The organism is Pseudomonas putida W15Oct28, assembly GCF_000708715.2.
Lineage (GTDB): Bacteria > Pseudomonadota > Gammaproteobacteria > Pseudomonadales > Pseudomonadaceae > Aquipseudomonas > Aquipseudomonas putida_R.
Genome location: NZ_JENB01000012.1, coordinates 1 through 55,355, shown reverse-complemented (window position 1 = coordinate 55,355; position 55,355 = coordinate 1). Strand labels below are relative to the sequence as shown.

Here is a 55,355-nt window from a genome sequence, read left to right as displayed (position 1 = left end):
GCACACGGCGCCTTCGCTGTACGGGCCAAAGTAGGCCAGGCGGCCTTGCCGGTCCCAGATGGCCACGGCCGGGGAGGCGGGCAGGTGCTCGCTGCCGGGCAGATGGGTGATGGGTTGCAAGCTGCCGAGATTGGCCGGTAGCTGGCCATGGCTACCGGGCTTTTGCAGCACGTGAAAGGTAACGCCGTGGCCTGTGAACTGGCTGACAAGGTCGCCCAGGTGCTGCTGGTTGCCGACATTACACGGGCACGCCGGGTCCCAGAAATGCACCACGCGGACCGGGCCCGGGCCGGCCAGCTCGGCAGGCAGTTGCAGCTGGCTGCCGTCGAACAGCGTGGTCTGGTTGTCGAACGGGCGCAGGTAGCGGGCCTGGAAGGTGGTGTAGGCCTGCCAGAGGATGACGGCGCCGACCAAAAAGGCGATTACCGTGCACAGCGGTTTGATGATTCGAGTATCCATGAAGTTTCCGCGATCCCCTGTAGGAGCGGCCTTGTGTCGCGATAGGGCCGCAAAGCGGCCCCGGCATTATCAGCGTGATGCACAAATCCCGGGGGCGCTTCGCACCCCTATCGCGACACAAGGCCGCTCCTACAAAGGGAGCGATGCTGGTTGTTCGAGGTGAGCAAGCTTGCCATGACGCCGGCCAGAGCTGAAGATTCCAGATCAATACATTGCATCAATGTGGATGTGCTCGATGCCCGCTGCTTTTCACCCCGACCACCTGCGCCACAGCCTTTTGCCGTTGACCGCTCGCCAGCCGTTGTCGGTCGAGGCGCAGGACTACCAGCGCTTCTACGGCCTGAACTTGCCGGTACAAACCTGGCTGGGCGGCTTCCAGGCGGCAGGGTTCGACCTGGTCGGGCAGGCATGGTTACCCGAGCAGCCCACCGGGACGTTGTTCCTGTTGCACGGTTATTACGACCATATGGGCCTCTATCGGCATGTGATCGAATGGGCACTCAAGCAGGGTTTCGCCGTGATCAGCTGCGACCTGCCAGGCCACGGCCTGTCCAGCGGCGAGCGGGCCAGCATCAGTGATTTCGCGGTGTACCAGCAGGTGCTGGAGGCGCTGTTCGAACAGGTGCGCACGCTGCAACTGCCGCGCCCGTGGCACCTGTGCGGGCAGAGCACGGGCGGCGCCATCGCGGTGGATCACTTGCTGCACCAAGGCGCGCGCAGCCCCATCGATGGCCAGGTCATCCTGTTGGCACCGCTGGTGCGGCCGTGTTCCTGGCGTTGGTCGAAGTTCAGCTACCGGGTGCTACGGCATTTCGTCAACGGCATTGAACGGCGCTTCAGCGAGAACACCAACGACCCGGCCTTCCTGCCGTTTCTGGAGGCCGACCCGCTGCAACCGCGTCGTCTGCCCACCGCCTGGGTGGGTGCATTGATCGCCTGGGTCAAACGCATCGAGGCCGCGCCGCGCAGCTCGCGGCGGCCGTTGATCGTGCAGGGGGAGGCCGATGGCACGGTGGACTGGCCCTACAACCTCGAAGTGCTCAAGGCCAAGTTTGCCGAGCCGCAAATACTGATGCTGCCCGAGGCCCGTCACCACCTGGCCAACGAGCTGCCGGGCATTCGCCAGCGCTACTTCGACTTCATCGACCAGCGCCTGGGCTGATCACTTCAGGTCGTTGGTGCTCTGGCCAACCGCCAGGCCCGCGCGGACAGCGGCCAGGGCCGCCTGGTAGTAGGCCTTGCCGTCGGGTGACTCGGCAAAGGTGGCGAACTCTTCCAGCTCGGCGTCAGACAGCTCGCGGTAGACGTACAGCAGGGTGTTGTTGAGGTCTTCGCCGATCTGGCTCATCAGACGCTGACGCTGGCCGTCGAGCAGGCCTTGGGCCTGGCCACCGCCGAACAGGCCGGGGATCATCGAACTGAGGCTGTCGGCGGCCACGCCGGCAATGGCCAGGCTGACTTCGGCGCCGGCTTCACGCGCTGGCAGGGCCTGGGCAAGGTGGCCGATGACCAGCAGGCGGTCGTCGCTGGCCTGGACCTTCGGCAGGCCTTTGGCATGCTTGGCCAGCTCGTCCTTGCGGGTGGCCTTGAGCTCCGCGGCCACCACCTTGCGCCCCAGCGGCGACTGGAAGAAGGCCAGGGCCGGCGAGGGGTTGGCCAAGGTGGCGCGCAGTTGCGCCTGGGCACGACGGTCCACCGCCTGGGCCTGGAAGCGCTGGTTGCTGTTGTTGACCAGCGCCTGGTACACGGCGGGTGGCAAACTGTTGCGATAGCGTTCCTGGGCGGCGCTCAGGGCATCGTTGAAGTGGGCGCGCTGGTCGGGCCAGCCGGCGGCCTTGTACAGTTGATCCAGGTTGTCTGCCCAGACAGGCATGGTGCAGATCATCAGCAGAATCAGGGAAAACAGACGGCGCATTCAGGACTCCTGTCGGCAGGTGGCTATTGTCCTTGGCCCGGCGCCGGTTTGTCGAGTTATCCGCGTGTTTCTCGGCCAAGTGGCGCTGTGCGCCGGCATGGCTAATGGATATGATGCGCGCCATGCACATCTCCCCTGAACACCCGATGCTTGCGGCCGTCGTCGACGATCTGGCCACCCATGGCTGGTCCCGGCAGGCGCTCTTTTTGCCTGGCGAACTGGTGCGCGCGCTGGCGGCCGAATGCCGGCGGCGTGATGCCGAGGGCGAACTCAACCCTGCGGGGGTTGGGCGCGGTGTTACCCAGGAGGTGCGCGAAGCCATTCGCGGCGACCAGATCCAGTGGATCGATCCGGGGCAGGCCGAGGCCTGCGACCAGTACCTGTCGGCCATGGACCAGCTGCGCCTGGCCATCAACCAGGGCCTGTTCCTGGGCCTGGAAGACTTTGAATGCCATTTTGCCCTGTACCCACCGGGGGCGTTCTATCGCCGGCACCTGGACCGCTTTCGCGACGATGACCGGCGCATGGTCTCGGCCGTGCTGTATCTGAATGAAGGCTGGCAGCCGCAGGACGGTGGCCAGTTGCGCATGTTCCTGGCAGACGACGTGGAGCTTGACGTCGAGCCTGTGGCGGGCTGCCTGGTGGTGTTTCTGTCGGGTGAAGTGCCCCACGAAGTGCTGCCGGCCGGCCGTGAGCGGCTGTCGTTGACCGGTTGGTTCAGGCGCCGTGGCAATGACCCGTTCTGATTTGCCCAAGGTGCTGGTCAGCGCCTGCCTGCTGGGGCAGCCGGTGCGCTATGACGGCCGGGCCAGCGGGCATCCCGACCTGTTGCAGCAGTGGCAGGCCGAAGGGCGCGTGGTGCCGTTGTGCCCGGAGGTAGCCGGTGGCTTGCCGACCCCGCGCCCGCCCGCGGAGATCCCGGGCGGGCAGGGCGGTGCAGTGCTCGATGGCAGCGCGCAGGTGCTGACGGTGACGGGCGAAGATGTCAGTGCCGCGTTTCTGGCCGGGGCGCAGCTGGCGCTGGAGTTGGTACGTCGGCATGGCATTCGCGTGGCAGTGCTGAAGTCTGGCAGCCCCTCGTGTGGCAACCGGTTGACCTATGACGGCACGTTCAGTGGGGTGAAGGTGGCAGGGGAAGGGGTGACCACGGCGCTGTTGCGGCGGGCGGGGGTGCAGGTGTTCAGCGAGCTGGAGCTGGCGCAAGCGCAGGCTGTGCTGGCTGGGCTTTCTGCTTAAGCCTGTACCGGCCCTTTCGCGGGCACGCCCGCTCCCACAGGGATAGCACCCGCCCTGGGCCTGTGATTGACCTGTGGGAGCGGGCGTGCCCGCGAAGAGGCCGGTACAGGCAATAAAAACCTTACTGCCCGGCCGCAGTCTCCTGCACACCCTTGAACCACTTCTGCTCAAGCTCGGCCGTGCGCCCGCTGTCTTTCAAGCGCTGCAGCGCATTGTTCACCGCACTTTCGAACGCCGGGTTGTCCTTCTGGAACGGGATCACCAGCTTCTTCTCGCCAAACGGCAGGCTCACATCGAGCGGGCCGTCGCCCTTGGGCGCATCACTTGATGGCGTGAGTGCGACGTCATATTTGCCACTTTCGACACCGCTTAACACTTCGGCAGCCGGGGCCTCGACGAACTCGGCGCGCAAGTCCAGTTCCCTGGCCAGATCCTGGCCAAATTCGATGTCGAAACCCGTCAGGTGGTCATCTTGTTTGAAAGCGTACGGCGAATTGTCGGCCTGTACGGCAATGCGCAGTTCGCCCCGGTCGGCGATTTCGTCTATCAGCTCCGCCTGGGCCAATGGACTGATCAGTACTGCCAGCAGTACCCCTATGGTCGAACGCATGAATGCCCCTTTTCTTTTAGCAGATGAATAACTTTCGTCACGGCTTTCTTCCTCGCCGTGATCGAGCGCAGCCTATGACCTTGAAGCCTCGGCATTGTTTAACCCTGACTGAAATATTTCTGTCAGACAATGGGAACACCTTGGCGAATATTTCAACTAAGGTGAACTACCGCCGCCGCTGGATGACAGGCTGCGGTCAATAAGTGAATCACAGGAGAAGTGAATGAACAGCCTATTTTCGCGTGCTGCCGTTGCCGGTCTGCTGATGGGAGCGTCGGTTTTCGCCAGTGCTGCGGACGCCCTGAAGAGCCAGGAGCCGCCCAAGGATGCCAAGGTCTTCATCGTTTCCCCCGCCGATGGCGCAACGGTCGACAAGACCTTCACCGTCAAGTTCGGCATCGAGGGTATGGCGCTCAAGCCAGCGGGTGACCAGACCCCGCACACCGGGCACCACCACCTGCTGGTGGATGTGGATAAAGAACCCGTGGCCGACATGCCGCTGCCGACCAGCCTGATGCCAGAAGCTGGCACCGCACTGCCGGCGGGCCCGCAGGTGCTGCACTTCGGCAAGGCGCAGACCGAAACCAGCATCACCCTGACGCCGGGCAAGCACACCCTGCAACTGATCCTGGGTGACCAGTATCACGTGCCGTTCAAGCCGAGCGTAGAGTCGAAGAAGATCACTGTCGAAGTGAAATAAGCGCCGGGCCCTTCGCGGGCATGCCCGCTCCCACAGGATCACCGTAGGTTTCAGGCTTGTGGGGTCCCTGTGGGAGCGGGCAAGCCCGCGAGGCAGGCGACGCCAATTTCACAGGCAAAAAAAAGGGAGGCCACCAGGGCCTCCCTTTTTCATGCTGCAAGCAAACTTAGAACAGGACGCGGGAACGGATGGTGCCCTTGACCTGTTGCAGTTTCTCTTGCGCCAGGTCCGAGTACTCGGCGTCGACGTCGATCACCACGTAACCGACTTTCTCGTTGGTCTGCAGGAACTGACCGGAGATGTTGATGCCGTTCTCGGCGAAGACCTTGTTGATCTCGCTGAGCACGCCTGGGATGTTTTCGTGGATGTGCAGCAGACGGTGCTTGCCTGGGTGGGCCGGCAGGGCCACTTCCGGGAAGTTGACCGAGGACACCGAAGTACCGTTGTCGCTGTACTTGACCAGCTTCTCGGCCACTTCCAGGCCGATGTTGGCCTGGGCTTCGGCGGTGGAGCCGCCGATGTGCGGGGTCAGGATCACGTTGTCCAGGCCACGCAGCGGGCTTTCGAACTCTTCGTCGTTGGAGCGCGGCTCTACCGGGAACACGTCGATGGCGGCGCCGATCAGGTGCTTGTCCTTGATGGCGGCGGCCAGGTGGTCCAGCTCGACCACGGTGCCACGGGCGGCGTTGATCAGGATCGCGCCCTTCTTCATCGCGCGGATTTCCTTCTCGCCGATCATCCACTGGGTGGACGGCAGCTCAGGCACGTGCAGCGAGACGATGTCGGCCAGGCCCAGCAGCTCGTTCAGGCTGGTGACCTGCACGGCGTTGCCCAGTGGCAGCTTGGTCAGTGGGTCGTAGAAGTACACCTGCATGCCCAGGTTTTCGGCCAGTACCGACAGCTGGGTGCCGATCGAGCCGTAGCCGACGATGCCCAGTTTCTTGCCGCGGATTTCGAACGAGTTGGCCGCGCTCTTGATCCAGCCGCCACGGTGGCAGGATGCGTTCTTCTCAGGGATGCCGCGCAGCAGCAGGATGGCCTCGGCCAGCACCAGCTCGGCCACCGAACGGGTGTTGGAGTACGGTGCGTTGAACACGGCGATACCGCGCTCGCGGGCAGCCTGCAGGTCAACCTGGTTGGTGCCGATGCAGAAGCAGCCAACAGCGACCAGTTTCTTGGCGCAGTCGAAGATCTCTTCGGTGAGCTGGGTGCGCGAACGGATGCCGATGAAGTGGGCATCGGCGATCTTTTCCTTCAGCTCGGCTTCCGGCAACGAACCAGTGAGGTATTCGATGTTGGTGTAGCCGGCGGACTTGAGGGTATCGACCGCGTTCTGGTGCACACCTTCAAGAAGAAGGAACCGGATCTTGCTCTTGTCGAGAGAAGTCTTGCTCATCTGCGTAAACCTGTATCCCGGAGAAAAAATGGCGAGGGTGATGCCAGGCGCGAAGGGCAGCCTTAGCATGAACAGCGGGAGGGCTATGCTAGCATACGCGACACAATCTGAGCTTATCCCGACAGGTGAAGAGTGCTCAGGGTGACTATGAATAAGTCGAGAGTTCCAGCGATGACCCACCCCGCTGTTATTGAAGAACTGATGACCCTTGTCGACCCTGGCAAGGTCCTGACCGACGCGGCTTCCCTCGAAGCGTATGGCAAGGATTGGACCAAGCATTACCCGCCGGCACCCAGTGCCATCGTCTTCCCCAAGACCGTAGAACAGGTGCAGGCCATTGTGCGCTGGGCCAATGCGCACAAGGTGGCGCTGGTGCCGTCTGGCGGGCGCACCGGGCTTTCTGCCGGCGCCGTGGCGGCCAATGGCGAGGTGGTCGTTTCCTTCGACTACATGAACCAGATTCTCGGCTTCAATGCTTTCGATCGCACCGTGGTCTGCCAGCCGGGGGTTATCACTCGCCAACTGCAAACCTACGCCGAAGAGCAGGGCCTGTATTACCCGGTGGACTTCGCTTCCAGCGGCTCCAGCCAGATTGGCGGCAACATCGGCACCAACGCTGGCGGCATCAAGGTGATTCGCTACGGCATGACCCGCAACTGGGTGGCCGGGCTGAAAGTGGTCACCGGCAAGGGCGAGTTGCTGGAACTGAACAAGGACCTGATCAAGAACGCCACCGGCTATGACCTGCGCCAGCTGTTCATTGGCGCCGAAGGCACGCTGGGCTTCGTGGTCGAGGCCACCATGCGCCTGGACCGTGCCCCGCGCAACCTCACCGCCATGGTGCTGGGCACGCCGGACTTCGACTCGATCATGCCGGTATTGCACGCCTTCCAAGGCAAGCTGGACCTGACCGCCTTCGAGTTCTTTTCCGATAAAGGCCTGGCCAAGATCCTTGCACGCGGTGATGTGCCGGCGCCGTTCGATACCGACTGCCCGTTCTATGCACTGCTGGAGTTCGAGGCCAGTACTGAAGAGGTCGCCAACGAAGCGTTGGCCACCTTCGAGCACTGTGTCGAGCAGGGCTGGGTGCTGGACGGGGTGATGAGCCAGAGCGACACCCAGCTTAAAAACCTGTGGAAGCTGCGCGAGTACCTGTCGGAAACCATCTCGCACTGGACGCCTTACAAGAACGACATTTCGGTCACAGTGTCGAAAGTGCCCGCGTTCCTGCGTGATATCGACACCATCGTCGCAGAGCACTACCCGGATTACGAAGTCGTGTGGTACGGCCACATCGGCGACGGCAACCTGCACCTGAACATCCTCAAACCCGAACACATGAGCAAGGACGACTTCTTTGCCTCGTGCACCAAGGTCAACAAGTGGGTGTTCGATATCGTCAAGCACTACAACGGCTCGATCTCGGCCGAGCACGGCGTGGGCATGACCAAGCGCGACTATTTAGGCTACAGCCGCTCGCCTGAAGAAATCGCCTGCATGAAGGCAATAAAGGCCGTCTTCGACCCTAGCGGCATCATGAATCCGGGTAAGATCTTCGCACCTGAATAAAAAGCAGTATCCAGAGGAGTCGGCCATGAGTTACCAGCACCAGTACGTAGACGGCACGCGCATTCACTTCCCGCTGGGCAAAGTGGTGTGTATTGGCCGTAACTATGCCGAGCATGCCAAGGAGCTGGACAACCCGATCCCCACCGAACCGCTGCTGTTCATCAAGCCGGGCAGCTGCGTGGTGCCGGCCGAGGGCGGCTTCAAGATCCCGGCCGAGCGTGGTTCGGTGCACTACGAGGCTGAAATTGCCGTGCTGCTGGGCAAGCCGCTGTCGACCCATCCGAGCGAGGAAGAGGTGCTGGACGCCATTTCCGGTTACGCCCCGGCGTTGGACCTGACCCTGCGTGATGTGCAGGCCAAGCTGAAAGAGAAGGGCCTGCCGTGGGAGCTGGCCAAGTGTTTTGACGGTGCTTGCGTACTGCCGCCGTTCGTCTCCGCTGCCAGCTTCGAGGACGTGACCGACATCCCGCTGCGCCTGACCGTCAACGGCGAAGTGCGCCAGGACGGCAACAGCGCGATGATGCTGAACCCCATCGTGCCGATGATCCAGTACATGGCGGCGCAGTTCTCGCTGCAGGCGGGGGATGTGATCCTCACCGGCACCCCGGCGGGCGTGGGGCCGTTCAATGTTGGTGATGAGCTGGTGCTGGAGCTGCCGGGCGTCAGCCGCTTCGAAAGCCGGGTGCTCTGACGCTAGAATCGCGTCGCCTTCTTCGCGGGCGCGCCCGCTCCCACAGGAATCTCACAAGCTTCAGGCCTATGGAGAACCCTGTGGGAGCGGGCAAGCCCGCGAAGGGGCCGGACCTGTTTACTGATTTTTCACACCCCATCCGGATAATGCGCGGACCTACGCCCATTCCCCCAGGAAACCCGCATGCCATCACCCTCCAGCGCCCCGGCAACTCCCAAGCGTCGCTTTTACCTGCGCTGGCCCTTCGGCCTGGCCGTGGCGGCGGTGATCGGCTATGGCGTGGCGGTGGCCATGCACTGGGATGACCGCGGCGCGCTGTGGGTAAAGGAAAGCTTCGAAAGCACCGCTGAACGCAGCGAAAGCGTGTGGCTGCCGGATTACCAGGTGGACATCGATGCCAAGCCGCTACCGGGCATGGACGACGACGAAGCCTCGGACCTGGCCTTCAACCCGCATACCCGCACCCTGTTCGCGGTCATGGGCAAGAACCCGATCCTTGTCGAGCTGAGCCTGGAGGGCGATGTACTGCGCAAGATCCCGCTCAACGGCTGGAACAATCCGGAAGGGGTCGCCGTGCTGGAAGATGGCTACCTGGCCATTACCGACGAGCGCCTGCATGACCTGACCGTGGTCAAGGTGGATGCGCAGACCACGGTGTTGAACCATGACGACTTCCAGAGCCACGACCTGGGCCCGTCGGTGAAGAGTAACAAGGGCTTCGAGGCGGTGGCCTGGGACCCGCTGCGTCAGCGCCTGGTCATCGGCGAGGAGCGCCCGCCCAAGCTGTATACCTGGAACACCGATGGCCGCAGCCCGCTAAAGGGCCAGAAGCAGCCGTTGCCTAGCGAAGAACTCGACCTGCGCAACCTGTCTGCACTGGGTGTCGACCCGCGTACCGGCCACCTGCTGGTGCTCTCGGCCGATTCCAACATGCTGCTGGAGCTGGACGAGCAGGGCCAGCAAGTCAGCTTCATGACCTTGCTGGGCGGCTTCAACGGGCTTGAAGACACCATCCCGCGCGCCGAAGGGGTCGCCATGGACGACAAAGGCAACCTGTACATGGTCAGCGAGCCGGCGCTGTTCTACCGCTTCAAGAAGCACTGACAGCATCATCAGATTATCCTGACGCTGGCATTAAGCTTTGCTTCAGCCGTTAATGGTTAGATTCGCCATCCCTGTGTCGAGTCTGCCCTTATGCGCCGTTTTGTTCGCCTGCTTCTTGTCCTGGCCGCCCTCGGCCTGCTCCTGCTTGGCTTGGCCGGGCAGGAGTTTCGCCTGTTCGAGCGTGGCTGGTTCAACCTGAAGACCTGGTGGCAGCCTGCCGAGCAGAGCATCGGCCTGGACCGCTACCGGGTGGTGGTGGAAGCGCAGCCGGTCGAAGGGCTGGATGACGACATCTCGGCGCTGACCTACGACCCCGACCGCAAAACCCTGTTCACCGTCACCAACGCCCGTTCGGAGTTGATCGAATTGTCGCTGGACGGCCGCATCCTGCGCCGGGTGCCGCTGACGGGCTTCGGCGATCCGGAAGCCGTTGAATACGTGGGGCCCAACAGCTACGTGATCACTGACGAACGTCAGCAGCGGCTGATTCGCGTGCGCCTGGAAGACGACACGATGTTCCTCGATGCCGGTGACGCCGAGCAGCTCAGCCTGGGCATCGGCCTGAACGGCAACAAGGGTTTCGAAGGGCTGGCCTACGATTCGGCAGGCAAGCGCCTGTTCGTGGCCAAAGAACGTGACCCGATGCTGATCTACGAGGTGCATGGCTTCCCCCATGACAACCCGGAAAAGCCCTACGCCGTGCATGTGGTGCAGGACCGCAAGCGCGATTCACGGCTGTTTGTGCGGGACTTGTCGAGTTTGCAGTTCGATGAGCGCAGTGGGCATTTGCTGGCGCTGTCGGACGAGTCGCGGCTGGTGCTGGAGCTGGATGTGGAGGGCAGGCCGCTGAGTACCTTGTCGTTGCGCAAGGGCTTCCAGGGGTTGCAGGCAACGGTGCCGCAGGCGGAGGGGATTGCGATGGATGAGGCGGGGACCATTTACCTGGTCAGCGAGCCGAACCTGTTCTATGTGTTCAAGCAGCCGGCTGAGTGAGCGGTTGGGGCTGCTTTGCCCTCGCAGAGGGTTACTCGGCCTTCAGGCTCTTCACACCTTCAGCGGTACCCAGCAGCAGCAAATCCGCCGGACGCGCCGCGAACAGGCCATTGGTCACCACGCCAACGATGGCGTTGATCTGCGCTTCCAGCTCCACCGGGTTGGTGATCTGCAGGTTGTGCACATCGAGGATCACGTTGCCGTTGTCGGTGACCACGCCTTCGCGGTACACCGGGTCGCCGCCCAGCTTCACCAGTTGACGGGCCACATGGCTGCGCGCCATCGGGATCACTTCGACCGGCAGCGGGAAGGCGCCCAGCACCGGCACCAGTTTGCTGCCGTCGGCGATGCAGATGAAGGTCTTGGCCACGGCGGCGACGATCTTCTCGCGGGTCAGGGCCGCGCCGCCGCCCTTGATCAGGTTCAGGTGCGCGTCGCTCTCGTCGGCGCCGTCCACGTAGAATTCCAGCTCGCTGACGCTGTTCAGCTCGTACACCGGGATGCCATGGCCCTTCAGACGCTGGGCGGTGGCTTCGGAGCTGGCAACCGCGCCGTCGAAGGCGGTCTTGTGCTGAGCCAGGGCGTCGATGAAGAAGTTGGCAGTCGAACCGGTACCGACGCCGACGACGCTCTTTTCATCCAGCTTGGGCAGAATGAAGTCGACAGCGGCCTGGGCGACGGCCTGTTTGAGTTGGTCCTGGGTCATGCGGGCTCCGAAAAGGGGCAGGGCGGTTTTCAAAGTTGCCTAGTATAACGGCTCGGGCGGCTTTGCTGTGGTCGCCCGACGTAGCGCTGGGGTAGACTCGCAGCCCTCGTCCCGCGGCCCAGTGATGCTTTCCCGATGCTCGAACAGTACGTCAAGAAGATCCTCACCTCGCGCGTCTATGACGTTGCCGTCGAAACCCCGCTGCAGAGCGCCGGGCAGCTGAGCAAGCGCCTGGGCAACCAGATTTTGCTCAAGCGTGAAGACCTGCAGCCGGTGTTCTCGTTCAAGATTCGAGGGGCGTACAACAAACTGGCCCAGCTGACCCCGGAAGAGCTGGCCCGTGGCGTGGTCACCGCTTCCGCCGGCAACCACGCCCAGGGCCTGGCCCTGGCCGCGCGCGAGATGGGCATCAAGGCCACTATCGTGATGCCCAAGACCACCCCGGAGATCAAGATCGAAGGCGTGCGCTCGCGCGGTGGCAAGGTAGTGCTGCATGGCGACTCGTTCCCCGAGGCGCTGGCCTACTCGCTGAAACTGGTCGATGAAAAGGGCTTTGTCTACGTCCACCCTTACGACGACCCGCACACCATTGCCGGGCAGGGCACCGTGGCCATGGAAATCCTGCGCCAGCACCCTGGCCAGCTGGACGCGATCTTTGTGCCCGTGGGCGGTGGTGGCCTGATCGCCGGCATTGCCGCCTATGTGAAGTACCTGCGCCCGGAAATCAAGGTGATCGGTGTCGAGCCGGACGATTCCAACTGCCTGCAGGCGGCCATGGCTGCCGGTGAGCGCGTGGTGCTGCCACAGGTCGGGTTGTTCGCCGACGGCGTGGCGGTGGCGCAGATTGGCCAGCACACCTTCGATATCTGCCGCCACCATGTGGATGAAGTGGTGACGGTCAGCACCGACGAGATCTGTGCGGCTATCAAGGATATCTACGACGATACCCGCTCGATCACCGAGCCTGCCGGCGCCTTGGGCGTGGCGGGCATCAAGAAGTACGTCGAGCTATACGGCGTGACCGGGCAAACCCTGGTGGCTATCGACTCTGGTGCCAATGTCAACTTCGACCGCCTGCGTCATGTGGCCGAGCGTGCCGAGCTGGGTGAGAAACGCGAAGCGATCATCGCCGTGACCATCCCCGAGCGCCCAGGCAGCTTCAAGGCGTTCTGCGAGGCTATCGGCAAACGCCAGATCACCGAATTCAACTACCGCAAGCACACCTCCGACGAGGCGCACATCTTCGTTGGCGTGCAGACCCACCCGGAAAACGACCCGCGTGCGGCGCTGGTGCAGCATCTGACCGAGCAGGGCTTCCCGGTTACCGACCTGACCGACAACGAACTGGCCAAGCTGCACATTCGCCACATGGTCGGCGGCCATTCGGCCGGTGCCAGCGACGAAATGGTGCTGCGCTTCGAATTCCCCGAGCGGCCGGGGGCATTGTTCAACTTCCTCAACAAGCTGGGCGGGCGCTGGAACATCTCGATGTTCCATTACCGCAACCATGGCGCGGCTGACGGGCGCGTGGTGGCGGGCTTGCAGGTGCCGGAGGACGAGCGCCACCTGGTGCCGGCGGCGCTGGCCAAGATCGGCTACCCCTACTGGGACGAGACCGAAAACCCGGCCTACAAGCTGTTCCTGGGCTGAGCGGCTAAGCTAGGGCTGATGGCCCTTTCGCGGGCTTGCCCGCTCCCACAGGTACTGCGCAGGCACCCAGGCCTGTGATTTACCTGTGGGAGCGGGCAAGCCCGCGAAGGCGCCAGCGCAAAATGGCCTGCTAAAGGACAACCGAGACATGGAACACCTGACCACCCTCAAGACCCTGCACATCATCGCCACCGTATTGCTGCTTCTGGGAGCCCTGGGCCTGGCGGTCTGGACCGTGCGGGCCCGCCGACAAGGCGATGCCGAGGCCTACGCCAAGCTGTTGCGCCGGCCGCTGGTGTTCATCTGGCTGGTGATGGGCCTGTGCCTGGTGAGCATGCCGTTCACCGGCTGGTGGCTGGTGCACCTGGTGGGCTGGCCGCTGGGGCAGACCTGGGTGCTGGCGTCCGGCGTCATCTATACCTTCGGCGCCTTTGCCGTGTGGTGGCTGCTGGTGCGGCTGAACCGGCTGCGCAAGGCTGAAGTGGTGGGGCTGCGGTTTACCCTGGCGCTGGCGGTGTTCAGCGGGGTCTGCTTCCTGTCCATTGCCGGGCTGATGGGCGCCAAACCAGTCTGACAGTTCAGGGTTGCCTGTACCGGCCTCTTCGCGGGCGCGCCCGCTCCCACAGGTACAGCGAAGCCCTCAAGGCCTGTGGTGATCCCTGTGGGAGCGGGCATGCCCGCGAAGAGGCCGGCACAGGAACACCTCAATCCCTGAGCGAAACCACCGGCCACCCACGCTTCTCGGCCTCAGCCCGCAGGTTCGGGTCCGGGTCCACCGCCACCGCATGCGTCACCTGCTGCAACAGCGGCAAATCGTTCATCGAGTCGCTATAGAAGTAGCTGTCTTCCAGGTCGAAGCCGTTCTCCAGCATCCACCGCTCCAGCCGCGTCACTTTGCCTTCACGGAAACACGGTATATCGGTACTGCGCCCGGTGTAGCGGCCGTCGCGCATCTCGCATTCGGTTGCCAGCAGTACGCGAACCCCAAGGCGTCGGGCAATCGGTGCGGTAACGAAACGGTTGGTGGCGGTGATGATCACCAGCTGGTCGCCCGCCTCGCGGTGCTGCTGCAGCAAGGCCAGGGCCTTGGGCAGGATGATCGGCTCGATGCAGTCGCGCATGAAGTCGCGGTGCCATTCGTCGAGCTGGGCCGCAGGCGTTGCCGCCAGGATCTCCATGGAAAAGGCCAGGTAGGCCTGCAGGTCCAGGGTGCCGTTGAGGTAGTCCTGGTAGAAGCCATCGTTGCGTTGCTTGTAGGCGACCGGGTCGAGAATGCCGCGCTCGCAAAGGTAGTCACCCCAGGCATGGTCGCTGTCGCCACCGAGGAGGGTATTGTCCAGGTCGAATAAAGCCAGGCGCATTGCAGTCACTCGCATCAGCTACAGGGTGGCCCGCAGAATACGGAGTTTTCACCCGGCTGCACATAAGCTTGGCGGGCGCGTTGCTGCGCTCGCAAGCTTTGTGGAACAATGCGGTGACATGCGTTTGCGAGGTTGCTGCCGTGATCGACCCGGATGGTTTTCGCCCCAATGTCGGGATCATTCTCACGAATGATGCCGGGCAGGTGCTATGGGCTCGCCGGATCAACCAGGATGCCTGGCAGTTTCCCCAGGGGGGTATCAACCCTGACGAGACGCCGGAAGATGCCCTGTACCGCGAGCTGAACGAAGAAGTTGGCCTTGAACGCGATGATGTGGAAATTCTTGCCTGCACCCGCGGTTGGTTGCGTTATCGTTTACCCCAGCGACTGGTACGTACCCACAGCCAGCCGCTGTGCATCGGCCAGAAGCAGAAGTGGTTCCTGCTACGGCTGGTCAGCAATGAACAGCGGGTGCGGATGGACCTGACCGGCAAGCCGGAATTCGACGGCTGGCGTTGGGTGAGCTATTGGTATCCGCTGGGCCAGGTTGTGACATTCAAGCGCGAGGTGTACCGACGCGCCCTGAAAGAGCTAGCACCGCGTCTGCTGACGCGCGACTGACGACGGAGTTCGACCCCGAGCCATGCTCAATACGCTGCGCAAGATCGTCCAGGAAGTAAACTCCGCCAAAGATCTCAAGTCGGCGTTGGGGATCATTGTCTTGCGCGTCAAGGAGGCCATGGGCAGCCAGGTCTGCTCCGTCTACCTGCTCGACCCGGAAACCAACCGCTTCGTGCTGATGGCTTCCGAAGGCCTGAACAAGCGCTCCATCGGCAAGGTCAGCATGGCCCCCAACGAAGGCCTGGTTGGCCTGGTAGGTACCCGGGAAGAGCCGCTGAACCTGGAAAACGCCGCTGACCACCCTCGGTACCGCTACTTTGCCGAAACCGGTGAAGAGAAATTCGCCTCCTTCCTGGGTGCGCCGATCATTCACCACCGCCGCGTGGTCGGGGTGTTGGTCATCCAGCAAAAGGAGCGCCGCCAGTTCGACGAGGGCGAAGAAGCCTTCCTGGTCACCATGAGCGCCCAGCTCGCCGGGGTAATCGCCCACGCCGAAGCTACGGGCTCGATCCGTGGCCTGGGCCGCCAGGGCAAGGGTATCCAGGAGGCGCGCTTCGTCGGTGTGCCTGGCTCGCCTGGCGCTGCCGTGGGGCGCGCGGTGGTGATGTTGCCGCCGGCCGACCTGGAAGTGGTGCCGGACAAAACCGTCGATGACATCGACGCTGAACTCAAGCTGTTCCAGAACGCTCTTGAAGGCGTGCGCGATGACATGCGCAAGCTGTCGGCCAAGCTGGCCACCCAGCTGCGCCCGGAAGAGCGCGCGCTGTTCGATGTGTACCTGATGATGCTCGAAGACGCAGCCCTGGGCGGCGAGGTGACCGAAGTCATCAAGACCGGCCAGTGGGCGCAGGGCGCCCTGCGCCAGGTGGTTGGCGAGCACGTCAACCGCTTCGAGTTGATGGACGATGACTACCTGCGCGAGCGCGCCTCCGACGTCAAGGACCTGGGCCGGCGCCTGCTGGCCTACCTGCAGGAAGCCCGGTCGCAGTCGCTGGTGTATGCCGACAACACCATCCTGGTCAGTGAAGAACTGACCCCGGCCATGCTCGGCGAAGTGCCGGAAGGCAAGCTGGTGGGCCTGGTCTCGGTACTGGGTTCGGGCAACTCCCACGTTGCCATTCTCGCTCGCGCCATGGGCATCCCGACGGTGATGGGCCTGGTCGACCTGCCGTACTCCAAGGTCGACGGTATCGAACTGATCGTCGACGGCTACAAGGGTGAGGTGTTCACCAACCCTAGCGATGTGTTGCGCAAGCAGTACAGCGAAGTGGTCGAGGAAGAGCGTCAGCTGGCTCAGGGCCTTGATGCCCTGCGCGAACTGCCGTGCGTCACCCCTGACGGCCACCGCATGCCGCTGTGGGTCAACACCGGCTTGCTGGCCGACGTGGCCCGTGCCCAGCAGCGCGGCGCCGAAGGGGTAGGCCTGTACCGCACCGAAGTGCCGTTCATGATCAACCAGCGCTTCCCCAGCGAGAAAGAGCAGCTGGCCATCTACCGCGAGCAACTGGCGGCGTTCCACCCGCTGCCGGTGACCATGCGTACCCTCGATATCGGGGGTGACAAGGCGCTTTCGTACTTCCCGATCAAGGAAGAAAACCCCTTCCTGGGTTGGCGCGGCATCCGTGTCACCCTCGACCACCCGGAAATCTTCCTGGTGCAGACCCGCGCCATGCTCAAGGCCAGCGAGGGCCTGAACAACCTGCGCATCCTGCTGCCGATGATTTCTGGCATCCACGAACTGGAAGAAGCGCTGCACCTGATCCACCGCGCCTGGGGCGAGGTGCGGGACGAAGGCACCGACGTGCCGATGCCGCCGGTGGGCGTGATGGTGGAAATCCCTGCGGCGGTGTACCAGACCAAGGAGCTGGCGCGGCAGGTGGACTTCCTGTCGGTCGGTTCCAACGACCTGACCCAGTACCTGCTGGCGGTGGACCGCAACAACCCGCGGGTCGCCGACCTTTACGACTACCTGCACCCGGCGGTGCTGCAAGCGTTGAGCACGGTGGTGCGCGATGCCCATGGCGAAGGCAAGCCGGTGAGCATCTGCGGTGAGATGGCCGGTGATCCGGCGGCGGCGATCCTGCTGATGGCCATGGGCTTCGACAGCCTGTCGATGAACGCCACCAACCTGCCGAAGGTGAAGTGGATGCTGCGTCAGGTGAACATGAGCAAGGCCAAGGACCTGCTGGCCGAGGCCCTGAGCCATGACAACCCGCAGGTTATCCACAGCTCGCTGCAGCTGGCCCTTAAAAACCTTGGGTTGGCACGGATGATCGGGCCTGGGGCCAATAAAACCCTCTGAATATGAGGTTGCCTGTTCCGGCCTCTTCGCGGGCTTGCCCGCTCCCACAGGGATTGCACAAGGCCTGAGACCTGTGGACTTCCTGTGGGAGCGGGCAAGCCCGCGAAGAGGCCCGCACAGGCAGCATCAAATATTCAGACCAGCAACTCAACTTCCCCAAGATGCCCGCCAAAGGGCCCGAAACTGCGCTCAATCACCTGTCTTCTGCCCTGATCATCCACAATCAGCACCGTACTCGCCCGGGTCCCGTAATTCTGGCTGGCGATGAACACGCTCGACAGCAGTTTCTCGGTCGCTAGCCCCACACCCGTCTCGGGCAGGTCTCCATCAGCCGCCGGCTCGTTATCCGCCAGCAAATCCAGCAACCGGCGCGGTTCTGGCGTTTCCAGCAACCCCTCCAACCCGCTACGTGCCTTCACCAGCTTCGGCCACGGCGTGTCCAGCCCGGCGTTGGACAACCCGTACACCCCGGCGTCCAGCAGGCACGGCGTGGCGTCACGGGCATGCAGGTAACCCAGCTGCCGCCCATCACCCACCAGCAGGTTGAACCCCGAATACTGTCCACTGCGGCTGGCCACCTGGTCCAGGTAAGCCTCGACCCCAAGCTCACCCTGCAGGTACGCCGCCACCAGTTCACCCCGCGAGCGCGGCCCCAGTGCCTGGCCCGGGTCGCGGATATTGGTCAGCGCCGCAAACCGCCCCTGCGGCCCCACGCCCAGCCACGTGCCACCGGCCTCCAGGTCACGCCCGGCATGCACCCCGGGCGCATCCTCCCAGGCCGCCAAGGGTTGAGTGGGGCGGGCATAGAACTCGTCGCGGTTGGCCGCGACGATCAGCGGCAGGGCATGCCCCGGCCGCCAGGCAAATACGATCAGGCACATCGGTTTGGCCTCTGTGTTTTCTGCCACTGTACCCACAGCGGCGTGGCCGATCCATCCTGACACAGAGTTCACTAGAGCCCCGAGCCCGGCTTCCGTTACCATGCCGGATTGTTTTCCTGGGGAAGCCGAATGGAATTCGTGCTCTATCTGCTGTTGGGCGCCTGTGCCGGTGTGCTGGCCGGGCTGTTCGGCGTGGGCGGTGGCATCATCATCGTGCCGGTGCTGGTGTTCAGCTTCACCTTGCAGGGCTTCGACGCCTCGGTGCTGACCCACCTGGCGGTCGGCACATCGCTGGCAACCATCGTGTTCACGTCGATCAACGCCGTGCTTGAGCACCACCGCAAGGGCGCGGTGCAATGGCCGATCTTTGCCTGGATGACCCTCGGCATCCTCCTGGGGGCCGGTGTCGGTGCCAAGACCGCCTCGCTGATCCAGGGCCCGTTGCTGCAAAAGATCATCGGCGTGTTCGCCCTGGTCATCGCTGCGCAGATGGCCCTCGATATCAAACCCAAGGCCAGCCGCGGCATCCCCGGCAAACCCGCATTGATCGGGGCCGGTGGGGTGATTGGCTGGGCCTCGGCCATTTTCGGTATCGGCGGTGGTTCGCTGACCGTGCCGTTCCTGACCTGGCGCAGCCTGCCCATGCAGCAGGCGGTGGCCACGTCCTCGGCCTGTGGCCTGCCGATTGCCGTGGCCAGTGCCCTGAGCTTCATGCTGCTGGGCTGGCACGAGGAGCACCTGCCGGCCCATAGTCTGGGTTACGTCTACCTGCCGGCGATGGTCGGCATTGCCGTGACCAGCATGTTTTTCGCCCGCTTTGGCGCGCGTCTGGCGCACAAGCTGTCGCCCCGTTTGTTGAAACGCCTGTTCGCAGCGCTGCTGTTCTGTGTCGGCCTCAGCTTTTTGATTTGAATCGAGAGGAAGTTCCATGCTGCCTTACCCGCAGATAGACCCCGTGGCCCTGGCCATCGGGCCGTTGAAAATCCATTGGTACGGGCTGATGTACCTGATCGGCATCGGCGGCGCCTGGCTGTTGGCTTCGCGCCGGCTGAACCGTTTCGACCCCACCTGGTCGCGCGAAAAGCTTTCCGACCTGGTGTTCTGGCTGTCGATGGGGGTGATCGTCGGTGGCCGGCTGGGTTACGTGCTGTTCTACGACCTGCATGCCTACCTGGCCAACCCGACGCTGATCTTCGAGGTGTGGAAGGGCGGCATGTCGTTCCACGGCGGCTTCATTGGCGTGATGCTGGCGGCCTTGTGGTTCGGCAAGCGCAACAACAAGTCGTTCTTCGAGCTGATGGACTTCGTTGCGCCGCTGGTACCGATTGGCCTGGGTGCCGGGCGGATCGGCAACTTCATCAACGCCGAGCTGTGGGGCAAGGCGACCGACGTGCCGTGGGCGATGGTGTTCCCGCCGTTCAGCGACCCAGCCCAGTTGCCCCGTCATCCGTCGCAGCTGTACCAGTTTGCCCTGGAAGGTGTGGCATTATTCGTGATTCTCTGGTTGTACTCGCGCAAGCCGCGCCCGACCATGGCCGTTTCCGGCATGTTCGCGCTGTTCTACGGCATTTTCCGCTTTATCGTGGAGTTTGTGCGGGTGCCTGATGCCCAGCTTGGCTACATTGCCTTCGGCTGGTTGACCATGGGTCAGTTGCTCTGCGTGCCGATGATCGTCGGCGGCATCTTCTTGATCTGGTTGGCCTACAACCGCAAACCTACGGCAAAACCAGCCGTATGATTTTCACGGCAGGGGTGATCCCCCTGCCGTTCTTGTTACAGGAACGTCATGAAACAGTATCTAGATCTGGTCCGTGAAGTCATCGAGAACGGTACGTTGCAAGGCAATCGCACCGGCATCCGTACCATCAGCATGCCGGGCGCCATGCTGCGTTTCGACCTGCAGAAGGGCTTCCCGGCCATCACCACGCGCAAGCTGGCGTTCAAGTCGGCGATCGGCGAGATGGTCGGCTTCCTGCGGGGCGTGAAAAACGCCGGTGAATTCCGCGAGCTGGGCTGCAAGGTCTGGGACCAGAACGCCAATGAAAACGCCCAGTGGCTGGCCAACCCGTTCCGCCAGGGCCATGACGACCTGGGCGAGATCTACGGCGTGCAATGGCGCCAGTGGCCAGGCTACAAGCGCATCCCGCTGAGCAACCCGGCTGCCATCGAAATGGCCGAGAAGGCCGGCTTCCGCCGTATTGCCCAGGACGAAGAAGACGGCCAGGCGTTCGTGGTGCTGTACAAGGCTATCGACCAGGTGCGCCAGTGCCTGGACACCATCGCCAACGACCCGGGCAGCCGCCGCATCCTGTTCCACGGCTGGAACTGCGCCCAGCTGGACGAGATGGCCCTGCCGCCGTGCCACCTGCTGTACCAGTTCCACCCGAATGTAGAGACCAAGGAAATTTCCCTGACCCTTTACATCCGCTCCAACGACCTGGGCCTGGGCACACCGTTCAACCTCACCGAAGGCGCGGCGCTGCTGTCGCTGTTCGGCCGCCTGACCGGTTACACCCCACGCTGGTTCACCTACTTCATCGGCGATGCCCATGTGTATGAAAACCACCTGGACATGCTGAACGAACAGCTCAAGCGCGAGCCGCTGGAAGCACCGAAGCTGGTGATCAGCGACCGCGTGCCGGCGTTTGCCGAGACGGGCAAGTACGAGCCGGAGTGGCTGGAGAAGATCGAGCCGAGTGATTTCTGGCTGGAAGGCTATGAGCACCATGCGCCGATGACAGCACCGATGGCGGTCTGACAGATCTCTACTGCCTGAACTGGCCTATTCGCGGGCACGCCCGCTCCCACAGGTATCACTCAAGGCCAAGCCTTGTGCGGTCCCTGTGGGAGCGGGCGTGCCCGCGAAGCATTTGAATCAATGCCCGTGACTTCGCCCCACATGCGAATGCTCGGTATCCGGCACCGATACCGCCCCGTTCGTCTCCAGTTGCTGCAAGATCGCGCATTCACTCCCCTGCGCATTGCAGCGCCGCCGCAGCTCCACCAGCTGCTCCTGCAACGCCACCAAGCCATCGATCCGCGCCTGCACATGCTCAATGTGCTCGTCGATCAGCGCATTGACGCTGCCGCACGAGTCGTCGGGGCTGTCGCGCAGGCGTAACAGGCTGCGGATTTCTTCCAGGGTCATGTCCAGGGTGCGGCAGTTGCGGATGAAGGTCAGCCGCTCCACGTGGGCCTGGGTGTACAACCGGTAGTTGCCTTCCGTACGTGCAGGCTCGGGCAACAGGTTTTCACGCTCGTAGTAGCGGATGGTCTCCACCGCGCAGTCGGTGGCTTTGGCCAGTTCTCCGATCTTCATCACGAAATCTCCAGCAAGTGGCTTGACCCTATAGTGGCTACAGGGTGTTCACTTGGCAACAGGCTCACTTTAAGGACGACCCCATGAACCAGCCTGTCAGCCACGACCACAAGCACCCGCACGATCACGCCCATGGCGATGACGACCATGGCCATGCCGCCCACGGTCACAGCTGCTGCGGCTCAAAAGCCGCGCCGGCGCTGGTGCAACTGACTGAAACGGCCAGTGCCCAGGCACAGCTAAGCCGCTTCCGCATCGACGCCATGGACTGCCCGACCGAGCAGACCCTGATCCAGGACAAGCTGGGCAAGCTGGCCGGTATCGAGCAGCTGGAATTCAACCTGATCAACCGCGTGCTTGGCGTGCGCCACACCTTGGACGGCACTGGCGATATCGAGCGGGCCATCGACAGCCTGGGCATGAAGGCCGAGCCGCTGGGTGCCGAAGGCGACGCTACTGCCGCTGCGCCACAACCGCCCAAGACCCGCTGGTGGCCGCTGGCATTGTCGGGTGTGGCCGCCATCGCCGCCGAAATCGTGCACTTTGCCGCGCTGGCCCCGGAATGGCTGGTGGCGGCATTGGCGCTGGCAGCCATTCTTGGGTGCGGCCTGGGCACCTACAAGAAGGGCTGGATTGCCCTGAAAAACCGCAACCTCAACATCAACGCGCTGATGAGCATCGCCGTGACCGGCGCCGTGCTGATCGGCCAGTGGCCGGAAGCGGCCATGGTGATGGTGCTGTTTACCGTTGCCGAGCTGATCGAAGCCCGCTCGCTGGACCGCGCACGCAATGCCATCAGCGGGCTGATGCAGTTGACCCCGGACATGGCCACCGTACAGCAGGCAGATGGCCAATGGCGCGAGGTGGAGGTGCGCGAGGTGGCCATTGGCGCCTTGGTGCGGCTGCGCCCCGGCGAACGCATCGGCCTGGACGGTGAAGTGACCAATGGGCAATCCAGCGTCGATCAGGCGCCGATCACCGGCGAAAGCCTGCCTGTGGAGAAGGCCGTAGGCGACAAGCTGTTCGCCGGTACCATCAACCAGGCGGGTGCGCTGGAGTTTCGCGTTACCGCCGGCGCCGGGCAATCGACCCTGGCGCGGATCATCAAGGCCGTGGAGGAAGCGCAAGGCGCGCGGGCGCCTACCCAGCGCTTCGTCGACCAGTTTTCGCGTATCTATACCCCGGTGGTGTTTGCCATCGCCCTGGCTGTGGCGGTGATTCCACCGCTGTTCATGGCCGCAGGCTGGTTCGACTGGGTCTATCGCGCCCTGGTGCTGCTGGTGGTCGCGTGCCCGTGCGCGCTGGTGATCTCGACCCCGGTGACCATCGTCAGCGGCCTGGCCGCGGCGGCGCGCAAAGGCATCCTGATCAAGGGCGGTGTGTACCTGGAAGGCGGCCGCCACCTGGACTACCTGGCCCTGGACAAGACCGGCACCATTACCCACGGCAAGCCGGTACAGACCGACGCCAAAGTGCTGGAGCCGGTGTTCGAAGGCCGCGCGCAAGCCCTGGCTGCCAGCCTGGGCGAACGCTCGGACCACCCGGTTTCCCGCGCCATTGCCCAGTTCGGCAAGGCGCAAGGCCTGGCCTTGAGCGAGGTCGATGACTTCGCCGCACTGGCCGGGCGCGGCGTGCGTGGCACCATCGCTGGCGAGGTCTACCACTTGGGCAACCACCGCCTGGTGGAGGAACTGGGGCTGTGCTCACCCGAGCTGGAAGCCCAGCTGGATGCGCTGGAGCGCCAGGGCAAGACCGTGGTCCTGCTGCTCGACCGCACTGGCCCACTGGCCTTGTTCGCTGTGGCGGATACGGTCAAGGACAGCAGCCGCCAGGCCATCGCCGAACTGCATGAGCTGGGCATCAAGACTGTCATGCTGACCGGTGACAATCCGCATACCGCGCAGGCCATCGCCGCCGTGGTGGGTATCGACCGCGCCGAAGGCAACCTGCTGCCTGCCGACAAGCTGAAAACCATCGAAGCCCTGTACGCACAGGGCCATCGGGTGGGCATGGTCGGTGACGGCATAAACGACGCCCCGGCCCTGGCCCGGGCCGAAATCGGTTTTGCCATGGCCGCTGCCGGCACTGACACCGCCATCGAAACCGCCGATGTGGCGCTGATGGACGACGACTTGCGGAAAATCCCGGCCTTCGTCAGGCTGTCGCGCCAAAGTGCGGCGATCCTCATGCAGAACATCGTTCTGGCGTTGGGCGTCAAGGCGATATTCCTGGCGATTACCTTTGCCGGCATGGCCACCCTGTGGATGGCAGTGTTCGCCGACATGGGCGTGAGCCTGCTGGTGGTGTTAAACGGCTTGCGCCTTTTGCGCAAATAGAGGACGTGCATGCTGAGTTCGGAGCTTAAAGCCTTTTACATGGTGGCCCGCCTGGGCAGCATCACCCTGGCGGCGAAGAAGCTCGGGCTCAGCCAGCCCACGGTGACCACGCAGATCCGCAACCTGGAAAGCCAGTACGCGGTCGAGCTGTTCTACCGCGGCGGGCGGCGCCTGGTGCTGAGCGAAGAGGGCGTGCGCCTGCTGCCGATGGTCAAGGCGCTGCTGCAGCAGGAGGCCGACATCGAATTCGAACTGCGCAACAGCGGCCAGGCCCAAGGCAGCTTGCGCATTGCCGCCACGGCGCCTTACTACATTCTCGACCTGGTGAAGATCTACCGCGAACGCTTGCCGCAGGTGGATGTGGCGGTGGAGATCGGCAACTCGCAGCAGGTGCTGGAAATGCTCGAAGACTACCGGGTGGATATTGCCGCCTCGTCGCAACTGGTGGAGGACGCCCGGTTGGTGCGGCGGGTGCTGGGCACCGATCCGCTGGTGGTGGCGGTGCACCGCAACCACCCTTTGGCCCATCGCCAGACGGTGTCCATCGACGTGGTGGCCGGGCATTGCCTGCTGATGCGCGAAAAGGGCTCGACCACGCGCAAGCTGACCGAGCACATGATGCAGGAGGCCGGGGTGACGGCTGGGGCCTTGCTGGAAATCGGCAGCCGCGAGTCGATCCGCGAGGCGGTGCTGCGCAACATCGGCATCAGTGTGATTGCCCGCCATGAGGTGCCGCACAACCCAGAGCTGCGGGTGCTGGCGCTGGAGAATGCGCCGGTGATGCATGAGTACCTGTATTGCCTGAAGGAACGGCGCCAGGCCAGGCTGCCAGCAGCATTCCTGGGGGTGGCGCAGGAAGTGGCCGGTTCGCATTTCTAGGCCTGTGTTGGCTTCTTCGCGGGCTCGCCCGCTCCCACAGGTACCGCGCAGGTTTTGAGATGTGTAGAGATCCTGTGGGAGCGGGCAAGCCCGCGAAGAGGCCCTCACAGCCATTACAAAATCTGCCTATACCACTATCACCCGCTTTTGCCTTAACGCCACAGAACCTTCGCACAGCCTCCCTAGCATGGCCCCCATCTCTTCGATGAGGCCCTGCCATGAACCACACCACCCCCGGCGCACAGATGAAAGTGCGCAACATCCACAAGCGCTTCGGTGCCTTTACGGCGCTCAACGATGTCTCGCTGGACATCGCCGCCGGCGAACTGGTGTGCCTGCTCGGCCCGTCCGGCTGTGGCAAGACCACGCTGCTGCGCTGCATCGCCGGCCTGGAGCGCCAGGACCGCGGCACGCTGTACATCGGCGAGCGCGATATCTCCGAGCTGCCGCCCCAGGCCCGTGACTACGGCATCCTGTTCCAGTCCTACGCGCTGTTCCCCAACCTTACCGTCGAAGCCAACATTGCTTACGGCCTGACCGGCAGTGGCCGCGAGCAGGCCCGCCTGCGGGTGGCCGAAATGCTCGAACTGGTAGGCCTGTCTGGCAGCGAAAAGAAGTACCCCGGCCAGCTCTCCGGTGGCCAGCAGCAACGTGTGGCCCTGGCCCGCGCGCTGGCGCCGTCGCCATCCCTGCTACTGCTCGACGAGCCGATGTCGGCGCTGGACGCCCGGGTGCGCGAGCACCTGTGCACCGAGCTGCGCCAGCTGCAACGCCAGCTGGGCATCACCACTTTGATGGTGACCCACAACCAGGACGAGGCCATGCTGATGGCCGACCGTATTGCGGTGATGAACAACGGCCAGGTCGAGCAGTACGCCACCCCGCAGGAAATCTACGACCAGCCGGCCACACCGTTCGTTGCCGAGTTCGTCGGCCAGGGCAACTGGCTGCCGTTCCAGCGCAGCGGCGACAGCCATGCCCAGGTTGGCGGCATGAACATGCGCCTGGCGCCGGGTTCGGCCCAGGCCAGCAGCGGCCGGCTGTTCTGTCGCCCGGAGGCGATCACGGTCAACCCGGTAGTACACGAAGAAAACCTGTTCCCGGCCAAGGTCCGCGAGATCACCTTCCTCGGTAACCGCTGCCGCATGAGCTTTGAACTCAAGGACCTGCCAGGCCATGCCCTGCTGGCCGAGGTGGCCCCCGAGGCCATGCCGCGCCTGGGTTCGCAGGACATCTGGGTGGCATTGCCGCCGCAGAGCCTGCAGGTGTTTGCCTGAGATGGCCGCGCCAATGTCCCTGCCGCTGAGCCAGGCCAAAGCCGCGCCGCGTGCTGGCGTCGCCCTGGGTGACCGGTTGTTCGTCGTCGGTGGCAAGAGCCTGCTGCTGATCCTGTTGGTACTGGCCGTGCTGATGCCGCTGCTGGCGATCTTCTGGCGTGGCTTCAGCGCTGATGCGGGCCAGGGTGGCGGCTTGCTGGCCGCCCGCGAACTGTTCGCCAGCGAGAGCTTTCACTGGTTGCTGGGCAACAGCCTGTCGGTGGCCTTCACCGTCGCGGCCATCGTGGTGCCGCTGGCCTACCTGTTTGCCTACGCCCTGCAACGTACGCTGATCCCGGCCAAGGGCCTGTGGCGGGGGATTTCGCTGCTGCCGCTGCTGGCGCCGTCGATGCTGCCGGCCATCGCCCTGGTCTACCTGTTCGGTAATCAGGGGCTGCTGCGCGGGTTGCTCAGCGACAACATCTACGGCTTCTGGGGCATCGTGCTGGGCGAGGCCATCTACACCTTCCCGCATGCACTGATGATCCTGCTGTCGGCGCTGTCGCTGGCCGATGCTCGCCTGTTCGATGCCGCCTCCAGCATGGGCGCAGGCCCAGGTCGGGCGTTCACCAGCATCACCTGGCCGGCCACGCGCCAGGCGGTGTTTGCAGCGTTCTGCCTGGTGTTCACCCTGACCATCACCGACTTCGGTGTGCCGGTGGTGGTTGGTGGCGACTATCAGGTGCTGGCGCTGGAGGCCTACAAGGCGGTGGTCGGCCAGCAACAGTTCGGCCGGGGTGCACTGATCGGCATGGTGCTGCTGTTGCCAGCCCTGTTCAGCTTCAGCGTCGATGCCTGGCTGCGCCGGCGCCAGGGCGAGGCCATGAGCGGTCGTGCCCAGGTGTTCGAGCCCAAGCCATCGCGTGGCCGCGATGCCTGCTTCCTGGCCATCGTGCTGCTGGTGTGCGCGGCGTTGCTGCTGGTGATCGGCATGGCGGTGTATTCGTCGCTGGTCACTTTCTGGCCGTACAACCTGTCGTTGTCGCTGCGTCACTACATGTTCGAAGACACCGCCGGTGGCGGCTGGCTGGCCTACCGCAACAGCGTGACCATGGCCATCGGCACCGCGCTGATCGGCAGCATCGTGATCTTCAGCGGTGCCTACCTGATGGAGAAAACCCAGGGCCAACGCCTGCTCAACCAGGTGCTGCGCCTGCTCAGCTTCATCCCCATGGCCGTGCCGGGCCTGGTGCTGGGCCTGGGCTACGTCTTCTTCTTCAACCTGAACGGCAACCCGCTGCATGTGCTGTACGGCAGCATGGGGCTGTTGGTGGTGTGCACCATCGCCCATTACCTGACCACCGCGCAGATGACCGCAACCACCGCGCTGCGCCAGCTGGATGGCGAGTTCGAGGCCGCCGCGCTGTCGCTGAAGGCGCCGCTGTACAAGCACTTCCTGCGGGTGACCGTACCGATCTGCCTGCCGGCGCTGCTGGACATCATCCGCTACCTGTTCGTTTCGGCGATGACCACCGTGTCGGCGGCGATCTTCCTGTACAGCCCCGACACCATCCTGGCTGCCGTGGCCGTGCTGAACATGGACGATGCCGGCAACGTTGGCGGTGCTGCTGCCATGTCCACCCTGATTCTGCTGACCAGTGCCGGCGCTTCACTGCTGCTGGCCGCAGCCTCACGCGGCCTGCTGCGCCGCTCCCAAGCCTGGCGCCAACGCGCCGCGACCGTCTGACCTGTAAGGAACCTACCCATGTACAAGCACCTTGCACTTGCCGCTGCCGTTTCTGCCGTATTCAGCCTGCAGGCTTCGGCCGCGGGTACCCAGCTGACGGTCTACACCGCGCTGGAAGCCGAGCAACTGAAGAGCTACAAGCAGGCCTTCGAGAAGGCCAACCCGGACATCGAGATCAAGTGGGTACGCGATTCCACCGGCATCATCACTGCCAAGCTCCTGGCCGAGAAAGACCGCCCGCAAGCCGACGCGGTATGGGGCCTGGCGGCGTCCAGCCTGGCCATCCTCGACCAGAACGGCATGCTCGAAGCCTATGCACCCAAGGACCTGGGCAAGATCTCCGGCAACTACCGGGACGCGGCCAACCCACCGGCCTGGGTGGGCATGGACGTGTGGGCCGCGACCATCTGCTTCAATACCATCGAGGCCGAGAAGCAGGGCCTGAGCAAGCCGGTGAGCTGGCAGGACCTGACCAAGCCTGAGTACAAGGGCAAGATCGTCATGCCGAACCCGGCCTCGTCGGGCACTGGCTTTCTTGACGTGAGTGCCTGGCTGCAGACCTTTGGCGAGCCGCAAGGCTGGGCCTACATGGACGCGCTGCACCAGAACATCGGCCAGTATGTGCATTCAGGCTCCAAGCCTTGCAAGCTGGCGGCAGCGGGGGAGTTCCCGATCGGTATCTCGTTCGAATACCCGGCCGTACAGCTCAAGCGCCAGGGCGCGCCGCTGGACATCGTGCTGCCGAAGGAAGGCCTGGGCTGGGAGATCGAGGCGACTGCTGTGATCAAAGGCTCGCCCAAGGCGGATGCGGCCAAGCGCCTGGCTGATTTCTCGGCCAGCCCGGCGGCCATGGAGCTGTACAAGGAAAACTTCGCCGTGCTGGCCGCGCCGGGCATTGCCAAGCCACAGACCGAGCTGCCGGCGGACTATGAGCAGCGCCTGATCAAGAACGACTTTGCCTGGGCTTCGAAAAACCGTGACCAGATCCTGGCCGAGTGGCGCAAGCGCTATGACGGCAAGTCGGAGAAGGTGGCCCAGCAGTAACCTGTACCGGCCTCTTCGCGGGCATGCCCGCTCCCACAGGGATAGCGCAGTTCCTGAAATGTGCGCAGCTCCTGTGGGAGCGGGCGAGCCCGCGAAGGGGCCACCGCCGCTACCAAGCCAGGAGTAGATACCGATGCCTGATCCAGAACAGATCATCGACAGCACCTTCGCCCTGTACGTGCGCCATGGCAGCGACGACTACATCGGCGAAGCCATCACCCAGCTCGAACACATGTCCCAGGCCGCGCAACTGGCCATGGACGAAGGCTTCGACGATGAGGTGGTACTGGCGGCGTTCTTCCACGACATCGGTCACCTGTGTGGCGGTGACGCCAGCATGGGCGGTTACGGCGTGGTCAGCCATGAACGCATCGGCGCCGAGTATTTGCGCCGTTGCGGCTTTGGTGAGCGCATGGCGCGGCTGGTGCAGTATCACGTGGAGGCCAAGCGCTACCTGACGTTGCGCCAGCCAGGGTATTACCAGCGGTTGAGTGAGGCGAGCCGGCGGACCCTGGAATATCAGGGCGGGGTGATGAGCGAGGCTGAAGCGGATGCGTTCGAGCGGGATCCGCTGTTCGAGGTGAGCTTGCGGATGCGGGAATGGGATGAGAGGGCCAAGGAGGTCGGGGTGCCGGTGGTTGATCTGGATGGGTTGAAGCAGAGGGCATTGGCACTGCTTTGAGATATGGGCTGCCTCTGCCGGCCTCTTCGCGGGCTCGCCCGCTCCCACAGGAACCGCGCAGTTCCTGAAATGTGCGCAATCTCTGTGGGAGCGGGCGAGCCCGCGAAGAGGCCAGACCTGCTAACTCAAAATTGTGAAACCAGCGCCTCCAGCTGCTCCTGCCGCTCAGCCTGATTCAGCTTCGCCCCTGGGTTGAGCGTGGACCACTGCGGGTGCGCCCGCGCCTTGACCAGTGCTTCTGGCAACTTGCCCTCTCGCCAGGCCTTCTCATCCAGCTCACCCAGCCTGATGCTGTCTTGCGCCGCATGCCCGCGGTTATCCAGCGCCACCATCAATTGCTGCTGACGCAAAGCCAGCAGGCGCAATACCGTGTCGTCTACGGTCAGCTCGCGCTTGCCCTTGAGCTTGCCCATCAACCGCGAGCCATAGTTACGCGCCGTTTGCAGCGCACCGCCGGCAATCGCCCCGGCCAGCGCCGCTGCGCCGAGGGTAAGCCCGCCGACCAGTAAGTCGACCCCGGCCCCGGCTGCGGCCCCCGCCGCCACGCCGCTGCCCAGGCGCACGCCCAAAAGCTTCAAGGTTTCAGGATTGAACAGGTCATCACCCCAGCGGCCATTGAGCAACGGCAGGTCGCTGGCATGGGCATCTTCACGGCGGAAGGCATACAGCTTGAGCAAGGCTTCGACGCAACGCTGTTCACGTTGGCGTATGTCCTGGCGCAGCGCCTCTATGGCCTTGGCTTCGGCCGCTGGCTCGGCCTCGACGCTACGCCGGCAGGCGGCGCAGTCCAGCAGCAACTCGGCAATCAGCCGTTTGCCACTGTGCTGGCGGGCCAGGCGCTGTGCCTGCTGGTCGTCGATCAGCCGCTGCAGGGCCGGGCGGGCATCCTCAAGCAGCAGGGCCAGGCTCTCGTATAAACGGCGCTCGCCATCCTCGGGCGGGGCCACGCTGTCGAACCGCACCAACGCGTGAAGCCCAAGCCGGGCAAGGGCTTCACGCCATTGCGGCTCGCGGTGCTGGTGGCTGGCGACGAAGTTGAGCACCGGCAGCAACGGCTTGCCACAGCTGGCCAGCACCTCCAGTTCATCGCGGTATTTGGCCAGCACCGGCTCGCGCGCGTCGATCACGTACAGGCCGGCATTGCTGGCCAGCAACTGGCGCAGCACCTTGGCCTCCTGCTCGAACCGCTGGCGCGCTTCGCTGCCCTGCAGAAAGCGCTCCAGGCGGGCCGGGCCGTCCAGGCGCTCGCCCGGGCGCTCCAGGCGTTCGAGGTAGTCGAGCAGGGCGATGGCGTCTTCCAGGCCCGGGGTGTCGTACAGCTCCAGCAAGGGTTCGCCGTCCACCGACAAGCGCGCACCTTCTACATGGCGGGTAGTGCTGGGGCGGTGGGACACTTCGCCAAAGCCGACGTCTCGGGTCAGCGTGCGCAGCAGCGAGGTCTTGCCGACGTTGGTATGGCCGACCACGGCCAGTTTCAGTGGCTCAGTCATGGCCATGCTCCAGCCAGGTCAGCGGTGAGGTGTCGGCATGCTGCAGGCCAAGGCGGTCAAGGGCTTCGTGCCAATCGCCCAGGCGCTGGGCATCGAGGGCCTGGCCGGGTGCGGCCTGCAGTAGCCAGATACGGGTTGCGCCGGCATTGCGCGCCAGTTCGGCGAGCAGTGCCAGGCTGCCGCGGTCGGGCGAGCGCCGGGGGTCGCAGGCGATGGCCAGGCGTGCCGGCGGGAAGCGGTTGAGTTGTTCGAGCAGCCGGTTGCGCGATTCGCGGCTGTCGAGCACGCCGGCATCGATCACGCTTTTCGGCAGGGCGGGTGGCCAGGGGCGCTGGTCGTCCAGCTCCAGGCCGACCAGCAGGGCACCGCTGCTGCCGCTTTCCAGCTGGCCGGCGGCAAACTGCGGCAGGGCCTCGGGGGCGACGTCCTGCACGCCGATGCGTTCGCTGCGTGGCATCAGTGCCTCACGCAGTTGCGCGTAGCCGGGCAGGCTCAGGTCCAGTGCCAGGCGCTCGCGGCCCTGGCGCCAGCGCCACAGGCACAGTGCGGCCAGCAGCAAGCGGGGTAACAGGCCATACACCAGCACCACCCCGAGCAACCAGCTGGCCCAGGCCTGCCGGGCTTGCTCCAGGGCCGGCAGGGTGTCGCCGCTGGCGCGGATCATGGCTTCGTCAGGCACGGCAAAGCCCAGTAGCGAAGGCAGGGCGCCCAGGGCTTGGGTCAGGTGGATGAACGGGTCGGCGGCAAGCAGCGTGGTTTCCCAGACAAAGCCATAGCGCCGGGTCGCCAGCAAGGCCAGCAGCATGCCCAGGGCGGTGAGCATCGCCAGCAGCCACAGGCCATGCACCAGAAGCCCGAGCAGCCAGCGGTTGAGGCGCTGGCGTTGCAGCAGCACCAGCAGCGCAGGTGCCAGGTGTGCGGCCTTGGCATCGCGGGCAAAGCGTTCGCTAAGCCATAGCCACAGCCGGCCCAGCCCCGCGCCATGCTCGCCGCTTACGGCAAAACCGATGGCCCAGCCCAGCAGCATCAGCAGGTTCAGCCCGAGCAGGCTGCCCAGGGCCCAGAACACGTTAACCGGCCGCTGCCCGTCGCCCAGGGCGGCCAGGGCCAGGCCTGCGCCGCTGAGCACGGCTATCAGCAGCAAGGCCAGCAGCGCCAGGCGTGCGCCCTGCTTCCAGTGGCGCAGGGCGGTGCTCATGCCATCGCGTTCGGCCAGGAACAGCGCACGGGTTTCGATGCGGGCCGTCAGGTCGCCGCCCGACTGGCGGGCGCGACGGTTGGCTTCCTGGTCTTCCAGGGGGCCGGCATGTTCCTCGCGCAGGCGTACCGCTTCGGTGAGCCAGCGCTTGTCCAGTGGAGTCGGTCCAGTCACAAGGTCTTCCATTGCACAGGTCAGGGCAGAAGCATAACCCACACGCCCGGTGCTATCCTCGCTGGCATGAATACATCACTCCCCCTCAGCCTGATCGCGGCTTACGCCGAGAACCGCGTGATCGGCATCGACAATTCCATGCCCTGGCACTTGCCGGGGGATTTCAAGTACTTCAAGGCCACCACCCTGGGCAAGCCGATCATCATGGGGCGCAAGACCTGGGACTCGCTGGGGCGGCCGCTGCCTGGGCGGTTGAATCTCGTCGTCAGCCGCCAACCGGGGCTTGAACTGGCGGGTGCCGAGGTGTTCGCGTCGCTTGAAGAAGCGCTGGTGCGGGCCGAGCAGTGGGCGCGCGAGCAGGGCGTTGAAGAGCTGATGCTGATTGGCGGGGCGCAGCTGTATGGGCAGGCGCTGGAGAAAGGGCTGGTCAGCCGTATGTACCTGACGCGGGTGGAAATGGCGCCGGAAGGGGATGCCTGGTTCCCTGCGTTTGATGAGGGGCATTGGAAGCTGGAGTCGAGTGAGGCGCAGGCTGAGGAAGGCAAGCCTGTTTATCACTTCGAGGTTTGGGACAAGGTTTGAGATTGCCGGGGCTGCTTTGCAGCCCTTTCGCCGGCAAGCCAGCTCCCACAGGTAATGCGCAGGTCTCAAGGCTTGTGGTGATCTTGTGGGAGCTGGCTTGCCGGCGATAGGGCCAGCGCAAGCAGCGCAAGGCAGTTGGTCCCACATGTGCGGTGGTGCTCAGGTGAGCAGCTTGATGATCAGTGCGGTGACCGTCGCTACTGTGGTGACGAAACCGACGGCGATGGCAACTGGGTACCAGAAGGTTTCGCGGGTCATCTTTACGGCTTCGGCATTCAGCTTGCGCGTCTCGGCAATCAGTTTGTCGACCTCGACGCGGATCTTGGCCACCTCAATGCGGAGTTTTTCGGCTTCGGCCTGAGTCATGTCGTACTGGGGCATGGTGTATCCTTCGGGCGCATTACAAGGACCGCCCAGCATTATAGCGAAGCCCACGTCGGCCACGCGTGGGTTGCCGTGCCTTTGCGTTACCGGATATTGAATCCTTGTTGCAGCCCATCGCGACGCAAGGCCGCTCCCACATTGATCGGCATACGCAGGACCATTGTGGGAGCGGCCTTGCCGGGGCGCCGGACCGGTCGGAATGGGGCGCGAAGCGCCCCCGGCAATCCGTCAGGTATGGCTCAATTCGGCATGTTCATCGCCAGCCAGCACATCCTTGTCAGTCTCTTTCAACAACTGGCTGGTCACCACGCCCGCGGTCATCGAACCGTTCACGTTCAGCGCCGTACGCCCCATGTCGATCAGCGGCTCCACCGAAATCAGCAACGCCACCAGCTCCACCGGCAAGCCCATGGCCGGCAGCACGATCAGCGCGGCAAAGGTGGCACCGCCGCCCACGCCGGCAACCCCTGCCGAACTCAAGGTGACGATGGCCACCAGGGTAGCGATCCACAGCGGGTCGAAGGTGTCGATGCCCACCGCCGGTGCCACCATCACCGCCAGCATGGCGGGATAGAGCCCGGCGCAGCCGTTCTGGCCAATGGTGGTGCCGAACGATGCGCTGAAGCTGGCAATCGACTGCGGCACACCCAGGCGGCGGGTTTGCGCTTCGATGTTCAGCGGAATGCTGGCGGCGCTGGAACGGCTGGTGAAGGCGAAGGTCAGCACCGGCCACACCTTGCGGAAGAAACGCAGCGGGCTCACACCGGTCGCAGCCAGGATGAGGGCATGTACCACGAACATCAGCCCCAGGCCCAGGTACGACACCACCACGAAGCTGCCCAGCTTGAGGATGTCTTCCATGTTCGAACTGGCAACCACCTTGGTCATCAACGCCAGCACGCCATACGGGGTCAGTTTCATCACCACACGTACCAGGCGCATCACCCAGGCTTGCAGGGTGTCGATGGCCGACAGGGCGCGCTCGCCTTTCTCGGCATCGTCCTTGATCAGCTGCAGTGCGGCCAGGCCGACGAACACGGCGAAGATCACCACGCTGATGATCGACGTCGGCTTGGCCCGCGCCAGGTCACCCACCGGGTTGCTGGGGATGAACGACAGCAGCAGCTGCGGGATGTTGAGGTCGGCGACCTTGCCGGCGTAGTCGCTGTGGATAACCTGCATGCGGGCGCTTTCCTGCACACCGGCGACCAGGCCTTCGGCACTCAGGCCGAACAGGTTGGTCAGCACGATGCCGATCAGCGCGGCAATGGCGGTGGTCAGCAGCAGGGTGCCGATGCTCAGCACGCTGATGCGGCCCAGCGACGAGGCATTGTGCAGGCGCGCCACGGCACTGAGGATCGAGGCGAAGATCAGCGGCATGACGATCATCTGCAGCAGGCCGACATAGCCGTTGCCGACCAGGTCGAGCCAGGCGATGGTGGCCTTGAGCACGGGGTGGCCAGCGCCGTAGATCGTGTGCAGGGCCAGGCCGAAGACGACGCCAAGCACCAGGCCCAGCAGTACCTTCTTGGCCAGGCTCCAGTCAGTGCGGCGGGTTTGTGCCAGGCCCAGCAACAGGGCCAGGAACGCCAGCAGGTTAAGAGACAGCGGCAGGTTCATTGAAGCTCCAGCAGAAAAAAGCAGAAGTGGCATCGCCTCTGTGAGCGATTGCGAACGGAAATGCTAACAGCCTGAAAACAAACGAATTTATACCCAAATGGAATTTGCATAGTCGTTTATGGAATAACGAAGTGTCGCAGATTGCAATGAACGCGGCGTTTGCGGCTGCATGGAGGTCGTTATCGAGGGTTGGCAGTGGGGATTGTTGCACTAGCGTTTCTGGGTCATTTCAGGAGATTCGTACATGAAAGTCGCTGTGAAAGCCGCCGCCATCGGCCTGTCCCTGCTGTTCAGTATCGAAACCTTCGCCACCGAGCTTAAACATTGGCCCGCCGAGGCCGCCAGGCAGCTCGACAGCATGATCGCTGCCAATGCCAACAAGGGTAACTACGCGGTGTTCGACATGGACAACACCAGCTACCGCTATGACCTGGAAGAAGCCCTGCTGCCGTTCATGGAAAACAAGGGCCTGCTGAGCCGCGACAAGCTTGACCCTTCGCTGAAGCTGATGCCGTTCAAGGACACTGCCGAGCACAAGGAAAGCCTGTTCAGCTACTACTACCGGTTGTGCGAAGTCGACGACATGGTCTGCTACCCGTGGGTGGCCCAGGTGTTCTCGGGTTTTACCCTGAAGGAGTTGAAGGTGCAGGTGGATGAGCTGATGGCTTCTACCAAGCCGATCCCCAGTACGTATTACGAAGGCGAGCAGGTCAAGACCATCGAGGTACAGCCGCCCAAGGTCTTCCAGGGCCAGGCCGAGCTGTACAACAAGCTGATGGAGAATGGCATCGAGGTGTACGTGATTTCGGCGGCCTCCGAAGAGCTGGTGCGCATGGTCGCTTCGGACCCCAGGTACGGCTACAACGTGAAGCCGCAGAACGTGATTGGCGTGAGCCTGCTGCTAAAGGACCGCAGCAATGGGCAACTGACCACGGCACGCAAGCAGATCAGTGCCGGGCACTATGATGCCAAGGCCAATGAAGGGCTGGAGCTGACCCCGTACCTGTGGACCCCGGCTACCTGGATGGCCGGCAAGCAGGCGGCGATACTGACTTACATCGATGAATGGAAGAAGCCGGTGCTGGTGGGCGGCGACACGCCGACCAGCGATGGCTACATGCAGTTCCACGGGGTGGATGTGGGCAAAGGTGGCATCCACCTGTGGATAAACCGCAAGGCCAAGTACATGGACCAGCTCAACGGGATGATTACCAGGAATGCAGCGGCGCAGGCCAAGGAAGGGTTGCCGGTGACGGCGGACAAGAACTGGGTGATCGTGACGCCGGAGCAGATCCAGTAACGAGGCCTGTCAGCCACTGCGGCCCACGATGATGGTCCGGGCCGCTTGCTGATCGATGCTCTGCGCCAGCAAGGTCACTTCTTCAATCGCGCTTGCACGGATGCTGGCGCCCGCAGGGCCAAGCGTGTGTTCGACCACGACGCTGTGTACCTGGTTGATCCCGACGAAGCGCAACCACGTATCGAAGAAGGGTTTCTCCAGGCCAAAAGCCTGGTCGGGTGTCTGGGAATCGGGCCCATACCCCAGACCACGGGTGTAGATGGCAATTGCCCGGCGGCCGTCCAGCATGCCGTTCAACCCTTGCTCGTCGAAGGTGAACAACACGCCTTTGTGCGATATTGCGTCGATCAGGTGCTTGAGCTTGTACGGGATGCCGAAATTCCACAGCGGTGTGCTGAACACCAAGGTATCTGCCCTGTGGAACCGTTCGGCGAGCGTCCTGATCTGTTGCCATGCTGCAGCCTGTGCGGTTGACAGCGGCGCATCGTCAAGCCCTGCGTATTTCGCTGCAAGCAAGGCACCATCTACTTCGGGAAGTTCGTATTCCCAAGGGTTGAGGCGGTCAATCTCCACCGCTTTGCGCTCGGCCAACGCCGCCAGGAACACGTCGGCAATCTGAGCGGAAACGGACCGCTCTGCTCTGGGTGAGGCGCACACATACAAGATACGTTCAACCACGGGGGCTTCTCCTTGGCAGCGTCGATGAACCTGGCCCGGGTGCTCGACTGCACGGGCGTTCGGCGCACAGTCTGATTCAGGGAGGTTCATCATGGAAATGACGTATGCTCGCCATATTCAGTGAGATCGGTGATGAATCTGTGTTCGATACGGTCCTTTTGCGTAGCTTGCTTGCCGTCGCCGACAGCGGTGGTTTCACCCGTGCTGCGCAGCAGCTGCACCTGACGCAGTCGGCGATCAGTGCTCACATTCGGCGGCTTGAAAGCGAAGCCGGGCACAGGTTGCTGGAGCGCACGACCCGCTCGGTCAGCCTGACGCCAGCAGGCGCCCGGTTGGCAGGCTATGCCCGCACGATCCTGGCGCTGCACGATGATGCCCGCGCAAGCCTTGGCGCAGGCCGGCGGGTTTCAGGCACTGTGTTCGTCGGGTTGAGCGAGGAGATGGTTAAAGCTCCGATCATCGACTGCCTGCGTCGTTTTTCGGTGACTCACCCCGATGCAGAGGTGTCCCTGACAGTTGGCCTGACCGGGGAGCTGCTTGCGCTCGTCCAGTCGGGTGGGCTCGATATTGTGTTGGGCAGCCGCTGCAGCGATGAAGAGCGTGGAGAAGTGCTTTGGTCCGAGCCGTTGGTGTGGGCCAGAGGGCCGATTGGGCTGGCCACCGACGAGGCAACCACTGTGCCTTTGGCGGTGTTTTCTGATCAGTGCCCTTACCGTGCCGCAGCTATCGAGGCCTTGGCGCGTGCAGGGCGGCAATGGCGAATCGTTTGTCAGAGCCCAAGTGCCGGAGGGCTGATGACCGCCGTAAGCGGTGGGCTTGGGGTAACACCGGTCACCCGATCATCGGCCCTGGCCGCCGGCCTTGTGGAAGTGACGACGTTGCCAGCCCTGCCGCAAGCGCAATTCGTGCTGACCTCGACGGCGTCGCCGAAGCGTTCGGCTGCCCTGCTGCTGGAGCAGTTGCGCCAATGTGTTTCGCGGGGAGAGCTCTGATCCGGCCTTATCCACAGGCATAAAAAAACCGGCGCACGAGGCGCCGGTTTGGCCAGCCAGAAAAGCCCTTACAGCCCTTCAAGCATCGCTTTGTTGCGCACAGCACCTTTGTCGGCACTGGTCGCCAGCAGGGCGTAGGCCTTCAGCGCGGTGGTCACCTTGCGTGGGCGTACTTCGACCGGTTTCCAGCCCTTCTTGTCCTGCTCGATGCGGCGCTCGGCCAGCTCTTCGTCGCTGACCAGCAGGTTGATCGAACGGTTAGGGATGTCGATCAATACCTTGTCGCCGTCGCGCACCAGGCCGATGGCGCCGCCAGCCGCAGCTTCCGGCGAGGCATGGCCGATCGACAGGCCCGAGGTGCCGCCCGAGAAGCGGCCGTCGGTGAGCAGGGCGCAAGCCTTGCCCAGGCCTTTGGACTTCAGGTACGAGGTCGGGTACAGCATTTCCTGCATGCCCGGGCCGCCTTTCGGGCCTTCGTAGCGGATGATCACGATGTCGCCGGCCTTCACTTCGTCGGCGAGGATGCCGCGCACGGCGCTGTCCTGGCTTTCGAAGATCTTGGCATTGCCTTCGAACACGTGGATCGACTCGTCGACACCGGCGGTTTTCACCACGCAGCCGTCGAGCGCGATGTTGCCGTACAGCACGGCCAGGCCGCCTTCTTGCGAGTAGGCGTGCTCGAAGCTGCGGATACAGCCGTTTTCACGGTCGTCATCGAGGGTTTCCCAACGGGTCGACTGGCTGAACGCAGTCTGGGTCGGGATACCGGCAGGGCCGGCCTTGAAGAAGGTGTGCACGGCTTCATCATCGGTCTGGGTGATGTCCCATTTGGCGATGGCTTCTTCCATGCTGGCGCTGTGCACGGTCGGCAGGTCGGTGTGCAGCAGGCCGCCACGGGCCAGCGAACCGAGGATGCTGAAGATGCCGCCGGCGCGGTGCACGTCTTCCATGTGGTACTTCTGGATGTTCGGCGCCACTTTGCACAGCTGCGGCACTGTACGCGACAGGCGGTCGATGTCACGCAGGTCGAACGCTACTTCGCCTTCCTGGGCTGCGGCCAGCAGGTGCAGGATGGTGTTGGTCGAGCCGCCCATGGCGATGTCGAGCATCATGGCGTTTTCGAACGCCTTGAAGTTGGCGATGTTGCGCGGCAGTACCGACTCGTCGTTGTCGCCGTAGTAGCGCTTGCACAGCTCGACGATGGTGCGGCCGGCGGTGAGGAACAGCTGCTCGCGGTCGGCGTGGGTGGCCAAGGTCGAGCCGTTGCCCGGCAGGGCCAGGCCCAGGGCCTCGGTCAGGCAGTTCATCGAGTTGGCGGTGAACATGCCGGAGCACGAACCACAGGTCGGGCAGGCGCTGCGCTCGTATTCGGCGACTTTTTCGTCGGAAGCCGTGGAGTCGGCGGCGATGACCATGGCGTCGACCAGGTCCAGGCCGTGGCTGGCCAGTTTGGTCTTGCCGGCTTCCATCGGGCCGCCAGAAACGAAGATCACCGGGATGTTCAGGCGCAGGGCGGCCATCAGCATGCCGGGGGTGATCTTGTCGCAGTTGGAGATGCACACGATGGCGTCGGCGCAGTGGGCGTTGACCATGTATTCCACGGCGTCGGCGATGATTTCGCGGCTTGGCAGCGAGTACAGCATGCCGTCGTGGCCCATGGCGATGCCGTCATCGACCGCGATGGTGTTGAATTCCTTGGCCACGCCACCGGCGCGCTCGATCTCGCGGGCAACCAGCTGGCCCAGGTCCTTGAGGTGCACGTGGCCCGGGACGAACTGGGTGAACGAGTTGGCGATGGCGATGATCGGTTTCTTGAAATCTTCGTCCTTCATCCCGGTTGCGCGCCACAGGGCACGTGCGCCGGCCATGTTGCGGCCATGGGTGGAAGTCTTGGAACGATAATCAGGCATGAAACACTCCTGGCGGCTTAATCAGGTCACATAAAGGGGAGTGAGCTTCTCTTGTCCTTTGTGCCGCAGGCCTGTTGCCACTGGCACGGATGGGGCGAAGACACCACGGGATCGCCGCGTGCTTGGCCAGAGCTCATAAACCCGCCGGGGATGACTGGCGATGAATAGGCCGATTCTACACCGCTGGCGCGGCGAGGGAATGGCGATGTGTCTGGGCGGTGGCTTTAGCCGATTGGCCGGTAGCTTGTAGGACGCTTCTGAACCGCTGTGTCAGGGGCTGACCTGCGGGCCCAGGATGACTAAGATCTGCCCGCCGCATGTGCGGCTTCACGAGATACATCCTCAATGGACCTTCCCAGTTTCAGTTCATACCGAACTCGCAAATTGGCACTGAGCGCACCGCCGCCAGGGCTTCCGAAGGCTTGAGTCCGCGAGACTGAGGTTTGCGGGTGCCTGCGTCGGCGCCTGGAGAACTTCATGCAACACACTTCCGACACCCTCGCTTCCCCCCTCGACCTGCGCCAGGCCGCCCAGGCCCGACGCAACGATTTTCTTCACCCGGAAGGCTACCCCGAAGGTACAGCGGGTTACCTGATGACCAGCGAGTACTCGTGCCTGGATGGCGGCCTAAGTGCCAGCCAGGCCATCGACATGCTGCGCCGCGAGGCCGCCGATGCCGAAACCATCTATCAGTCCTACGTGCTCGACGAGCAGCGCAACCTGCTGGGTACGCTGTCCCTGCGGGAACTGATCCTGGCCGCTCCGGATAAACCGATCGAGCAGATCATGGTGCGCAAGGTCGTCTGCGTCTGTACCTCGACCCGCCAGGAGGAAGTGGCCCGCTTGATCCGCAAGCATGACCTGCTGGCAGTGCCGGTGCTGGACGAAACCGGGCGGCTGGTGGGCCTGGTGACCTGCGACGATGCGCTCGATGTGGTTGTCGAAGAGGCGACCGAGGACTTCCACAAAGGCGCATCCATTACCAACCACGTTGGCAACCTCAGGGATGCCACCGTCAGCCTGCTGTACCGCAAGCGGGTGCTGTGGCTCGTGCTGCTGGTGTTCGGCAATTTGTTCTCGGGGGCGGGGATTGCGGCGTTCGAGGAGACCATTGCCGCGCACATCGTGCTGGTGTTCTTCCTGCCGCTGCTGGTGGATAGCGGCGGAAACGCTGGGGCACAGTCGGCGACCTTGATGGTGCGTGGCCTGGCGACGGGCGAGGTGGTCATGGGCGACTGGCTGCGCATGTTGGGGCGTGAGTGCGGTGTGGCGCTGGCGCTGGGCGGCACCATGGCGCTGGCGGTGGCATCGCTGGGTGTGTTGCGGGGTGGGGCGGATATTGCGCTGATCGTTGCCAGCAGCATGCTGGTGATCGTGTTGCTGGGCAGCCTTATCGGCATGAGCCTGCCGTTCATGTTTACCAGGCTCAAGCTCGACCCGGCAACTGCCAGCGGGCCGCTGGTAACCTCAATCGCCGATGCTGCGGGGGTGCTGGTGTACTTCGGGATCGCTTCGTACGTGCTGGATATTTGAGATGACCCTTGGGGCTGCACAGCAGCCCCAAGGGTCCACTGATCAGCTGTTCGGCAGCAACCGGCAGGTGATGCTCTTGATGTAACGGGTCTCGGCGATGGCCGGGTGTACCGGGTGGTCCGGGCCCTGGCCGCCCCGCTCGAGCAGCTGCATGTTGCGGTCCAGGTGGCGGGCGCTGGTCAGCAGGATGTTGTTCAGGTCGTCCTCGGGCAGGTGCATCGAGCACGAGGCGCTGACCAGGATGCCGTCCTTGTTCAGCATGCGCATGGCCTGTTCGTTCAGGCGGCGGTAGGCCGCTTCGCCGTTTTTCAGGTCTTTCTTGCGCTTGATGAAGGCGGGTGGGTCGGCAATGATCACGTCGAAGCGTTCTTCGGCAGCCTTGAGCTCGCGCAGGGCTTCGAACACGTCGCCTTCGATGCAGGTCAGTTTCTCGCTGATGCCGTTCAGTGCAGCGTTACGCTCCACGCCATCCAGGGCAAAGCCCGAGGCATCGACGCAGAACACTTCGCTGGCGCCGAACGCGCCGGCCTGCACGCCCCAGCCACCGATGTAGCTGAACAGGTCGAGTACACGCTTGCCCTTCACGTACGGCGCCAGGCGCGCGCGGTTCATGCGGTGGTCGTAGAACCAGCCGGTCTTCTGGCCTTCACGCACCGGGGCTTCGAACTTGACGCCGTTCTCTTCCAGCGCCACCCAGTCCGGCACTTCGCCGTAGACGGTCTCGACATAGCGCTGCAGGCCTTCGGCGTCACGCGCGGCGGAGTCGTTCTTGAACAGGATGCCGCTAGGCTTGAGCACCTGTACCAGGGCAGCGATCACGTCGTCCTTGTGCGCTTCCATGGTGGCCGAGGCCAGTTGCACCACGAGGATGTCGAAGAAGCGGTCGACCACCAGGCCCGGCAGCAGGTCGGAATCGCCGTAGACCAGGCGATAGCACGGCTTGTCGAACAGGCGCTCGCGCAGCGACAGGGCGACGTTCAGGCGGTGTACCAGCAGCGACTTGTCCAGCGGCAGCTTGATGTCGCGCGACAGCAGGCGGGCGCAGATCAGGTTGTTCGGGCTGAGTGCGACGATGCCCAGCGGCTTGCCGTTGGCCGCCTCGAGAACGGCCTGCTGACCGGCCTGGAAGCCTTGCAGCGGGGTCGCGGTAACGTCGACTTCGTTGCTGTAGACCCACAGGTGGCCGGCGCGCAGGCGGCGGTCGGCATTGGCTTTGAGGCGAAGGCTGGGCAGGGACATGACGTCGCTCCGGGAAAAAAGAGCGGGAGTATAGCGTGTCTGCACTTCAATCGGTGCAGGCCTCGACAGAGGGGGCAGGGCATGCACCAAGGCTGTAGGAGCAGCCTTGTGCTGCGAAGGGGTCGGTACATGCAACGATTTTCTGTGCCTGCGATGGCCTCTTCGCAGCGCAAGGCTGCTCCTACCGGGTTAGAATCCCCCGTCCTAAACGAGTGTGCACGTATGTCCCAAGAACTCAGCGCCGAACAGATCCAGCAAGCCTTGCAAGGCATCACAATCCCGCCGCAACCGCAGATCATGGTCGACCTGCAGTTCGAGCAGTACATGCCTGACCCGGACCTGGAAACCATCGCCAAGCTGATTTCCCAGGACCCGGGCCTCTCGGGCGCCTTGCTCAAGCTGGTCAACTCCCCGCACTTCGGCCTTTCCAACAAGATCGGCTCGATCCAGCGCGCGGTAAATTTGCTGGGCAGCCGTTCGATCATCAACCTGATCAACGCCCAGTCGATCAAGGGCGAGATGAGCGACGAAACCATCGTCACCCTCAACCGCTTCTGGGATACCGCCCAGGACGTGGCGAACACCTGCCTGATGCTGGCCAAGCGCACCGGTATCCAGGCCGCGGACGAGGCTTACACCCTGGGCCTGTTCCATGACTGTGGCGTGCCGCTGATGCTCAAGCGCTTCCCGGACTACATGGATGTGCTGGTGCAGGCCTATGCCCAGGCCGACGAAGAAACGCGCGTGGTCGACACCGAAAACCGCGTGTTCAACACCAACCATTCGGTGGTTGGCTATTTCACCGCCAAGTCCTGGCGCCTGCCTGAGCACCTCACGGCGGCCATTGCCAACCACCACAACGCCTTGGCCGTGTTCCGCGACGAGAGCGCGCGCAATACCCAGAGCCAGCTGAAAAACCTGCTGGCGGTGCTGAAGATGGCCGAGCACATCTGCGCGTCCTACCGGGTGCTGGGCGACCAGGCGGTGGACCACGAATGGAACGTGGTCGGCCCGCTGGTGCTCGATTACATTGGCTTGTCGGAATACGATTTCGAAAACCTCAAGCAGAACATTCGCGAGCTGAGCGGGCACTGACACATGCCGGAATTGCCAGAAGTAGAAACCACCCGGCGCGGTATTGCGCCCCACCTCGAAGGCCAGCGCGTCAGCCGCGTGGTGGTGCGTGACCGGCGCTTGCGCTGGCCGATCCCGGAAGACCTGGATGTGCGCCTGTCGGGGCAGCGCATTGTCAGCGTCGAGCGGCGGGCCAAGTACCTGTTGATCAATGCCGAGGTCGGTACGCTGATCAGCCACCTGGGCATGTCGGGCAACTTGCGGCTGGTCGAGCTGGGTTTGCCGGCGGCCAAGCATGAGCATGTCGACATCGAGCTGGAGTCGGGGCTGATGCTGCGCTACACCGACCCGCGCCGCTTTGGTGCCATGCTGTGGAGCCTGGACCCGCTGAACCACGAGCTGCTGTTGCGCCTCGGGCCTGAGCCGCTGACGGACCTGTTCGACGGTGAGCGCCTGTTCCAGCTGTCCCGCGGGCGGTCGATGGCGGTCAAACCGTTCATCATGGACAACGCGGTGGTGGTGGGGGTGGGCAACATCTACGCCACTGAAGCGCTGTTTGCCGCAGGCATCGACCCACGTCGGGAGGCAGGCGGGATTTCCCGGGCGCGCTACCTGAAGCTGGCGATCGAGATCAAACGGGTGCTGGCGGCGGCGATCGAACGGGGGGGTACGACCCTGCGCGACTTCATCGGTGGCGATGGGCAGCCCGGGTACTTCCAGCAGGAACTGTTCGTCTACGGGCGAGGCGGGCAGCCGTGCAAGGTGTGCGGCACGGAGTTGCGCGAGGTGAAGCTGGGGCAAAGGGCGAGCGTTTACTGCCCGCGCTGCCAGCGCTAAAACTTAAGGCTAGCTCGATCACTGTGGGAGCGGGCAAGCCCGCGAAGCAAGCAACGCGATGGATGGCACCGGCTATGCCGGTGTTCGCGGGCATGCCCGCTCCCACAAGGACCGTGCAGAGGCGGGTAGGGCTCAGTCCTTGCCGGTAATGCGGCGGTACTTGGCCATCAGCTGTTCTTCAGACTCCGGGTGCGCCTCATCCAGCGGGATGCAGTCGACCGGGCAGACCTGCTGGCACTGCGGCTCGTCGTAGTGGCCCACGCACTGGGTGCACAGGTTAGGGTCGATCACGTAGATCTCTTCGCCTTGGGAGATGGCCTCGTTCGGGCACTCGGGTTCGCAGACGTCGCAGTTGATGCAATCGTCGGTGATGATCAGGGACATGGGGACTCCGGCCGGGGCTCATGGCCCGGGCATGTTCAACGCAGTGGGCACAATTGTGCCGCATTCGCGCCCGCAGTGCACGCGGGCGCGATAATCAGGCGATCGGGCTTACTTCTTGAAACGTTCAGTCAGCGCGTCGGCCACCACCGGGTGGACGAACTTGCTGATATCACCGCCCAGTGCGGCGATTTCCCGGACCAACGTCGAGGAAATGAACGAATAACGCTCCGAAGGCGTCAGGAACAGGCTCTCGACATCGGGGGCCAGTTGCCGGTTCATGTTCGCCAGCTGGAACTCGTACTCGAAGTCGGACACCGCACGCAGGCCACGCAAGAAGACGTTGGCGCCCTGTTCCTTGGCGAAATGCGCCAACAGGGAGGAGAAGCCGATGACTTCGACATTGGGCAGGTGCTTGGTGACCTCACGCGCTAGCGCCACCCGTTGCTCCAGGGGGAACAGGGGGTTTTTCTTCGGGCTGGCCGCCACCGCGATGATCACGTGGTCGAACAGCCGCGAGGCGCGCTCGACCAGGTCGCCATGGCCTTTGGTAATGGGGTCGAAAGTACCCGGGTACAACACTCGGTTCATCGCGTCATCCTGGCTGGAGTGCGTTGGGGAGTCGGATGGTAGCGCAGCGATTGCGCCCGGCCAAGTCATGCGGCCAGCTGATGGCACTATAGACAGGGGGCATATTCGTTGTCATGCGCTGTGTGCCAGGCGGCCAATCAGGGCTTCGGTGAGCTTTGCGCTGATGGCATACACCGACAGTTGCGGGTTGGCGCCGATGCTGGTGGGGAACAGCGAGCCGTCGTGGACCGACAGGTTTTCCAGCTGGTGATGGCGGCCCAGGCTGTCGCACACGGCCTGGCGCGGGTCGTCGCCCAACGCACAGCCACCCATCACATGGGCACTGCCCAGGCGCGTCCTGAAGGGCTCCAGGCGCAAGGCGTCGATCATGCCGAGGGCCTGTTCCAGGCTGGAAGCAGGGCTGGCATCGCTGTGCACGGGTGTCACCTGCGTGGCCCCGGCCGCGAACTGGATCTGCGCCATGCTGTGGTAGGCGCGACGCAATCCGTCGCGCAGGTAGTCGGTGACCGGATAATCAAGCACCGGTGAACCGTCGCCACGCAGCTCCACGGCGCCACCCTGGCTCTCGGGGTGAAAACCGTCGCGCAGCAGCGCCAGCATCACATGGGTGTGCGGCAGCTCGGCCATGCGCCAGGCATTTTCGTGGCCGTGCCCGCCCAGCAGGGTGCTGGCCAGCGCCGGGTGCAGCGGTGGCACTTCGAGTTTGTAGCCGACCGGGCCCTCTGTGCCGCCTTGCCACTGGAAGTGGTCGCTGTAGATGGACTGCGGGGCGCCGTAGTAGGGGTCGATACGGTCGTTGAACCGCGCTGCGCTGAAGTTTACCAGGTGCAGGAACGTGCGCTTGCCCAGGCGGCCATGCGGGTCGGGCGCGGCGGAGCGCAACAGCAGGGCCGGGCTGTTGATGCCGCCGCCAGCCAGGAGGTACTGACGCGCGCGTACGCTGACCTGCCTGCCTGTGGGATGTACGCCTTGTGCATCCAGGGCCTGGCATATCAGGCCCTGGATGCGCTCGCCGTTGTGCGTGAAGCGCTCGGCCCGGGCCAGGTACAGCAGTTCGCCGCCTTGTTCGAGGGTGGCGGGAATGCGCGTCACCAGCATCGATTGCTTGGCATTCACCGGGCAGCCCATGCCGCAGTAGCCAAGGTTCCAGCAGCCGCGCACGTTGCGCGGGATCACCGCCCAGCGGTAGCCCAGCTGCTCGCAGCCCCGGCGTAGCACGTCGTTGTTGGCATTTGGCGGCAGGGCCCAGGGGGTAATGCCCAGTTCCTGCTCCATGCGTTCGAACCAGGGCCGTAGCTCATCCTCACCCAGCCCAGTCACGCCGTGGGCTGAAGCCCAGTGCGCCAGGGTCTGGGGAGGGGTGCGAAAGCTCGAAGTCCAGTTCACCAGCGTGGTGCCGCCCACGGCGCGGCCCTGCAGGATGGTGATGGCGCCATCCTTGCTCATGCGCCCCAGGCCCTCCTGATACAGGCTGGCGTAGGCTTCGCTCTCCAGCAGGTGGAAATCGCTGCTGGTCTTGAGCGGGCCTTCTTCGATCAGCAGCACCTTGAAGCCTGCGGCGCTGAGCAGCTGCGCGCTGGCGGCACCGCCGGCGCCGCTGCCGATCACTGCAACGTCGGCCTCCAGGGTAAGGTCATGCGCCAGGCGCGAAGCGTCATGGGTGATCCAGCCACGTTCGAGGCCTTGGCGAAACGGGTCGGGGGCAGGCATTGGCGATGCTCTTGTTGTATTCAGATTTTCGGTGGCCCTGGGTAGCCGCATGCGGCCCAGGACTCGGGGCGTTCGTACCAGGCCATCTGCAGCAACTGCAGCAACGAAGCGTGGCCCATGCGCAGCAGGTTCAGCGAACTGCCCTGCCAACGCTGCAGGAAGGCCGTGACTTGCGCAGGGCTGGCCTGTGCCCAGGCGCCCCAGACACCGGTCAGGGGGCCGCGGGTGAATGGCAGGCTGAGCACGTCGAACAGTTGCCGGGTGAGCTTGAGCATTTCCGGCGACAACGCCGCCAGCTTGTGGTCGAGGCTGTGCAGCACCAGGTGCTCGGCGGCCTGCGTACCGGCCAGTACCACCGGGATCAGCGCACGCAGCAGCGGCAGGTCGTCGTCGCGCAGAACCTGATAGCCCGTTGCAGCTGTTTGTGCGCTGCAGCCAACCAGGCTGGCGCCCGCCAGAAAGGCGCTGGCGCCAAGGCTGAAACGCAGCAGGTCGCGGCGGTGCACAGGCCGGCGCTCAGCGGATGAACAGCTTGTAGACCAGGCGCTGCAGGGCTTTGCCATAAGGCGGGTAGATCAGCCGCGCGGCGTTGAAGCGTTGCTTGGCGAGTACGGCCTTGGCCTTGCTGAAGGTCAGGAAACCGTCGTGGCCATGGTAGTGGCCCATGCCCGAAGGGCCGATGCCGCCGAAGGGCAGGTCGTCCTGGGCTACATGCAGCAGGGTGTCGTTCAGGCATACCCCGCCGGAGTGAGTGTGGCGCAGCACATGCTCCTGGCCGGCCCGGTCATAACCGAAGTAGTACAGCGCCAGCGGGCGCGGGCGCTGGTTGATGTAGGACAGCGCCTGGTCGAGGCTGTCGTAGGGCACCAGCGGCAGCAGCGGGCCGAAGATTTCGTCCTGCATCACCTGCATGCTGTCGTTCACGTCCAGCAGCAGGTGCGGTGGCAGGCGCCGGCCCTGGCGGGCCTCACCCGGGTAAAGGTCAAGCACTTGCGCACCTTTGTCGCGGGCATCGTCCAGCAGGTGCTGCAAGCGCTGCAGCTGGCGGGGGTTGATGATGGCGGTGTAGTCGGGGTTGTCGGCGATGCGCGGGTACAGGCGGCGCACGGCGCGCTGGTAGGCGTCGCTGAAGGCGTTCAGCCGGTCGCGCGGCACCAGCACATAGTCGGGGGCGACGCAGGTCTGGCCGGCGTTGAGCGTCTTGCCGAAGGCGATGCGCTCGGCGGCACTGTCCAGCGGCACGCCGGCCGAGACGATGGCCGGTGACTTGCCGCCCAGCTCCAGGGTGACCGGGGTCAGGTTCTGCGCCGCAGCCAGCATGACCTGCCGGCCCACGCTGGTGGCACCGGTGAACAGCAGATGGTCGAATGGCAAACGGGAGAAGGCCTGGCCCACCTCAACCTCGCCGAGCACCACGCTGACCAGATCGGTGGGAAACACCTGCTCCAGCAGTTGTTTCAAGGCCTGGGCACTGGCGGGCGTGGCTTCGCTGAGCTTGAGCATGACCCGGTTGCCGGCGGCCAGGGCGCAGGTCAGCGGGCCGATGGCGAGGAACAGCGGGTAGTTCCACGGCACGATGATGCCGACCACCCCCAGCGGCTGATAACGCACCTGCGCACTGGCCGGCTGGAAGGCCAGGCCGACCCGTCGCCGGCTGGCGCGCATCCAGCGACGCAGGTGCCTTTCGGCGTGGCGCAGGCCCTGTATCGAGGGCAGCAATTCGGCCAACAAAGTCTCGTCGGCGCTACGCCCGGAAAAATCCTCGCTGATGGCCTCGATCAACCCAGCCTGGTTGGCCAGCAAGGCTTCGCGCAGGCTTCTCAGCCATTGCAGTCGCTGGGCAGCCGGTGGCAGGGGGTTGCCGGTGAATGCCTGGCGCTGGGCAGCGAACATCGCCGCAAGGTCGAGGTCGGATTGCACAGGGGGCAAGGCACTGGGCGCGTTCATGGCGACGTTTGATCCGGGCAGGAAATGTCTAGAGCCTATACTCTAATCGGGACGATGGTGCGAATTTTTCCGCGCCGCCGAACGGTGCATTCCACCTGTAATCCGCCGTAAGATGACCCTTTGATGAAAGCCCGCAGACTGGGAGCTGAGCATGGCCCCGCGCATGAAGACCCGAGAGCGCATCGTGCAGAACAGCCTGGAGCTGTTCAACGAGCAGGGCGAACGCAGCGTCAGTACCAACCACATTGCCGCGCACATGGAAATTTCGCCCGGCAACCTGTATTACCACTTCCCCAACAAGCAGGCGATCATTGCCCTGTTGTTCAGCCAGTATGAAGAGCTGGTAGACAGCTTCCTGCGCCCGCCGCAAGGCCGCCAGGCAACCGTGGAGGACAAGCGCTTCTACCTCAAGGCCCTGCTGGCGGCGATGTGGAACTACCGCTTCCTGCACCGCGACCTGGAGCACCTGCTGGACAGCGACGCGGAGCTGGCCGCCCGCTACCGGCGTTTTTCCGAGCGCTGCCTGCGCCAGGGCCAGGCGATTTACCGCGGCTTTGTCGAGGCGGGCATCCTGGCCATGGCGCCGGCGCAGATCGAATCGCTGACTATCAATGCCTGGATCGTGCTGACGTCCTGGGTCCGTTTTCTCAGTACCACGCGTGAACATTCCGCGCACCTGGGTGAAGAAGCCTTCAAGCGGGGCGTCTACCAGGTATTGGTGCTGGAACTCGGCTACGTCACCGACCGTGCGCGCAGTACTGTAGACGCCCTGTGCCAGGAATTCCATGTACCGTTCAACCAGGCTCTGGAACATTGACCCAGGGCCCTAGTGCCATCGATCAGGAGATTGTCATGCCCCTTGCGCAATTGATCACCCCGCAGCAGTTGGCCGAGCGTCTGGACTCGCCCAAGTTGGTGATCCTCGACTGTCGCTTTGCCCTCGAGGATGTGGACTATGGCCAACGCAGCTATGCCCAGGGGCATATTGCCGGGGCGCATTTTGCCGACCTGGACCGCGACCTCAGCGGGCCGGTGAGCAAGGGGCACACCGGGCGCCATCCGCTGCCCGATGCGCGCCGGCTGGTCGAGCGCCTGCGCGAGTGGGGCCTGGACAACGACAGCGAGGTGGTGCTGTACGACGACGGCCCCGGCGCCTTTGCCGCCCGGGCCTGGTGGCTGCTGGCCTGGCTGGGCAAGCGCAACGGCGTGGCGATCCTCGATGGTGGCCTGAAGGCCTGGCATGCGGCGCACCTGCCGTTGAGCCTGGACTCACCGTCCAAACGCGAAGGCACCTTCAGTGGTGAGCCGGATGCCAAGCTGCTGATCGATGCCGAGCACCTGGGCAAGCGCCTGGGCAGCACAGACCTGACCTTGATCGATGCGCGTGCCTTGCCGCGTTTTCGCGGTGAAGTGGAGCCGATCGACCCGGTGGCGGGGCATATTCCCGGCGCCCAGTGCGCGGCGTTTACCGACAACCTGGGGGCAGATGGGCGCTTCTTGCCTGTGGATCAACTCAGGCAGCGCTTTGCTGAAAAACTGGCCGGGCGTGCGCCGGAGCAGCTGGTGTCTTACTGCGGGTCTGGGGTGACGGCTTGCCATAACCTGTTTGCGATGGCACTGGCGGGGTACCCGCTGGGCAAGCTGTATGCCGGGTCGTGGAGCGAGTGGATCAATGATACTTCGCGTGGCGTAGCCACTGGGGAGTAAGCAGTTCGGATCCCTGTAGGAGCGGCCTTGTGTCGCGATCGGGCCGCAAAGCGGCCCCAAGATCTCAGCTTCGCCGCACAAATTGCTGGGGCCGCGATGCGGCCCGATCGCGACAGAAGGCCGCTCCTACAAAAAGCGCGATCCAGGTGGTCAGTACTTTACTGGCCGTCGACCAGCCACTGCGGAATCCGCCGCTCCAGGTAATACCCCGGGTTGCGCAGGCTGCCATCGACAAACCCCACATGGCCACCGCGGCGGTGCAGTTCGAAGCGGGTCTGGGGTGCCAGTTCACGGGCCGTAGGCAGGCTCTGGCCAGCCACGAACGGGTCATCGCTGGAGTGGATGATCAGCGTCGGCGTGCGGTTCTGGCCGAGGAAGAAGTGGCTAGATGAGCGGCGATAGTAGTCGTGCACATCGCGAAAGCCGTTGAGCGGTGCCGTGACTTTGCCGTCGAAGTCCCAGAACGTGCGCAAGTTGGTCAGTTGCCCCAGCCGCTCCAGCGTCGCCAGCCGTTCATGCTCGCCCTGCTCGTGGAAGTGCCGCTGCTTGAGCTGAACATACGCCAGCATCTCGCGCATGAAGTGCGCCTGGTACACCTTGGAAAAGCCCTGGCCGATACGGTCGGCACAATGGTCCAGTCGAAAGGGCACCGACACCGCAACTGCCGCCTCCAGCTGGCTGGCGACGCCGCTCTCGCCCAGGTATTTCAACAGCACATTGCCACCCAGCGAGTAACCCACCGCATACAGCGGCGCCAATGGGCGCTGGGCACGCAGGTGGCTGACGATTTCGGCGAGGTCTTCGCTGGCGCCGGAATGGTAGCTGCGCGGCAACAGGTTCGGCTCCCCCGAGCATCCGCGCCAGTTCACCGCCACGCTGGCCCAACCGCGGGCTTGCAGCGCTTGCTGCAGCCCTTTGACATAAGGCGAATGGGACGAGCCGGTCAGCCCATGCAGTACAAGTACCAGCGGCGCATGGGCCTGATGCGGGCCATGCCAGTCGAGGTCGATGAAGTCGCCGTCGGCCAGCCATAGCCGCTCACGGTCGCGCTGCAGGTCTGGCGGTTTGCGCCACAGCGGCCCCCACAGCGTTTGCAGGTGGGGGTTGGACAGGCCGATGGCCGGACGGAAGGTGGCGCTGAGGCTGGGCATGCTGGGCGACTCGTGATGTGCCTGCCTAGAGTGCCATGAAAAAGCGCCACTGTACCTGCGCTATTGGTCGGTGGCTGGCAGTGGCTGTTGCTCGGCGCGTGGGCCGACACTGACGCGTACTGTGCGGCTCAGGTCGAGCCGACGCTGCATGACGGCGCGGACATCAGCCGGGGTCAGCCTGGCGAGGCGCTCGATGTAGCGGTCGAGAAAGTCGGCGGGCTGGCGTTGATAGGTGATTTCCGTGAGCAAGGCTGCCAGGTTCTTGTTCTGCGCCACATCGCGCAGCAGCTGGCCTGCCAGTTGCTTGCGCGCCACTTGCAGCTCCGCCTGGGTTGGCCCTTGTTCGATGAACTCGCGCAGCAAGGTTTCAACCAGTACTTGAGAGCCTTCGACGTACTCTGGCGCGATATCCCATTCGGCGCTGAACAGGCCACCTGCGCTCAAGGCATTTACCCGTGTGTAGATGCCGTACGTCAGCCCGCGGCGGTGTCGCAGTTCATTCATCAAGCGTGACGCGATTCCCGACCCCAATACTTCACTGGCCAACACCAGGGCCGGATATTGCGGATGATTGGCTGGCATGTTCATGGGTAATGCAATCAGGACGGCACTGCTCGCGCCAGGCTGTTCGACATTGAGCGTGGTGCCGGCTGCTGGAGCAGTGGCCGGCAGCTCGATTGCGGACCAGCCTTGGGGCAGTGCCTGACTGATCTGTTGTGAAACGGCCTGGGCCTGTGCAAGGGAAAGGTCCCCCACTACTACGATGTCCAGGTTACTGGCGCAGTAGGCACGTTGGTGGAAGCGCCTCAGGTCCTCAGGGGTAGCCTGGTCTATCCCTTGCTGAGTGCTGCCTGAGGGGTTGCCATATGGATGACCACTGAACAAATGACGAAAGGCTTCGCTACGCGCCCTCAAGCGGGGGTGGTGCTCGCGAGATGCACTGTGCCGCAGCAATTGGCTTTTTATCTTGGCTAGCGCGTCAGCGGTGAAGGCAGGGCGTGCCACAAGGTCGATGAAAAGCGCCAGTGCCGGGTCGAACAGTGCTTCGGTGCTCAGGCTTCGCAGGCTCAGGGTCGCGTGCTCCAGGCGGATCTGCTTTTCCATGACAGCGCCCAGGCGCTCCAGTTGCTCTGCTTGCTGGGTGGCTGTGTGCTGCTGGCTGCCCTCGTCGAGCATGTAGAACGCCAGGGATGCCAGGCCGGGGAGCACGGTGTCCTGGGTTGTACCGGCCCTGAATTGCAGCACGATATCGACTATTGGCAGCCCTCGGGCTTCGACGAACTTCACGGCGGTGCCGCTATCCGTTGTCCACGCCTGCACCTGGGTATCAATGGGTTCGAAGAGGTCCAGATCAACCCCCTGGGCCGACACCAGGCCACCATGAACAGGGCTGTCTGCAGCGGGGTATGAATTCGAGTCATTCATCAGCGCTTTCCTTGTGATGCGTAAAGGTGATGGTGGTCCGGGATTCGGTCAGGAAGTCATAAGCCGCCAGGCCTACCTGCTCGGCTGTCACGGCTTCGATGGCTAGCCGTTCATCCTCCAGTGCAACCGGGTCCAGGCCGCAGGCCGCCTGCTTGCCGATGGCTTCTGCCTGCTTGCTGATATCGTCCCTGTCGAATAACTGCTCGGCCAGAAGCCGTGCCTTGGCGCGCTGGAGGTCTTCTATGCTGGGCGCTGACTGGCGGAACGCTTCGATTTCCAGCAGCAGTCGTTCTGCCGCCATCTCGGGTGCAACGTGCGGGCTGCAGAACGCGTAAAACGTCAGCAGGCCGTCACCCCGTTGCCAAGGCTCATAGTCCGACCACACACCTTGCAAGACTGGTACATCGCGCACGAGCAGGCGCTGGAGGATGCTGGCGTGGCCTTGGGCAAGAATCTGGGGCAGCAGACGCAGTGCATACGCTTGTGAGTCAGACCGGGCGGTGCATTGACTGGGTAGGTTGAAACTGATGATCACGCCCGTGCGCAGGCCGTGCTGGCGCAAGGTTTGAACGCGCCGAACCAGGCTGGAGGGCTCTACAGGTATTTGCCGGGCCGGCAGGCGATGAGCGGGGATCGCTGCAAAGTGTCGCGTTACCAGCGTTTGCAGTTGCCCTACGGTAATGTCGCCGGCCACTGCCAGCGTCGCGTTGTTGGGGTGGTACCAGGTCTGGTACCACGTGCGTGCCGCTGCGGGGGTCATGTGGCCGAGGTCGGTCTTGTAGCCGATTACGGGGGTGCCATAGCCGCTGTTGTCATAGGCCAGCAGCAGGTGATGTTCCAGGGCCTGCGACCACGCGTCGTTATCGATATCCTCGCGTCGCTCGGCCATGACCACCGCCAGTTCGCGGGCAAAAGGCGCATCGCTGAGGGTGGCGCTGGCCATGATATCGGCCATGGCTTCCAGGGCGATCTCCAGGCGGTTGGCTGGCAACGTCAGCGGAAAGGCCGTGGCATCGGGGAGGGTGAATGCATTTGCCTCACCCCCCAAGTGGCTCATGAGGGCGGAGTATTGGCCCCCAGCCAGTTTGCTGCTGCCTTCGAACAACAAATGTTCAAGGGCATGCGAAAGGCCGGTATGGCCTTCGGGCTCGTAGCTGGAACCCACGTGATACCAAAGCTGCACGCTGACCAGTGGCGCGCGGTGGTCTTCACGCAGGCAGACGCGCAGGCCATTGGCGAGGGTAAAAGCACTTACCAGGCTAGCCGGTGCGGGCGGGGAGGGGCGTTCGGTCATGGTTGAAGTGCTCCTTCAAGAAACGAAGGAGCAGCTTCAGCCATGCAAGCGGCGGGAGTGCGGTAACCAGGTACGTCAAACGAAGGTTACGGAGTCATCCTCGCTGCCAGAGCGCGTAATGCACCTGGCCGGTTTTCTTCTCGCGGTGCAGGCGCCAGTTGCCGGGCATCGGCAGTGTCGACGGCGCCGCTTCGCTTTCGGTGTAGATCAGCGCCCGTTCGCCCAACCACTGGTTCTGCTCCAGCAGGTTGCAGGTGTTGGCCAGCAGGTCCTGGTGGAACGGAGGGTCGAGAAACACCACGTCGAACTGCTGCTTGGCCGGGCCTTGCAGGTAACGCAGGGCATCGGTTTGCAGGATTTGCCCGCGCGGGCAACGAAGGATCTCGAGGTTGTTCTTCAGGTTGCCGATCGCCGCCGGGTTGCTGTCCAGTGCCACGGCATCCTTGGCGCCGCGAGACAGGGCTTCGAGCACCAGGGCACCGCTGCCGGTGAAGGCATCCAGGACGCGGGCGCCCTCGATGTGCGGTGCCAGCCAGTTGAACACGGTTTCGCGCACGCGGTCAGGCGTTGGCCGCAAGCCTTCGCCTTCCGGTACGGCCAGGCGGCGGCTGCGCCACTCGCCGGCGATGATGCGCAGGTGGCCCTGGCCCTTGCTTTGGCCCGATTGCGGGCGGGCGGGAGG

Annotated in this window: 53 protein-coding genes (1 of these 53 running past the window's edge); 29 read left to right on the top strand and 24 right to left on the bottom strand. The window is 63.8% G+C overall.

What is annotated here, in order from left to right; all coding sequences use genetic code 11:
• Positions 1–459 carry the 5' portion of a DUF6436 domain-containing protein gene (locus tag AK81_RS10555; RefSeq protein WP_043198866.1) on the bottom strand. The gene continues 111 nt to the left of window position 1, outside the view, so 459 of the gene's 570 nt are visible here — the first part of the coding sequence; it begins with the start codon at positions 457–459; the stop codon falls past the left edge of the window.
• 235 nt (positions 460–694) lie between these two features.
• Between AK81_RS10555 and AK81_RS10550 the strand changes: the two genes are divergently transcribed.
• Complete coding sequence (locus AK81_RS10550; protein ID WP_043198865.1) at positions 695–1,621, top strand: alpha/beta hydrolase; 927 nt, start codon at positions 695–697, stop codon at positions 1,619–1,621.
• On the opposite strand, the gene AK81_RS10545 is transcribed toward AK81_RS10550, so the two are convergent.
• Positions 1,622–2,374, bottom strand: coding sequence for a DUF2059 domain-containing protein (locus tag AK81_RS10545; RefSeq protein ID WP_043198864.1), 753 nt, complete (start codon positions 2,372–2,374; stop codon positions 1,622–1,624).
• A 113-nt stretch (positions 2,375–2,487) separates the two neighbouring features.
• Here AK81_RS10545 and AK81_RS10540 point away from each other — a divergent pair, with 113 nt between their 5' ends.
• Positions 2,488–3,120: a 2OG-Fe(II) oxygenase gene (locus AK81_RS10540; protein ID WP_043199001.1), complete on the top strand. Its 633-nt coding sequence runs from the start codon at positions 2,488–2,490 to the stop codon at positions 3,118–3,120.
• Positions 3,107–3,610, top strand: a complete 504-nt coding sequence (locus tag AK81_RS10535; protein WP_043198862.1) for a DUF523 domain-containing protein — start codon at positions 3,107–3,109, stop codon at positions 3,608–3,610. Before AK81_RS10540 ends, AK81_RS10535 begins: the two co-directional genes overlap by 14 nt.
• Positions 3,611–3,731: 121 nt before the next feature.
• On the opposite strand, the gene AK81_RS10530 is transcribed toward AK81_RS10535, so the two are convergent.
• Positions 3,732–4,220, bottom strand: a complete 489-nt coding sequence (locus tag AK81_RS10530; RefSeq protein ID WP_043198861.1) for a transporter substrate-binding domain-containing protein — start codon at positions 4,218–4,220, stop codon at positions 3,732–3,734.
• Positions 4,221–4,443: 223 nt separating this feature from the next.
• Between AK81_RS10530 and AK81_RS10525 the strand changes: the two genes are divergently transcribed.
• Positions 4,444–4,920 (top strand): DUF4399 domain-containing protein, encoded by a 477-nt coding sequence (locus AK81_RS10525; RefSeq protein ID WP_043198859.1) that lies wholly within the window; start codon positions 4,444–4,446, stop codon positions 4,918–4,920.
• Between the two features lie 166 nt (positions 4,921–5,086).
• Here the strand turns inward: AK81_RS10525 and serA are convergent, their stop codons facing one another.
• Positions 5,087–6,316 carry a phosphoglycerate dehydrogenase gene (gene serA, locus AK81_RS10520; protein WP_043198858.1) on the bottom strand — a complete coding sequence of 410 codons (1,230 nt, stop codon included), beginning with the start codon at positions 6,314–6,316 and terminating at the stop codon, positions 5,087–5,089.
• Positions 6,317–6,487: 171 nt separating this feature from the next.
• Between serA and AK81_RS10515 the strand changes: the two genes are divergently transcribed.
• From AK81_RS10515 to AK81_RS10500, 4 genes are all read left to right on the top strand, one after another.
• Complete coding sequence (locus tag AK81_RS10515) at positions 6,488–7,885, top strand: FAD-binding oxidoreductase (RefSeq protein ID WP_043198855.1); 1,398 nt, start codon at positions 6,488–6,490, stop codon at positions 7,883–7,885.
• Between the two features lie 25 nt (positions 7,886–7,910).
• On the top strand, positions 7,911–8,576 hold the full coding sequence (locus AK81_RS10510) for a fumarylacetoacetate hydrolase family protein (RefSeq protein WP_043198853.1): 666 nt from the start codon (positions 7,911–7,913) through the stop codon (positions 8,574–8,576).
• Between the two features lie 183 nt (positions 8,577–8,759).
• Positions 8,760–9,680 (top strand): SdiA-regulated domain-containing protein, encoded by a 921-nt coding sequence (locus AK81_RS10505; protein WP_043198851.1) that lies wholly within the window; start codon positions 8,760–8,762, stop codon positions 9,678–9,680.
• 90 nt (positions 9,681–9,770) lie between these two features.
• Entirely contained in the window at positions 9,771–10,673 is a 903-nt protein-coding gene (locus AK81_RS10500; RefSeq protein WP_043198850.1) for an SdiA-regulated domain-containing protein, read from the top strand.
• Between the two features lie 31 nt (positions 10,674–10,704).
• On the opposite strand, the gene rpiA is transcribed toward AK81_RS10500, so the two are convergent.
• A complete protein-coding gene (rpiA, locus tag AK81_RS10495; RefSeq protein ID WP_016502110.1) occupies positions 10,705–11,379 on the bottom strand; it encodes a ribose-5-phosphate isomerase RpiA in 675 nt (224 codons plus the stop codon).
• Between the two features lie 135 nt (positions 11,380–11,514).
• Here rpiA and ilvA point away from each other — a divergent pair, with 135 nt between their 5' ends.
• Positions 11,515–13,029, top strand: a complete 1,515-nt coding sequence (gene ilvA / locus AK81_RS10490) for a threonine ammonia-lyase, biosynthetic (protein ID WP_016502109.1) — start codon at positions 11,515–11,517, stop codon at positions 13,027–13,029.
• A 148-nt stretch (positions 13,030–13,177) separates the two neighbouring features.
• On the top strand, positions 13,178–13,603 hold the full coding sequence (locus AK81_RS10485) for a DUF2269 domain-containing protein (protein WP_043198847.1): 426 nt from the start codon (positions 13,178–13,180) through the stop codon (positions 13,601–13,603).
• Positions 13,604–13,733: 130 nt separating this feature from the next.
• On the opposite strand, the gene AK81_RS10480 is transcribed toward AK81_RS10485, so the two are convergent.
• The gene (locus tag AK81_RS10480; RefSeq protein ID WP_043198845.1) at positions 13,734–14,390 is read right to left on the bottom strand and encodes an HAD family hydrolase; all 657 of its coding nucleotides are present in this window, start codon (positions 14,388–14,390) and stop codon (positions 13,734–13,736) included.
• A 140-nt stretch (positions 14,391–14,530) separates the two neighbouring features.
• Here AK81_RS10480 and AK81_RS10475 point away from each other — a divergent pair, with 140 nt between their 5' ends.
• Positions 14,531–15,010 (top strand): RNA pyrophosphohydrolase, encoded by a 480-nt coding sequence (locus AK81_RS10475; RefSeq protein WP_003249017.1) that lies wholly within the window; start codon positions 14,531–14,533, stop codon positions 15,008–15,010.
• Positions 15,011–15,032: 22 nt separating this feature from the next.
• Positions 15,033–17,312 (top strand): phosphoenolpyruvate--protein phosphotransferase, encoded by a 2,280-nt coding sequence (ptsP, locus tag AK81_RS10470; protein ID WP_043198843.1) that lies wholly within the window; start codon positions 15,033–15,035, stop codon positions 17,310–17,312.
• A gap of 134 nt (positions 17,313–17,446) precedes the next feature.
• Here the strand turns inward: ptsP and AK81_RS10465 are convergent, their stop codons facing one another.
• A complete protein-coding gene (locus tag AK81_RS10465) occupies positions 17,447–18,193 on the bottom strand; it encodes an NRDE family protein (protein WP_043198841.1) in 747 nt (248 codons plus the stop codon).
• 129 nt (positions 18,194–18,322) lie between these two features.
• On the opposite strand from AK81_RS10465, the gene AK81_RS10460 reads away from it, so the two are divergent.
• Genes AK81_RS10460 through AK81_RS10450 form a run of 3 tightly spaced genes read left to right on the top strand, consistent with a single transcriptional unit; the run spans position 18,323 to position 20,951 of the window.
• Entirely contained in the window at positions 18,323–19,105 is a 783-nt protein-coding gene (locus AK81_RS10460; protein WP_043198840.1) for a sulfite exporter TauE/SafE family protein, read from the top strand.
• Positions 19,106–19,121: 16 nt separating this feature from the next.
• Complete coding sequence (gene lgt / locus AK81_RS10455) at positions 19,122–19,931, top strand: prolipoprotein diacylglyceryl transferase (RefSeq protein WP_016489681.1); 810 nt, start codon at positions 19,122–19,124, stop codon at positions 19,929–19,931.
• Between the two features lie 48 nt (positions 19,932–19,979).
• Positions 19,980–20,951: a thymidylate synthase gene (locus AK81_RS10450; protein WP_043198838.1), complete on the top strand. Its 972-nt coding sequence runs from the start codon at positions 19,980–19,982 to the stop codon at positions 20,949–20,951.
• Between the two features lie 117 nt (positions 20,952–21,068).
• Here AK81_RS10450 and cadR read toward each other — a convergent pair whose 3' ends face one another.
• Positions 21,069–21,512, bottom strand: coding sequence for a cadmium resistance transcriptional regulator CadR (gene cadR, locus AK81_RS10445; RefSeq protein WP_043198837.1), 444 nt, complete (start codon positions 21,510–21,512; stop codon positions 21,069–21,071).
• Between the two features lie 83 nt (positions 21,513–21,595).
• Between cadR and AK81_RS10440 the strand changes: the two genes are divergently transcribed.
• The 6 genes from AK81_RS10440 to AK81_RS10415 all read left to right on the top strand — a co-directional run bounded on the left by AK81_RS10440 (position 21,596) and on the right by AK81_RS10415 (position 29,456).
• Entirely contained in the window at positions 21,596–23,848 is a 2,253-nt protein-coding gene (locus AK81_RS10440) for a heavy metal translocating P-type ATPase (RefSeq protein WP_043198836.1), read from the top strand.
• A gap of 9 nt (positions 23,849–23,857) precedes the next feature.
• Positions 23,858–24,727 (top strand): LysR family transcriptional regulator, encoded by an 870-nt coding sequence (locus AK81_RS10435; protein WP_043198835.1) that lies wholly within the window; start codon positions 23,858–23,860, stop codon positions 24,725–24,727.
• 218 nt (positions 24,728–24,945) lie between these two features.
• Entirely contained in the window at positions 24,946–26,004 is a 1,059-nt protein-coding gene (locus AK81_RS10430) for a putative 2-aminoethylphosphonate ABC transporter ATP-binding protein (RefSeq protein ID WP_043198832.1), read from the top strand.
• A 1-nt stretch (position 26,005) separates the two neighbouring features.
• Complete coding sequence (locus AK81_RS10425; protein WP_043198830.1) at positions 26,006–27,730, top strand: putative 2-aminoethylphosphonate ABC transporter permease subunit; 1,725 nt, start codon at positions 26,006–26,008, stop codon at positions 27,728–27,730.
• Between the two features lie 18 nt (positions 27,731–27,748).
• A complete protein-coding gene (locus AK81_RS10420; RefSeq protein ID WP_043198828.1) occupies positions 27,749–28,774 on the top strand; it encodes a putative 2-aminoethylphosphonate ABC transporter substrate-binding protein in 1,026 nt (341 codons plus the stop codon).
• Positions 28,775–28,907: 133 nt separating this feature from the next.
• Complete coding sequence (locus tag AK81_RS10415) at positions 28,908–29,456, top strand: phosphonate degradation HD-domain oxygenase (RefSeq protein WP_043198826.1); 549 nt, start codon at positions 28,908–28,910, stop codon at positions 29,454–29,456.
• A 125-nt stretch (positions 29,457–29,581) separates the two neighbouring features.
• On the opposite strand, the gene AK81_RS10410 is transcribed toward AK81_RS10415, so the two are convergent.
• Positions 29,582–30,946: a GTPase/DUF3482 domain-containing protein gene (locus AK81_RS10410; RefSeq protein ID WP_043198825.1), complete on the bottom strand. Its 1,365-nt coding sequence runs from the start codon at positions 30,944–30,946 to the stop codon at positions 29,582–29,584.
• Positions 30,939–32,330 (bottom strand): DUF2868 domain-containing protein, encoded by a 1,392-nt coding sequence (locus tag AK81_RS10405; protein ID WP_043198824.1) that lies wholly within the window; start codon positions 32,328–32,330, stop codon positions 30,939–30,941. The genes AK81_RS10410 and AK81_RS10405 overlap by 8 nt, the downstream gene beginning before the upstream one ends.
• 54 nt (positions 32,331–32,384) lie before the next feature.
• Here AK81_RS10405 and AK81_RS10400 point away from each other — a divergent pair, with 54 nt between their 5' ends.
• Positions 32,385–32,900 (top strand): dihydrofolate reductase, encoded by a 516-nt coding sequence (locus AK81_RS10400; protein WP_043198823.1) that lies wholly within the window; start codon positions 32,385–32,387, stop codon positions 32,898–32,900.
• Between the two features lie 159 nt (positions 32,901–33,059).
• Here AK81_RS10400 and AK81_RS10395 read toward each other — a convergent pair whose 3' ends face one another.
• Complete coding sequence (locus AK81_RS10395) at positions 33,060–33,281, bottom strand: hypothetical protein (RefSeq protein WP_154100763.1); 222 nt, start codon at positions 33,279–33,281, stop codon at positions 33,060–33,062.
• A 231-nt stretch (positions 33,282–33,512) separates the two neighbouring features.
• The gene (locus AK81_RS10390; RefSeq protein ID WP_043198821.1) at positions 33,513–34,904 is read right to left on the bottom strand and encodes an L-cystine transporter; all 1,392 of its coding nucleotides are present in this window, start codon (positions 34,902–34,904) and stop codon (positions 33,513–33,515) included.
• Between the two features lie 244 nt (positions 34,905–35,148).
• On the opposite strand from AK81_RS10390, the gene AK81_RS10385 reads away from it, so the two are divergent.
• On the top strand, positions 35,149–36,204 hold the full coding sequence (locus AK81_RS10385; protein WP_043198820.1) for a phosphorylcholine phosphatase: 1,056 nt from the start codon (positions 35,149–35,151) through the stop codon (positions 36,202–36,204).
• Positions 36,205–36,213: 9 nt separating this feature from the next.
• On the opposite strand, the gene AK81_RS10380 is transcribed toward AK81_RS10385, so the two are convergent.
• Positions 36,214–36,882 (bottom strand): FMN-dependent NADH-azoreductase, encoded by a 669-nt coding sequence (locus AK81_RS10380; protein WP_043198818.1) that lies wholly within the window; start codon positions 36,880–36,882, stop codon positions 36,214–36,216.
• Between the two features lie 104 nt (positions 36,883–36,986).
• Here AK81_RS10380 and AK81_RS10375 point away from each other — a divergent pair, with 104 nt between their 5' ends.
• A complete protein-coding gene (locus AK81_RS10375) occupies positions 36,987–37,874 on the top strand; it encodes a LysR family transcriptional regulator (RefSeq protein ID WP_241496070.1) in 888 nt (295 codons plus the stop codon).
• A 68-nt stretch (positions 37,875–37,942) separates the two neighbouring features.
• Here AK81_RS10375 and ilvD read toward each other — a convergent pair whose 3' ends face one another.
• Positions 37,943–39,784 carry a dihydroxy-acid dehydratase gene (ilvD, locus tag AK81_RS10370; protein WP_043198816.1) on the bottom strand — a complete coding sequence of 614 codons (1,842 nt, stop codon included), beginning with the start codon at positions 39,782–39,784 and terminating at the stop codon, positions 37,943–37,945.
• Positions 39,785–40,261: 477 nt separating this feature from the next.
• On the opposite strand from ilvD, the gene mgtE reads away from it, so the two are divergent.
• On the top strand, positions 40,262–41,317 hold the full coding sequence (mgtE, locus tag AK81_RS10365) for a magnesium transporter (protein ID WP_043198813.1): 1,056 nt from the start codon (positions 40,262–40,264) through the stop codon (positions 41,315–41,317).
• Between the two features lie 42 nt (positions 41,318–41,359).
• Here the strand turns inward: mgtE and AK81_RS10360 are convergent, their stop codons facing one another.
• Entirely contained in the window at positions 41,360–42,556 is a 1,197-nt protein-coding gene (locus AK81_RS10360; protein WP_019473232.1) for a class I SAM-dependent rRNA methyltransferase, read from the bottom strand.
• Positions 42,557–42,832: 276 nt separating this feature from the next.
• On the opposite strand from AK81_RS10360, the gene AK81_RS10355 reads away from it, so the two are divergent.
• Entirely contained in the window at positions 42,833–43,651 is an 819-nt protein-coding gene (locus AK81_RS10355) for an HDOD domain-containing protein (protein ID WP_193393756.1), read from the top strand.
• Positions 43,652–43,654: 3 nt separating this feature from the next.
• Positions 43,655–44,467 carry a bifunctional DNA-formamidopyrimidine glycosylase/DNA-(apurinic or apyrimidinic site) lyase gene (gene mutM, locus AK81_RS10350; protein ID WP_043198808.1) on the top strand — a complete coding sequence of 271 codons (813 nt, stop codon included), beginning with the start codon at positions 43,655–43,657 and terminating at the stop codon, positions 44,465–44,467.
• Between the two features lie 132 nt (positions 44,468–44,599).
• Here mutM and AK81_RS10345 read toward each other — a convergent pair whose 3' ends face one another.
• The 5 genes from AK81_RS10345 to AK81_RS10325 all read right to left on the bottom strand — a co-directional run bounded on the left by AK81_RS10345 (position 44,600) and on the right by AK81_RS10325 (position 49,096).
• A complete protein-coding gene (locus tag AK81_RS10345; RefSeq protein ID WP_016502084.1) occupies positions 44,600–44,851 on the bottom strand; it encodes a YfhL family 4Fe-4S dicluster ferredoxin in 252 nt (83 codons plus the stop codon).
• 108 nt (positions 44,852–44,959) lie between these two features.
• On the bottom strand, positions 44,960–45,439 hold the full coding sequence (coaD, locus tag AK81_RS10340) for a pantetheine-phosphate adenylyltransferase (protein ID WP_016502083.1): 480 nt from the start codon (positions 45,437–45,439) through the stop codon (positions 44,960–44,962).
• A 111-nt stretch (positions 45,440–45,550) separates the two neighbouring features.
• The gene (locus tag AK81_RS10335) at positions 45,551–47,149 is read right to left on the bottom strand and encodes a GMC family oxidoreductase (protein ID WP_043198806.1); all 1,599 of its coding nucleotides are present in this window, start codon (positions 47,147–47,149) and stop codon (positions 45,551–45,553) included.
• 20 nt (positions 47,150–47,169) lie between these two features.
• Positions 47,170–47,655: a hypothetical protein gene (locus tag AK81_RS10330; protein WP_043198804.1), complete on the bottom strand. Its 486-nt coding sequence runs from the start codon at positions 47,653–47,655 to the stop codon at positions 47,170–47,172.
• Positions 47,656–47,665: 10 nt separating this feature from the next.
• Complete coding sequence (locus AK81_RS10325) at positions 47,666–49,096, bottom strand: coniferyl aldehyde dehydrogenase (protein ID WP_043198801.1); 1,431 nt, start codon at positions 49,094–49,096, stop codon at positions 47,666–47,668.
• A gap of 151 nt (positions 49,097–49,247) precedes the next feature.
• Here AK81_RS10325 and AK81_RS10320 point away from each other — a divergent pair, with 151 nt between their 5' ends.
• The gene (locus AK81_RS10320; RefSeq protein WP_043198799.1) at positions 49,248–49,913 is read left to right on the top strand and encodes a TetR/AcrR family transcriptional regulator; all 666 of its coding nucleotides are present in this window, start codon (positions 49,248–49,250) and stop codon (positions 49,911–49,913) included.
• Between the two features lie 35 nt (positions 49,914–49,948).
• On the top strand, positions 49,949–50,803 hold the full coding sequence (locus tag AK81_RS10315; protein ID WP_043198797.1) for a sulfurtransferase: 855 nt from the start codon (positions 49,949–49,951) through the stop codon (positions 50,801–50,803).
• Positions 50,804–50,961: 158 nt separating this feature from the next.
• Here the strand turns inward: AK81_RS10315 and AK81_RS10310 are convergent, their stop codons facing one another.
• From AK81_RS10310 to rsmD, 4 genes are all read right to left on the bottom strand, one after another.
• Entirely contained in the window at positions 50,962–51,954 is a 993-nt protein-coding gene (locus AK81_RS10310; protein WP_043198796.1) for a hydrolase, read from the bottom strand.
• Positions 51,955–52,014: 60 nt separating this feature from the next.
• Positions 52,015–53,379: a M16 family metallopeptidase gene (locus AK81_RS10305; protein WP_043198795.1), complete on the bottom strand. Its 1,365-nt coding sequence runs from the start codon at positions 53,377–53,379 to the stop codon at positions 52,015–52,017.
• Positions 53,372–54,673, bottom strand: a complete 1,302-nt coding sequence (locus AK81_RS10300) for a M16 family metallopeptidase (RefSeq protein WP_043198793.1) — start codon at positions 54,671–54,673, stop codon at positions 53,372–53,374. Before AK81_RS10300 ends, AK81_RS10305 begins: the two co-directional genes overlap by 8 nt.
• 94 nt (positions 54,674–54,767) lie before the next feature.
• Positions 54,768–55,355: 16S rRNA (guanine(966)-N(2))-methyltransferase RsmD (rsmD, locus tag AK81_RS10295; RefSeq protein WP_043198791.1), on the bottom strand; the 588-nt coding region annotated here is incomplete at its 5' end.

Coding starts and splice junctions, on each gene's coding strand:
- serA (WP_043198858.1), bottom strand. CDS start 6,316: ATGAGCAAGACTTCTCTCGACAAGAGCAAGATCCGGTTCCTTCTTCTT.
- rpiA (WP_016502110.1), bottom strand. CDS start 11,379: ATGACCCAGGACCAACTCAAACAGGCCGTCGCCCAGGCCGCTGTCGAC.
- AK81_RS10510 (WP_043198853.1), top strand. CDS start 7,911: ATGAGTTACCAGCACCAGTACGTAGACGGCACGCGCATTCACTTCCCG.
- AK81_RS10320 (WP_043198799.1), top strand. CDS start 49,248: ATGGCCCCGCGCATGAAGACCCGAGAGCGCATCGTGCAGAACAGCCTG.
- AK81_RS10420 (WP_043198828.1), top strand. CDS start 27,749: ATGTACAAGCACCTTGCACTTGCCGCTGCCGTTTCTGCCGTATTCAGC.
- AK81_RS10415 (WP_043198826.1), top strand. CDS start 28,908: ATGCCTGATCCAGAACAGATCATCGACAGCACCTTCGCCCTGTACGTG.
- AK81_RS10545 (WP_043198864.1), bottom strand. CDS start 2,374: ATGCGCCGTCTGTTTTCCCTGATTCTGCTGATGATCTGCACCATGCCT.
- AK81_RS10505 (WP_043198851.1), top strand. CDS start 8,760: ATGCCATCACCCTCCAGCGCCCCGGCAACTCCCAAGCGTCGCTTTTAC.
- ilvD (WP_043198816.1), bottom strand. CDS start 39,784: ATGCCTGATTATCGTTCCAAGACTTCCACCCATGGCCGCAACATGGCC.
- AK81_RS10485 (WP_043198847.1), top strand. CDS start 13,178: ATGGAACACCTGACCACCCTCAAGACCCTGCACATCATCGCCACCGTA.
- mutM (WP_043198808.1), top strand. CDS start 43,655: ATGCCGGAATTGCCAGAAGTAGAAACCACCCGGCGCGGTATTGCGCCC.
- AK81_RS10525 (WP_043198859.1), top strand. CDS start 4,444: ATGAACAGCCTATTTTCGCGTGCTGCCGTTGCCGGTCTGCTGATGGGA.
- AK81_RS10385 (WP_043198820.1), top strand. CDS start 35,149: ATGAAAGTCGCTGTGAAAGCCGCCGCCATCGGCCTGTCCCTGCTGTTC.
- AK81_RS10535 (WP_043198862.1), top strand. CDS start 3,107: ATGACCCGTTCTGATTTGCCCAAGGTGCTGGTCAGCGCCTGCCTGCTG.
- AK81_RS10375 (WP_241496070.1), top strand. CDS start 36,987: ATGCTCGCCATATTCAGTGAGATCGGTGATGAATCTGTGTTCGATACG.
- AK81_RS10425 (WP_043198830.1), top strand. CDS start 26,006: ATGGCCGCGCCAATGTCCCTGCCGCTGAGCCAGGCCAAAGCCGCGCCG.
- AK81_RS10500 (WP_043198850.1), top strand. CDS start 9,771: ATGCGCCGTTTTGTTCGCCTGCTTCTTGTCCTGGCCGCCCTCGGCCTG.
- AK81_RS10430 (WP_043198832.1), top strand. CDS start 24,946: ATGAACCACACCACCCCCGGCGCACAGATGAAAGTGCGCAACATCCAC.
- AK81_RS10345 (WP_016502084.1), bottom strand. CDS start 44,851: ATGTCCCTGATCATCACCGACGATTGCATCAACTGCGACGTCTGCGAA.
- AK81_RS10435 (WP_043198835.1), top strand. CDS start 23,858: ATGCTGAGTTCGGAGCTTAAAGCCTTTTACATGGTGGCCCGCCTGGGC.
- AK81_RS10305 (WP_043198795.1), bottom strand. CDS start 53,379: ATGAATGACTCGAATTCATACCCCGCTGCAGACAGCCCTGTTCATGGT.
- AK81_RS10450 (WP_043198838.1), top strand. CDS start 19,980: ATGAAACAGTATCTAGATCTGGTCCGTGAAGTCATCGAGAACGGTACG.
- coaD (WP_016502083.1), bottom strand. CDS start 45,439: ATGAACCGAGTGTTGTACCCGGGTACTTTCGACCCCATTACCAAAGGC.
- mgtE (WP_043198813.1), top strand. CDS start 40,262: ATGCAACACACTTCCGACACCCTCGCTTCCCCCCTCGACCTGCGCCAG.
- AK81_RS10395 (WP_154100763.1), bottom strand. CDS start 33,281: ATGCCCCAGTACGACATGACTCAGGCCGAAGCCGAAAAACTCCGCATT.
- AK81_RS10300 (WP_043198793.1), bottom strand. CDS start 54,673: ATGACCGAACGCCCCTCCCCGCCCGCACCGGCTAGCCTGGTAAGTGCT.
- AK81_RS10480 (WP_043198845.1), bottom strand. CDS start 14,390: ATGCGCCTGGCTTTATTCGACCTGGACAATACCCTCCTCGGTGGCGAC.
- AK81_RS10515 (WP_043198855.1), top strand. CDS start 6,488: ATGACCCACCCCGCTGTTATTGAAGAACTGATGACCCTTGTCGACCCT.
- AK81_RS10360 (WP_019473232.1), bottom strand. CDS start 42,556: ATGTCCCTGCCCAGCCTTCGCCTCAAAGCCAATGCCGACCGCCGCCTG.
- AK81_RS10335 (WP_043198806.1), bottom strand. CDS start 47,149: ATGCCTGCCCCCGACCCGTTTCGCCAAGGCCTCGAACGTGGCTGGATC.
- AK81_RS10315 (WP_043198797.1), top strand. CDS start 49,949: ATGCCCCTTGCGCAATTGATCACCCCGCAGCAGTTGGCCGAGCGTCTG.
- ptsP (WP_043198843.1), top strand. CDS start 15,033: ATGCTCAATACGCTGCGCAAGATCGTCCAGGAAGTAAACTCCGCCAAA.
- AK81_RS10465 (WP_043198841.1), bottom strand. CDS start 18,193: ATGTGCCTGATCGTATTTGCCTGGCGGCCGGGGCATGCCCTGCCGCTG.
- AK81_RS10550 (WP_043198865.1), top strand. CDS start 695: ATGCCCGCTGCTTTTCACCCCGACCACCTGCGCCACAGCCTTTTGCCG.
- AK81_RS10410 (WP_043198825.1), bottom strand. CDS start 30,946: ATGACTGAGCCACTGAAACTGGCCGTGGTCGGCCATACCAACGTCGGC.
- AK81_RS10400 (WP_043198823.1), top strand. CDS start 32,385: ATGAATACATCACTCCCCCTCAGCCTGATCGCGGCTTACGCCGAGAAC.
- AK81_RS10405 (WP_043198824.1), bottom strand. CDS start 32,330: ATGGAAGACCTTGTGACTGGACCGACTCCACTGGACAAGCGCTGGCTC.
- AK81_RS10440 (WP_043198836.1), top strand. CDS start 21,596: ATGAACCAGCCTGTCAGCCACGACCACAAGCACCCGCACGATCACGCC.
- lgt (WP_016489681.1), top strand. CDS start 19,122: ATGCTGCCTTACCCGCAGATAGACCCCGTGGCCCTGGCCATCGGGCCG.
- AK81_RS10325 (WP_043198801.1), bottom strand. CDS start 49,096: ATGAACGCGCCCAGTGCCTTGCCCCCTGTGCAATCCGACCTCGACCTT.
- ilvA (WP_016502109.1), top strand. CDS start 11,515: ATGCTCGAACAGTACGTCAAGAAGATCCTCACCTCGCGCGTCTATGAC.
- AK81_RS10530 (WP_043198861.1), bottom strand. CDS start 4,220: ATGCGTTCGACCATAGGGGTACTGCTGGCAGTACTGATCAGTCCATTG.
- cadR (WP_043198837.1), bottom strand. CDS start 21,512: ATGAAGATCGGAGAACTGGCCAAAGCCACCGACTGCGCGGTGGAGACC.
- AK81_RS10390 (WP_043198821.1), bottom strand. CDS start 34,904: ATGAACCTGCCGCTGTCTCTTAACCTGCTGGCGTTCCTGGCCCTGTTG.
- AK81_RS10540 (WP_043199001.1), top strand. CDS start 2,488: ATGCGCGCCATGCACATCTCCCCTGAACACCCGATGCTTGCGGCCGTC.
- AK81_RS10460 (WP_043198840.1), top strand. CDS start 18,323: ATGGAATTCGTGCTCTATCTGCTGTTGGGCGCCTGTGCCGGTGTGCTG.
- AK81_RS10310 (WP_043198796.1), bottom strand. CDS start 51,954: ATGCCCAGCCTCAGCGCCACCTTCCGTCCGGCCATCGGCCTGTCCAAC.